We start from the raw sequence: 57,671 nt of genomic DNA, 5'->3' as shown, positions 1-57,671 counted from the left end.
GTAGGCGTGCTCCCAGACATCGAGCATGAGGACCGGAATGGTTCCGGCAGCGAAGTTGGACTGCTGGTCGAAGAACTGCTGGATGATCAGGCGCTGCCCGATGGAATCCCAGGCGAGGACTGCCCAGCCGGAGCCCTGCACGCCGAGTGCGGCCGCGGTGAAGTGCGCCTGGAACTTGTCAAAGGAACCGAAGTTGTCATCGATCGCCGCAGCGAGCTCGCCGACCGGCTTGTCGCCGCCGTTCGGGGACAGGTTGGTCCAGAAGATGGAGTGATTGACGTGGCCGCCGAGGTTGAAGGCGAGGTCTTTTTCCAGCTTGTTGACGTTGGCGAGGCTTCCGCTGTCGCGGGCCTCCGCGAGCTGGGCCAGTGCCGTGTTGGCGCCTGTGACGTACGCCTGGTGGTGCTTGCCATGGTGGAGTTCCATGATGGTGCCGCTGATGCTGGGCTCGAGTGCCGAGTAATCGTAATCAAGGGTGGGGAGGGTGTATTCAGCCATTACTTATCTCCTTGTGAGTTGTGCCACCACACTTGGTGTGACGGCGTTGTAAGCGACAATCCAGTCTAACCGCGCGCGTTCGCAGTCACAGAATTCATGATCTCGCGCCCGATCATGGTTCGATTCACACGGGCGCTAAGTCGTCGGGGTGAATCGGATAGCCGACGTCGGTTCCTTCGATGCCGAGTTCGACCGCCTTCTTGTCTGCCATTGCGAGCAGGCGTCGAATTCGGCCGGCGACGGCGTCCTTGGTCATTGGCGGATCGGCGTGGTGCCCCAGTTCGTCAAGACTGGAGTCACGAAAGTTAAGACGCAGGTCTCCCGCGTAGCGCAGGTGCTCGGGGATATCGTCACCGAGGATGTCCATCGCTCGCTGCACCCGGGCGCAGGCTGCGACCGCTGCTTCGGCGGAGCGACGCAGGTTGGCGTCGTCAAAGTTAACCAATCGATTCGCAGTGGCGCGCACTTCGCGGCGTTGGCGCAAGGTTTCCCAGTTGAGCACCGTATTGGTGGCACCCATGTGCACGAGCATGGCCCCAATGGCGTCGCCATCACGGATTACGACGCGGTGCACCCCCCGGACCTCGCGCGCCTTGGCGGCGACGCCGAGGCGTCCGGCCGCTCCGACGAGAGCCATGGCTGCCTCATTGCCGGGACAAACGACTTCGAGCGCCGCTGATCGGCCCGGATCGGTCAGCGTGCCGTGGGCGAGGAAAGCGCCGCGCCAGACGGCGGCGATTTCCTCTTTAGAGCCTGTCGTCAGACGGTTGGGCAGACCGCGAATTGGGCGGCGGCGGGCATCCAGCAGGCCGGTTTGTCGCGCCAGTGTCTCGCCTCCCTCGATGACCTGGACGAGGTAATGGCTGGACTGACGGATCCCGGTGGCAGCGATGACCTGCAGTGCGCTGCGTACCCCATAAAGTTCAGCGAGATCTTTGCGCACCCTTCGAGCCAGGATGGCAGTGTCGAGTTCGGACTCGATCGCGATGCGGCTGCTGATCATGTGTAATCCGCCGGAGAACCGGAGAATTGTGGCCAGTTCGGCCGCGCGCACGGTGGTCTTGGAGACCTCCACGCGCGAAAGTTCATCTTTAACGTCGGCGGTGAGTGCCAATCGCTTTTCCATTCTGTTGATCAGTTGCGTTACATCTGAGTGGTGAAAGCCTGGGGAGCTGGATGCTGCGCCCGGGCTCGCTTATTCGCGTCCGAGGTCGCGGTCCTTGATATTGACCGCGACACCGGGAAGTTTTTCAAGCCGAGAGGCCAGTTCCCTGGCCATAGCAACAGAGCGGTGCTTGCCTCCGGTACAGCCGATGCCGATGGTGGCGTGTCGTTTGTTTTCGCGCTGGTAGCCAGCCAACACCGGCGCCATGGCGGCGGCGTAGTGGTCGATGAAATCGAGGGCACCAGTTTGAGCAAGTACAAAGTCTCTCACCTCCGGCTCGACGCCGGTGTGCGCGCGCAACTCGGGGATCCAGAACGGGTTCGGCAGAAAGCGGGCATCCGCGACCAGATCGACGTCCGTCGGTAGGCCGTATTTGAAGCCGAAGCTCATGATGGTTAGCTGCACCCCCGCGCGACCCTCGGCCGCGAACCGCTCGGTGATCGTCGTCGCGAGCTGGTGCACGTTGAGGTCAGAGGTGTCTACAACGAGGTCACTCGATTCCCGAACGGCAATCAGCCGAGAGCGCTCCGCTGAAATACCGTCGAGAAGGGTGCCGTCGCCTTGAAGCGGATGCGGCCGGCGCACGGATTCAAACCTGCGCACGAGCGCGTCGTCCCTCGCCTCGAGAAAAATAACCTGCACCTGGGTGTTGCGACGGAGCTGCTGCACGGTTTCGAGAAAATCACCGAACAGGTCGCGGCCGCGAATATCCACGACGGCAGCGATCTTGGGCAAATTCGTGCCAGCCCGTTCGACCAGATCGACCAGGGGCCGCAGCATTTGCGGCGGAAGATTGTCGACGACGTACCAGTCCAGGTCTTCCAACGCGTTGGCTACGGTGGAGCGTCCCGCCCCGGACATTCCCGTGACGATCAGCACTTCCTGCTTGTCGGGGTCCGTAGTCATTCTTGGAAATCGCCTTAATGAGAAGTTGATGGACTAGCAAGCCTACCGAGCGCTGGCCGGTTTCGGGTTTCGTTCAGGCGCGCAGATGGGCGTAGATGGACTCGGCCAGGACCGGGCCGATGCCGCGGACATCCGCTATTTCCGCCACCGAAGCCACCTTGAGGCGCGCTACCGAACCGAAATGTTGCAACAAAACTTTTACCCGGGCCGGCCCTAGCCCCGCGATCTCACCCAAAATCGAGGAGATATCCTTCTTGCGGCGAATGCGCTGGTGAGTGATGGCGAACCGGTGGGCTTCGTCGCGGATGCGCTGGATTAAAAACAGCGCGTCACTGTTGCGGGGCAGAATCACCGGGTAGTCGGAGTCGGGCAGCCAGATTTCTTCGAGCCGCTTGGCGATCCCGCACAGTTGGATTCCGGTCACGCCCGATTCGGCCAGGGCACGTTTGGCGGCGGCCACCTGCGGCTGGCCGCCGTCGACGATGAGCAGGTTTGGCAGGTACTTGAATTTGGCGCGCTTCTGCTCGACCTGGCCGATGTCGCTTATTTCGGGGGCGCCGGGCGCGGGGTTTGATGCATCCGCAGTAACGGGATCTGGTTTCAGGTAGGCGAGGCGTCGTGTGAGAATCTGATATATCGAGTCGGTGTCGTCGGTAGATTCCGGAATGTTGAACCGTCGGTATTCGTCTTTGCGGGGCAACCCGTCTTCGAAGACGACCATAGACGCGACAATATTGGTGCCGCTCAGGTGCGACACGTCGTAGCACTCCATGCGCAACGGAGCATCCGGCATCTCGAGGGCGTCCTGAATATCTTCCAGGGCCTTGGAACGTGCGACGAAGTCTGAACTGCGACGGGTTTTGTATAGCATCAGCGCCTGCTTGGCGTTGTTGCTCGCTGTTACGAGCAGAGCCGCCTTTTCACCGCGCTGGGCGGCAACGAGTCGCACCTTGCGACCGGCCAGGTCAGCTAGCCACGCCTCGAGGGCCTCCGCGTCTTCTGGCAGCTCGGGGAGCACGATTTCGCGCGGCGGCAACGCGTCATGGTTGTAGGCCGTCTGCATCATGGAGTCGATGAGTTCACTCATGGTGACGTCGAGCTCCTTGTCGACCATCCACCCGCGCACGCCGCGGATACGTCCGCCGCGCACGATGAACAACTGCACGGCCGCCGCCAACTCGTCTTGCTCGATGGCGAACAGGTCGATGTCGACGTTGTCGCGCAGCACGACGGCGCTCTTTTCAAGGACGGCGTTGAGTGCCCGCACCTGATCGCGCCGTTTGCCGGCGATTTCGTACTGTTGCGCGGACGCTGCGTCTTTCATCTCCTGGGTGAGCTCGTTGATGAGTTTCTTGTCGTGACTGCCCATGAAGCTCACGAATTCGTTGACGATTTTTCGGTGATCCTCCATCGAAACCAAGCCGGAGCAGGGGCCGAAGCAGCGCCCTATCTGGCCGGCGAAACATGGCTTACCGCTCTGCATCGCCCGCTTGTAATTGGCGTTGTTGCAGGTGCGGATGGGGAAAGCCTTGAGCATGAGTTCAATGGTTTCGTGTACCGCCCACACCTTGGGGTACGGACCAAAATAGCGAGCACCCTTGATGCCCTCGGTGCGAGTGACCAGAGCACGCGGCGCCTCGTCGCCCAGGGTGACGGCGAGATACGGATAGGACTTATCGTCCTTGAACTGCACGTTGAACGGCGGATCGAACTCGTTGATCCACATCCACTCAAGCTGCAACGCTTCGACCTCGGTGCCGACGACCGTCCACTCGACCCCGGTCGCGGTGGTCACCATGCGCCGGGTGCGTTCGTGCAGGCTGTGCAGCGGAGCGAAGTAATTGCTCAGCCGGGCGCGCAGGTTTTTAGCCTTGCCGACATAGAGGATGCGTCCGGTCGCGTCGCGAAACCGGTACACGCCGGGGGACGTCGGAATCTCGCCCGTTTTCGGACGATAGCTCAGCGCGTCAGACATGCCGTTCGGCCGCCTAGCCGGCCGCCAGGACCTCCTTCAGGAAGGAACCCGTGAAGCTCTTCTTGACCGTGGCCAGGTGTTCGGGCGTGCCGGTCGCGAGCACTTTGCCGCCACCGGATCCGCCCTCAGGACCGAGGTCGATCACCCAGTCGGCGGACTTGATGACGTCGAGGTTGTGCTCGATGACGATTACGGTGTTGCCCTTGTCGACCAGGCTGTTGAGCACCAGCAGCAGTTTGCGTACGTCTTCGAAGTGCAGGCCCGTCGTGGGTTCGTCCAGGACGTAGACGCTGCGACCGTTGGAGCGTCGCTGCAGCTCAGTAGCGAGCTTCACCCGCTGGGCTTCGCCGCCGGAGAGTGTGGTGGCGCTTTGGCCAAGCCGCACGTAACCGAGGCCGACCTCGACCAGTGTCTTGAGAAAGCGGTGGATCGACGAGATCGGTTCGAAGAAATCGGCCGCCTCGCTGATCGGCATGTCGAGCACCTCGGCGATGTTTTTGCCCTTGTAGTGCACGGTGAGGGTGTCGCGGTTGTACCGGTCTCCCCCACACACCTCGCAGGCTACGTACACGTCGGGCAGAAAGTTCATTTCGATCTTGATCGTGCCGTCGCCCGAGCAGGCTTCACAGCGCCCGCCCTTGACGTTGAAGCTGAACCGGCCGGGTAGGTAGCCGCGCGTCTTGGATTCGATGGTTTCCGAGAATAGGGTGCGGATCTTGTCGAACACGCCGGTGTACGTGGCCGGGTTGGAACGGGGCGTGCGACCGATCGGTGCCTGGTCGACGTGGATTACCTTGTCGAGCTGCTCCAGGCCGGTGACCCTGGTGTGCTTGCCCGGCAGCTTGCGGGCACCGTTGAGCCGGTTGGCGAGTACCCGGTAGAGGATGTCGTTGACGAGCGAGGACTTACCGGAACCGCTCACCCCGGTGACTGCGGTGAACGTGCCGAGGGGGAAAGTCACCGAGATCTTCTGCAGGTTGTTCGCCTCGGCACCGGTGACGCCGATGAGTCGTTCCGGATCAATCGGGCGGCGAGACTTCGGCGTGGCGATGGACTTGCGACCAGACAGGTAGTCTCCGGTGAGTGATTTGGTGTTGGCCAGCAGTCCCTCGTACGACCCGGAGTGCACGACGTGGCCGCCGTTTACTCCGGCGCCCGGCCCGATGTCAACGACCCAGTCGGCTGTTTTGATGGTGTCTTCGTCGTGCTCGACCACGATGAGCGTGTTGCCGAGGTCACGCAGGGTGACGAGGGTCTCGATCAGGCGGCGGTTGTCGCGCTGGTGCAGGCCGATGCTCGGCTCGTCGAGTACGTAGAGCACCCCGGTGAGGCCGGAGCCGATCTGGGTCGCCAAGCGGATGCGCTGCGCCTCGCCGCCGGACAGGGTCGCCGCAGCACGAGCAAGGTTGAGGTAGTTCAGCCCGACCCGAATGAGAAAGTCGAGACGTGCCCGAATCTCGCGCAAGACCTGGGCGGCAATGGCAGCCTCGCGGTCGGTGAGCGTGAGCTTGTCCATGAACTCTCGCGCGTCGCTCAGACTGAGCGCGCAGACATCCGCAATGCTCGCCTCGTGTACGAGCACGGCAAGAACCTCGGGCTTGAGCCTTGTGCCCTTGCAGACGTGGCAGTCGACCTCGCGCAGGTACTCGGACCAGCGCTGACGCTGGGTGTCGCTCTCGGCCTGCAGGTACTGGCGTTCGATGTACGGCACTACGCCTTCAAAACCGGATGTATAGCTCATTTCGCGGCCATAACGGTTCTTCCACTTGACCCGAACCTCGAAGTTGTCGCCGCGCATGACGGCGTTCTGTACCTCGCTGGACAATTCGCCCCAGGGTGTGTCGAGGGAAAAGTCGAGGTCGCGGGCGAGGCCGTCGAGCAGTTTCTCGTAGTACTGGAACAGGCCCTTGCCCTGGGTAGTCCAGGGCAGCACGACGCCCTCCGCGATGCTCAGGTCGGGATCGCCGAGCAGCAGGTCTTCGTCGACGGACATGCGCGTGCCGAGGCCGGAGCACTCGGGGCAGGCGCCGAACGGGGCGTTGAACGAGAATGTGCGCGGCTCGATTTCGGTCAACTGCACCGGGTGATTGTTCGGACAGGACAGCTTTTCGGAATAGCTCTGCCAGGCCTTGTCGCCCGCTTCATCGAGAAAATTGATCTGCACGACGCCGTCGGTGAGCTTCAGGGCCGTCTCGAGCGAGTCGGTGAGACGGCTGAGCAGTTCAGGGCCTGCGACGAGGCGGTCGACGATAACCGCGATATCGTGCTTCTGCTGCTTCTTGAGCGTGGGCGGTTCACTGAGCTGAATCTGCGTGCCGTCGACGATCGCGCGGGAATAACCACCACCGGCGAGTTCCTGGAACAGGTCGACGAACTCGCCCTTTTTCTGCGAGACGACCGGACTGACCACCTGGTAGCGGATGCCCGCCTTCAGCTCCATGAGCTGGTCGGCGATCTGCTGCACGGTCTGGGACTGGATGATCTCACCACAGACGGCGCAGTGTGGCACACCGATTCGGGCCCAGAGCAGGCGCATGTAGTCGTAGATTTCGGTGATCGTACCCACCGTGGACCGCGGGTTGCGGTTGGTCGACTTCTGATCGATCGACACTGCCGGGCTCAGGCCCTCGATGAAGTCCACGTCGGGCCGGTCAACCTGCCCGAGGAACTGCCGGGCATACGCCGAAAGCGACTCGACGTAGCGGCGCTGACCCTCGGCGAAAATGGTGTCGAAGGCGAGCGACGACTTGCCCGAACCCGAGAGACCGGTGAAGACCACGAGCGAATCGCGCGGAATCTCCAGATCGACGTTGTGCAGATTGTGCACGCGGGCTCCGCGCACACTGAGTTTCGGACCGGTTTCTACCTTCGTAATTGACACCTATCGAGTCTATGCAACGCCACCGACACTGCTGTACAACGGCTGCCGCCGAGAGCGAACACACGGTTACCCGGTTGTTGTTAGAGCGTATGCATATAGTCAGCTGGCGGCACTCGTTGAGGACCGCGGCAGTCCTAAGAACGGGTGCCGCGGTCCCTAACACGTGCCGTGACGGTGCGATTCGACGCGTGGAGCCGCGCTACTGCAGGTGGCCGGCCTTCTCCATCTGCCGCAGCTCGCGCTTAAGCTCGGAGAGCTCATCGCGCAGGCGCGCGGCAAGCTCGAACTTCAGCTCCCCGGCAGCCTCGAGCATCTGCGAGTTAAGGTCGGCGATGATCGATTCGAGGTCGTTGGCGCCGTTCGCGGCCAGGCCGACCCGTCGGTTAGGAGTGGAACTCTTGCGCCGGGCATCGCGGCCGGCCAGTAGTTCGGCGGTGTCGGCCTCCTCACGGGCCAGGGCCTCGGTGATATCACCAATGCGTTTGCGCAGCGGCGTCGGGTCTATTCCGTGCAGCGTGTTGTAGGCCACCTGCTTCTCGCGGCGACGGTCGGTCTCGTCGATCGCTTTCTCCATGGATGCCGTCAGCCGGTCGGCATACATGTGTACCTCGCCGGACACGTTTCGGGCGGCTCGCCCGATGGTTTGGATGAGCGACGTGGCGGAGCGCAGAAACCCTTCTTTGTCGGCGTCGAGGATGGCAACGAGGGACACCTCGGGCAGGTCGAGGCCCTCGCGCAGCAGGTTAATACCGACCAGCACGTCGTAGATGCCCGCGCGCAGCTCGGTGAGCAGTTCCACCCGGCGCAACGTGTCGACGTCGGAATGCAGGTAGCGCACGCGTACCCCGGCTTCGGTGAGGAAGTCGGTGAGGTTCTCAGCCATTTTCTTGGTGAGCGTCGTGACGAGCACGCGTTCATTGCGCTCGGTGCGCTTCTTGATCTCTTCGAGCAGGTCGTCGATCTGCCCGGCGCTCGGCTTGACGATGATCTGTGGGTCGATCAAGCCGGTCGGGCGGATGATCTGTTCGACGATGCCATCCGCTATGCCCATCTCGTACTTACCCGGCGTGGCCGACAGATACACGGTCTGACCGACCCGGTTCTTGAATTCGTTGAACTTGAGCGGTCGGTTGTCGAGCGCGCTCGGCAGCCGAAAGCCGTGGTCGACCAGGGTGCGCTTACGCGAGGAGTCCCCCTCGTACATGGCGCCGATCTGCGGCACGGTCACGTGCGACTCATCGATGACCATGAGAAAGTCGTCGGGAAAATAGTCGAGCAGGCAGTGCGGAGCCTCCCCCGGCTCACGCGCATCGATGTGACGGGAATAGTTTTCGATGCCGGAGCAGAAGCCGATCTGCTCCATCATCTCGAGGTCGAAGGTGGTGCGCATACGCAACCGCTGGGCTTCAAGCAGCTTGCCCTCGCGCTCCAGAACCTCCAGCCGGTCGGCAAGTTCGATCTCGATGGTGCCGATGGCACGGCGCATGACGTCGTCGCTTGCGACATAGTGCGACCCGGGAAAGACCGAGACGGCGTCGAGTTTCTTGACGATGTCGCCGGTGAGCGGATGCAGGCTGTAGAGCCCCTCAATCTCATCGCCGAACAACTCGATGCGAATAGCGAGCTCTTCGTACATTGGGATGATCTCGATCGTGTCGCCGCGCACTCGAAAATTGCCTCTCGAAAAATCGACATCGTTGCGCTTGTATTGCATGGCGACGAATTTGCGCACCAACCAGTCGCGGCTGACTTTCTGGCCTACCTGCAGCGCGATCATGGCGTCGAGATAGCCTTGCGGCGTGCCGAGCCCGTAGATGCACGACACGGTGGACACCACGATGACGTCGCGGCGGCTCAGCAGCGAATTGGTGGTGGAGTGCCGCAGCCGTTCCACCTCTTCATTGATCGAGGAGTCTTTCTCGATGAACGTATCCGTTTGCGGAACGTAGGCCTCTGGCTGGTAATAGTCGTAGTAGGAGACGAAGTATTCCACCGCGTTGTTCGGCATGAGGTCGCGAAATTCGTTGACCAGCTGGGCCGCGAGAGTCTTGTTGTGGGCCAGGACGAGCGTTGGGCGTTGCACCTGCTCGATCAGCCAGGCGGTCGTGGCCGACTTGCCGGTGCCGGTGGCTCCCAGCAGAACGATGTCGGTTTCGCCGGCATTGATGCGGGCGGTGAGGTCGGCGATGGCGGACGGCTGATCGCCGCTCGGGGTGTACTCACTGACCACTTCAAACGGGTTCACAGAGCGCGTAGGTTCCATGCTGTCATTCTACAAAGGGGGTCTGACAGTCAGCCTCCGAGGGTCGACTACGGCGTGCGGGTGCCGTCGGTCTCTTCGACCATGCGAGCTTCGTCCGCCCGTACGCGAGTCCACAGGTCGTCGACCTGAGCCAGAGTCGCCTCGAGCGTGCCGTCGTTATCGATGACGACGTCGGCCAGGGCGAGGCGGTCCGCATCACTGGCCTGCGCGGCAATGCGGTGGGTAGCTTCTTCACGCGTCAGTCCACGTAACTCCACCATGCGCTCGATTCGGGTCACAGCATCTGCGTGCACGACAACGATCAGATCAAAGCTGACCAGACCGCCAGCGACGGCCTCGGCCAGGAGCGGAACGTCGTACACAACGATGACGTGCGGGTCGGCGGCACCCGCGGCGGCGACCCGGTCGCGGGTGAGTCGTCGTACAGCCGGATGCGTGATGGCGTTCAGCCGCTCCCTCCGGCTCGCGTCGGAAAAAATGATGGCGCCCAGCGCTGGTCGATTTAACGTGCCATCCGGCAGCAGGATCGTGTCGCCGAACTCGGCGGCAATCGCGGCGAGGCCGGGGGTGCCGGGTTCGACCACTTCACGAGCCAGCTGGTCGGCGTCGATCCCGACGGCGCCCCAGAAGGCAAGGCGCTTGGCCACGGTGCTCTTGCCCGAGGCGATTCCGCCGGTCAGTCCAATCAAATACATTCCGCCATGCTATCCGCTGTACTGCCGCGCGTGAGGAGCGGATGCGACCCGCAGGCACCGAAACAGGACGGCGGGCATCGACTTATCCGAGGGGTCGTTGAATCTCGGCCAGGAGCGCCTCATTGCTGCGGAGACCCAGCAGGGTGAGGGAAGTCTGCAGCTCGGCCTGCTGGAGCGGTTTCTCCAAGACGGCAGCAGCCCCCCGGCTCAGCGCCATGCCCATGTCCGTCCGTCCACTGATAACAATGACCGGTGCGGATGCCAGCCCCAGCGAATCTTGCAGCTTCAGCAGGAATTTCCAACCGTCCATTCCGGGAAGGTGCACCTCGAGAGTGATCAGGCAGAGCGGAACACGACGAGCGATATCGAGAGCTTCCTCGCCGCCCGCAACCGTGATTACCCGAAATCCGTCTGTCTCCAGGAGCAGCCGCAAGAGCTCGGCCGATTTGGGGTCGTTCTCGACGACGAGCGCCGTCGAGTGGCTCGCCGCGGTGTTGGTGCTGACGATTGCCTCGTCGAGGCTGGACGGCGCTGCGTCGAAGGCAGCGTCGCCGCCCGTGCCGCCGTTGTCTGAGGGACGAAAACTTTTCATGAAATGCTCCGATGGGGCTGTGATTCGTGGAACTGGTGTGCACGGGCTAATTCATCCAGAAAACAGGTTTTCTTGGGGAAGTTGGAGGTGCGGCAATCCCGAAGATATCGGGACGCGCTAAAGAGGAGAAAATATCCTCACTATCAGGTATAGCACGAAGTGTCCAGAGTCCCACGGTCAGCCCGCGCACAACCACCACCGCGACCGCGAGGGATGTTCAGTAGAGTCCGGAATCCGGCTCAACCGCGGTCGTTGCGTCAACCACCGGTGTCCGACCCATCGGCTGTACGACAAAGCGGGCCGCATCCCGAAGGATGCAGCCCGCTGTTGAGGATGAAGCTTGGTGCTAGTTGCCGCCGGAGAGCTTCTCGCGGAGAGCCGCGAGTGCTTCGTCGTCGGCGAGCGTGCCGGCGCCAGCCGACTCGCTCGAGAAGGCCGATCCGGCCGGTGCGACGTCGCTGGGGGCAGCGATCTCGTCGTTCGCGGTCGAAACCTGCTTCTTGTGGGCTTCCCAGCGAGCCTGGGCAGCAGCGTAGTCCTGCTCCCACTTTTCGCGCTGCTCGTCAAAGCCTTCGCGCCACTCGTTGGTCTCGGAGTCGAAGCCTTCGGGGTACTTGTACTGGCCCTTGTCGTCGTACTCGGTGAGCATTCCGTAGAGCGCCGGGTCGAACTCGGTGCCGTCGGGGTCGACGCCATCGTTGGCCTGCTTGAGGCTCAACGAGATGCGGCGACGCTCGAGGTCGATGTCGATGACCTTGACGAAGACCTCGTCGCCGACCGAGACAACCTGCTCGGCGAGCTCGACGTGCTTGCCGGAGAGCTCGCTGATGTGCACGAGGCCCTCGATGCCCTCGGCAACGCGAACGAACGCGCCGAACGGAACGAGCTTGGTGACCTTACCCGGTGCAACCTGGCCGATGGCGTGGGTGCGGGCGAAGACCTGCCACGGGTCTTCCTGCGTTGCCTTGAGCGACAACGAGACGCGCTCGCGCTCGAGGTCAACTTCGAGGATCTCGACGGTGACTTCCTGGCCAACTTCAACGACCTCGCTGGCGTGCTCAATGTGCTTCCAGCTGAGCTCGGAAACGTGAACCAGACCATCGACGCCGCCGAGGTCGACGAACGCTCCGAAGTTGACGATCGAGGAGACGACGCCCTTGCGGACCTGTCCCTTCTGGAGGTTGTTGAGGAACGTGGTGCGGCTTTCGCTCTGCGTCTGCTCGAGCAGGGCGCGGCGCGACAGCACAACGTTGTTGCGGTTCTTGTCGAGTTCGAGGATCTTGGCTTCGATCTCCTGGCCCAGGTACGGGGTCAGGTCGCGAACGCGGCGAAGCTCGATGAGCGATGCGGGCAGGAAGCCACGCAGGCCGATGTCGACGATGAGTCCACCCTTGACGACCTCGATGACCGAACCGGTGACAACACCGTCGGACTCCTTGATCTTCTCAACGTCGCCCCATGCACGCTCGTACTGAGCGCGCTTCTTGGAGAGGATGAGGCGGCCTTCTTTGTCTTCTTTCTGAAGAACGAGGGCCTCGACCAGGTCGCCGACCTTGACAACCTCGGAGGGGTCAACGTCGTGCTTGATGGAAAGTTCGCGGGAGGGAATGACACCCTCGGTCTTGTACCCAACGTCGAGGAGAACCTCGTCGCGGTCGATCTTCACGACGGTGCCCTCGATGAGGTCTCCGTCGTTGAAGAATTTCAGAGTCTTTTCGACCGCGGCAAGAAAGTCTTCAGCAGATCCAATGTCGTTGATGGCGACCTGCTTGGGTGCCCGTTCGGTCGTTGCGATTGTCATGTAGTAGTTGCTCCAGGATGGACATAATCGGGCCACACGCGAAAAACAGTTCAGGTGTTGTAAATGCTCGACGGTGCAGAAAAACCGGGGAACACTTCGCGCACGGCAGCGGCTAGGCGTCACGATTGTGACACCCTATTCTAGCTACCCGGAGAGACGAGGAGCAACTCGACGTCCGGCGAGGCTGCCCTGCCGCCGGAAAGCGGCTATGGGACGACCACGATCTGCCCGGCGGCGCCGCGTTGCGCGTCTGTCATGGCGTGCGTCACGAAGGGATAGGTGCCAGCTTCGGGGAAGCTCAGCTCGACAAACCCGCCTTGCGCCGGCGCGAGACCGAGGGTCTGACTGCCGCCGGTACCGGTGCTGCCGCCGTCACGCAGCAGGTAGTCGCCCTCCGCGTAGACCGTGTCGAACTGACCACCCACGATGTGGAAGGAACTCGCCAGGTTGGGCCCGGCGTCGAGCACCCAAAAGCGGATGCGCTCCCCCACCTTCGCCCGCAGCGGCTGCTCCCGGTATTGGTTGGCGTAGCCGTTGAAAACGACGAGGTCGGGGGTGGCGGCGGCGATCTTGTCGGAATCAGCAATGCCGCCCTGCGGCCCGAGGTAGAACTCGGACTGGACCAGCAGGTATTCCCGGTCGACCGGGTCGAGCCCTGCGGGATCAATGACGACCGCCCCGAACATGCCGTTGGCGATGTGCAGCGACATCGGCATCGTGGAGCAGTGGTACAGCCAGACACCCGACCGCGTGGCGGTGAAAGAATACTCGAGGGTTTCGCCCGGCTCGATCGTGCGCATGGGACCGTCGGGGGCCAGCGCGCCGGCGTGGAAGTCCAGGGAATGGCCGGTCGTGGCCTCGTTGATCAGGGTGATCGTGAAGGTGTCCCCGACTTTTCCGCGCAGGGTCGGGCCGGGAGCTGTGCCGTTGAACGGCCACAGGGTCTGGGTCACCCCTGGGGCGACCTCGACTTCGGTGTCGCCGACCCGGAAGGTGTAATCGTGGTGGGTTTCGGCGGACGCCGGCAGCAGGGCGGCGTCGCGCGCCTCGAATCCAGGCGAGGGCTCAGTCCGGGCTCCGAGGTCGTCGGCGGCGGATGCTGCGGAACCCGTGGCACCGGAACCGACGTGGTCGGCCGCAGCATCCGTCGCGGCGGAGCCGGTGACGACGATCTGCAGCACCATACCCATCTGGCGGTGGCCGGCGATGGAACACCAGCCTTCACTGCTGTCGGACATGATTCCGACGTCGACGATGACGGCCTCCCCAGGGGCGACACGGCCCGAGGTGAACCCATTCGCGAGGGTGAGGTCGTGCACGGCGGTGTCACCGTTGGTGACGGTGAGTTCAAGCCGGTTGCCGGCAGGCACGGTCAGGCTCGACGGCGCAAACCGCATGTCCAGCATGGTCACCTTCGCTTCGGTGACGTCGCCCGAGACGGCGGTCACTGCGCCCTGAGCGGTGACCGATGCCGCACCGACCCCGGCCGTAACCGGGTCGAGTGCGACCCCCGCCGTGACGGCCAGCACGAGCGCGCCGACCGCGGCTGCGGCCATCCCACTACGCGTGCGGCGCGGGATCGTCGCACCCACCGGCGCCACTCCTAGCCCGGTTAAGGGAGCGGACCCGGCACGAGAGCGGATGCGCCCCCCCGCCACGACCGCGCGCACCAAAAGCACCAGAAAGCTCAGCATCACACCGAACACCAACAGGGACAGCACGACCTTGACCAGGCTCGGCACCGGCAGCAGGTACAGCACGATGCCGCCATTGACGACGAGCAGACGAAACAGCGGCGCCCGGTTGAGTTCGACGGCGGCAGCCTTTCCGGCCTGCGGTCCGCCGCCGGAAACCATCGGAACCAGGTAACTGAGGGCGCCGAGCAGCAGTTGCGCACTAAAACCGGCCAGTAACGGAATCAACAGCCAGCCGAGGCGCGCGACGGCGTCGGTCGCTGTGTCGGAAGTCGCTACCAGGACGCCGAGCGCCGCAACACTGAACGCGAGCCAGGCCATCGAAGAGGCGAGGCTCCAGCCAGCGAAAGTCGTCGGCGGCGTGTGCCGCGCCTGCCGCGCCGCCTCTCGCACGACGGGAACCAGGCCGAGAAGGTACAGCAGGGCGCCGGCCCCGACACCGAGCGACACTCCGGCCAGGCTGGCGCCGGCGACGACCGCTACGCCGGCGGTGAGTAACGGAAGGGCGGTGCGGGCGGCGGCATCCGTTCCATCGCCGAGCCGGGTGCGCAGCACCGTGGGCCAAAGCAACAGCAGGGTTCCGACCGCGGTCAGGCCGACCCAGCCGAGCACGTTGAGGGCGATGTGCGCCAGATAGAGGCGGGCGTGCAAGTCGGCGCCGGTCGCCGGGTTCGCCATCCAGATGCCGAGGCCTACCCCACCGAAAAGGCTCACGGTGGCGACGACGTAATAGCGTACGAGCGAGCCGAAGCGGGTCGGTTTCGCCCGGCGGAGTTCGCCGCCCAGAAGGACCGCGTGCAGCACCGCAACCGCGCCGACCAGCACGCCGCCCACGAGCACCACGACGAACAGGTTCACGATCATGCCGATCATCACGAGAACGGCCCCGAGCGTGTGCCCGACGAGGCGAATGATGAGCGACCGGCGCCCGCCCAGTGCCGGCCGTCGCACCAGAGTGTCGGCGAAATGCTGGCTCCAGATGATGATCGCGGTGCTGACTGCGCCGAGCAGTAGAAGGTGCACCATGAGCCAGTCGGCAACCGGAATGCCCTGATGGGTAAGAACAACGACGCCGAGCACGGCGAGCCAAGCGGCGACGACGGCGTTCGTCTGCAGATACCAGGTGCGGCGGGCATGCACGCGGGCCGTGACGGGACTCATGAACGGTCCCTCTGACCAGGTCGTGCGGGCTTGCTCTGGCGCACCGGGCCGAGCACCGCGGAGGCGATAGCGATGATGATGAACAGCAGCAGGGCGGTGATGTTGAGTGATCCGCCGAGCTGGAGCAGGTGGGGTAAGCCGCGCGCATCACCGAACAGCACCCGCAGCACGAGAGACGCGTGCAGCAGAGCCACTGGCAGGTACATGAACGGCCGGTACGGTAGCGGGCGGCGCAGCACGGCCGGCAGGATGACGGGCGCGTGAGCCATGATCATCGAGAGCGTGAACCCCAGCAGCACCGCGTGAATGACCGCGTCGTAGGTTGGGCCGCTCGTCGCGACGCCGCCGACGAGCCAGATACCACCGGCGACGACCAGCCAGGCGTACCCGCTGAGCAAGCAGGCTGCCATGTACCGAGGTAGGCCGGCCGACCCCAGGGTGCGGCGCGCGACATCGTGCAGGAACAGCCAGAACACCACCCACAGGAGAGCGAGGCCAAACAATGGATATCCGAACGCGGGCACGCACAGGGCGAGCGAGACGCATCCGGTCAACGACAGCGACGCCCACAGCAGGGCGCGCCCGGGATGAGAGCCGCGCAGGGACAACCGCGCGAGTTCGAGGCGTTCGCCGGCGATGGTGAGAACGAGGAAGGCACTGAACGCCGGTATCAGGTGGGCAACCGGAACGTTGGCGAGCCAGAGAATCGCGGCGACGAGGAGGTTGACACCGCCGAGGAACTGAATCGCGATGGCCGTCATCGCCTGCCGGCGCCAGATGCTGCGGTAGATCAGCAGCAGGCCGATTGCACCGACCGCGATCGCGGTGCGTCCGAGCCAGGACGGCAGCGGCGCCAGCACGAGCAGGCTGCCGAGGCCGAGCAGGGCCGGGGCGGTGAAGGCCCACCATTTCTTGATCGCGACGGCCCGTTCAAGCACGATCAGGGTACCGACAAAGCCGAAAACCATGAGCGCACCGTGGGACACGGCGATGCGGTCGGCGAGCGGCGGAACGTCGAAGCCGAGCAGGGCCGTCGCCGCGTATAGCCCAAGCAGGAGCGACGCTCCGGCTGGAGCCAGAAACAACAAGCGGATGCCGGAACGATCAATCACGGCACGACGGGACGTCGGCCGAAGCTGGTATGGAGCGGATACGCCCGCTGCTTGTTTCGGCGTAGATACAGTGCCGGTGTCAAACGGGGACGACTCGGGGGGACGCACCTACTCAGTTTACCGAGCCTTATATGCCCGCTGAGGACTGCGTCCCCCTGGCGGTTAGGTCAGCGCCGACCGCAGGGTGTCGAGGCCGACGCCGCCGAGGTCGAGGGCGCGTCGATGAAATTCCTTGACCCTGAAGTTCGCTCCCTCGCGGGCGGCGCACTCGTCGCGCAGCTGCTCCCAGATGCGCTGGCCGACCTTGTACGACGGCGCCTGGCCCGGCCAGCCGAGGTAGCGGTTCACCTCGAATTTGACGAAACTCGCATTCATGTTGACGTTCTGGCCGAGAAATTGGAAGGCATAGTCCGCCGTCCACGGGCCCGAACCGTCTGGCAGGGTCTTGCCGAGGTGCACGCCGATGTCAAGAACGACGCGAGCGGCGCGCATGCGCTGGCCGTCCAGCATGCCGAAACGGTCTGCCGGGTCATCGAGGTAGCCGAGCTGTTCCATCAGTCGTTCGGCGTAGAGCGCCCAGCCCTCGGCATGCCCGGACGTGCCGGCCAGCTGGCGGCGCCACGTGTTGAGCTTGGCCCGGTTATAGACGGCCTGGCCGATCTGCAGGTGGTGGCCGGGCACGCCCTCGTGATAGACGGTGGTCAATTCACGCCAGGTGTCGAATTCGGTCACGCCGGCGGGTACTGACCACCACATGCGGCCCGGGCGGGAGAAGTCGTCGGTGGGGCCGGTGTAGTAGATGCCGCCCTCCTGGGTGGGCGCGATCATGCACTCGATGGTCCTGATCTCGTCGGGAATGTCGAACTGGGTTTCGGCGAGGTCGGCGACGGCTTTGTCGCTGGTTTTCTGCATCCATTCCTGCAAGGCCTGCGTGCCGTGCAGTTTACGTTTCGGGTCAGTGTCGAGGTAGGCGATGGCTTCCAGTACACCCGCGCCTGGTTTGATCTGGTCGGCGATCTTTTCTTGCTCTTCCACCATGCGAGCGAGTTCTTCGATGCCCCATTCGTAGGTTTCGTCGAGGTCCACGGTCGCGCCCAGGAAACGACGAGAGGCGAGGGTGTAGAGATCACGACCGATAGCGTCGTTTTCGGTGGCTTTGCCCTCGAGCTCTGTGGTGAAGAAGGTGGCCAGTTTGTCGTAGGCGGTCGCCGAGCGGCGTGCGCCCACACCGAGGTCTGTGACCAGGGACGCTGGCAGTGTGCCGTCGTCCACAGCTGCGTTCGCGGTGAACTCGGCGAAGAACCCGTCGCTGGCAGCGTGGCGCTTCGCCTGGGCGAGCACCTCCAGCACCTGCCGGCGAGCCGGCGTAACGCCGCGTTCGATGCCGAGGCGAAGAGTGTCGATATACCCGTCGATGGCTGCGGGCAGGTTGCCGAGTCTCGACGAAATGTTGGCCCAGTCGTCGACGGTCTTGGTTGGCATAAGGTCGAAGATCTCGCGAATCTCCTGCGCCGGTGAGGCAATGACGTTGAGGTCGCGCAGCTGCAACTCGGCGTCGGAGCTTTCCACTGTGAGTGCCAACTCGCTGCGCAGGTCGGTCTGGGTGACTTCATCGACGCTGTCGACCGGGTGGGCGGCATCCAGCTGAGCAATGGTCTTCCTGGCCTCGGCGATGAATCGTTCGTGGCCGGCCGGGGAGTAATCGCCGTAGCGACCGTCCCCCTCGGTGCGGCCGATGTAGGTGCCCACCGTGGGATCGAGGTCGACGAGGGTGTCCACCCACTCTTCAGCGATCTGGTCGATGGCCGTTGGCGTGCGCTGGATATCGTGTGTCATGCACCGAGCCTAGAACACGAGGGATCCGCCTGAACCCCCCAATTGGGGAAAGTGGCCGGTCAACCCGCAAGGGACTAGTGGGCGGCTGCGTCCCAGTTGGGTCCGCGACCGACCTGCACTGTCAGCGGAACGAGCAGGTCGGCGGCGGACTCCATGTTGTGGGTGACGACCTGGCGCAGGGCGTCCCACTCCCCCGGTGCGACGTCGAAAATCAACTCGTCGTGTACCTGAAGCAGCATGCTGGATCCCATCGAGGCATCCGCCAGATCGGCGGCGATACCGTTCATGGCGATCTTCATAATGTCGGCCGCCGAACCCTGAATCGGAGCGTTGAGGGCCGCGCGTTCCGCGTTATCGCGCAGCACTCGTTTGGGGCTGGCCAGGTCAGGGAACGGCCGGCGCCGCCCGTAGATGGTCTCGGTGTAGCCGTCAACCCTGGCTTGTTCGACCACGTTGCGCAGATAGTCGCGCACAGCTCCGAACCGCTCGAAGTAGTCGGTCATGAGCTGCTTGGCTTCCTTGGTGTCGATGCGCAGCTGCTTGGATAAACCGAATGCGCTGAGGCCGTAGGCGAGCCCGTAGCTCATCGCCTTGACCTTGCTGCGCATCTCACCGGACACATCGGCGGGGTCAACACCGAAAATGCGCGAACCGACGAAACGGTGCAGGTCCTCGCCGGCGTTGAAGGCTTCGATCAGGCCCGCGTCCTCGGAAAGATGCGCCATGATGCGCATCTCGATCTGCGAATAGTCCGCAGTGAGCAGACTCTCGCTTCCCGCGCCGGCTTGGAAAGCGGCACGGATGCGCCGACCCTCCTCGGTGCGCACGGGGATGTTCTGCAGGTTCGGATCGTTCGAGGAGATGCGGCCGGTCGTGGTACCGATCTGCACGTAGGTGGTGTGGATTCGGCCGGTCGTGTCGATGGCTTTATCGAGGGTCTCAACAATTTGGCGCAGCTTGGTGGCATCACGGTGCTTCAGCAGCAGGTCGAGGAACGGATGCGGGTTGCTCGCCTGCAGGTCGGCCAGGGCGCCGGCATCCGTTGAAAAACCGGTCTTGTTGGCCCGGGTCTTGGGCATCTGAAGCTGCTCGAACAGCACGTCTTGCAGCTGTTTGGGTGAGCCGAGGTTGACCTCACGGCCGATTTCGGCGTAGGCCGCCGCGGCGAGACTCGCGGTGCTGGCGCCGAGCTCAGCTGATAGTTCGGCGAGTTGCTCGTGCGAGACGCTGACGCCAGCGAGCTCCATGTCGGCGAGGGCCAGCAGGGTCGGTAGCTCGATCTCCAGCAGCAGCTTGAGAGACCCGGGATCCAGCGCGGTCTCGACGGCGGCGAATACCCGCAGGGTGTACCAGGCCTGGGCTGGGGCGCCAGCCTGCTGGGTCTCGTCGGGCACGAGCTGGTTGGGATCTGTCACCGGCAGTGCTTCGTCGAGGTACCGTGACACGAGGTCGGCCAGGGTCTTGTCCGGTCCGCCGGGCCGGACGAGCCAGGCGCCGACCAGCGTGTCGAAGGCGAGGCCGGCGAAGGGCAGGCCGCTGCGGCGCAGGGCTTTCACCTGGTGTTTGGCGTCGTTCATGATCTTCAGGGCATCACTCGCGAGCCAGGCTTCGAGCGGGGCGTAGTCTTTGCGATCGGGCTGCCACGGCAGGTTGATGGTTTCGGTCGGGCTGGCCAGCCCGAAACCGATAGCCTTGCCGTCTTGCACCTCCACCGTGAGGCCGAGTCCGGCCGGGTGGGCCGCCGTTGCCCGGTCGAGCCAGGACTGCAGCTCCTCGTCCAGCAGGTCCTGCGCGACGGGCGACTGCACGGCTGGAACCTCCTCGATGGCGGCGACGAGAGCAGAGCCTTCCGCCGCCGGGTCTTCGCCGGCGAGTTTGAGCACCCGGTCGAGCAGCGTCTTAAATTCAAGGCGAGTGAAGATGTCGCGCACGGCGTCAGTGTTCATGGCCCCGCGTTCGAGGGCGGCAACGGCCACGGGCAGCTCCAGGTCGGTGACCAGGCGGTTGAGCCGGCGGTTGCGAATCGCGTTCTCCCTCTGCTCGCGCAGGTTGTTGCCGACGACGCCCTTGATCTCGTCGGCGTGTTCGAGGATGCCATCGAGGCTGCCGTAGAGGCCGAGCCACTTGACGGCGGTCTTCTCGCCGACCTTGCTGATGCCGATCAGGTTGTCACTGGTTTCACCGACGAGGGCGGCGACGTCGGGATACTGCTCCGGTTCGATGCCGTAGCGCTCGCGCACCCGGGCCGGGTCGTAGCGAGTGAGGGCCGACACGCCCTGGCTGGAGGGGTAGAGCAGGGTGACGGTCTCGTTGACGAGCTGGATCGCATCCCGGTCCCCGGAGACGACGAGCACGTTGTAGCCGGCCACTGTCCCTTCGACCGATAGCGTCGCGAGAATATCGTCGGCCTCGAAGTCTTCCTTGGTGATGGTCGTGATGTTCATCGCAGCGAGGGCTTCTTGCAGCAGCGGAATCTGGCCGAGGAACTCCGTAGGCGTCGCATTACGCGTGCCCTTGTACTCCGGGTATTCCCTGGTGCGAAAGGAAGCGCGCGAAATGTCGAAGGCGACGGCGAGGTGGGTTGGCTTCTCGTTGCGCAGCAGGCTGAGCAGCATCGACAGAAAGCCGTGGATGGCGTTCGTGTGCTGCCCGGAATGGGTCTGGAAGCTGTCCACCGGCAAGGCGAAGAACGCCCTGAATGCCAGGGAGTGGCCGTCGATGATCATCAGGGTAGGCTTTTCGGAGTCCAACACTCCCCCAGCCTACAAGTGTCTTCCCGCGTGGGCTTCCCGACCAAAGGTGATCATGTTCAATACGACTGACGACGCACTCGCCTGGGTTCAGCAGCGCGGCTGCGGAGATCTCGCCGACAAGATGGGGCTGGAGTTCACCGAGTTCACCATTGACCGGGCCGTGGCACGGATGCCCGTGGCCGGCAACACGCAGCCGGCCATGCTCATGCACGGCGGCGCCTACGTCGTGCTCGGTGAGTCACTCGGCTCGATGGCCGCGAACCTGCATGCCGGACCGGGAAAACTCGCCGTCGGTATCGAAATCAACGCCTCGCACAATCGCTCGGCAACGTCCGGCTACGTCACGGGGGTGTGCACCCCGATTCACCTTGGCCGCACGCTCACCACCCACGAAATCGTCGTCACCGATGATGCCGGCCGGCGCTGCTCGACGATTCGCATCACGAACATCATCAAAGACCTGCCGCCGTCAGCCTAGATCTCTGCCGAGTCTGGCTCGACCAGGCTGATGAACGCGCTGAGCTCGGCGAGGCCAGCGGGCGTCACCGGCAGATGCGCCGTCAATGCGGGTGAATAGACCAGATATGCGGCCCATTTGGCCCGCGAAATAGCAACGTTCAGCCGGTTCTTCATAATGAGGAAGGCCAGGCCGCGCGGCACGTCGTCGGCCGAGCTGGCAGCGAGGGTGACGATCGCCACGGCCGCCTCCTGACCCTGAAACTTATCGACCGTGCCGACCCGCACGTTGGAGTAGCCGGCAGCGGCCAGCGCCGCATGCACGAGGGCCAGCTGCGCGTTGTAGGGCGTCACGACGATCACGTCGGCTTCGCTCAGTAAGTCGTTGCTGCGATGCTCGGTCGGGTCGGTCCAGAGCCGACCGAGGGCGTTACGCACGAGTGCGACGACGGCATCCCCCTCTTCGGCTGATGAGGTGGAATTGCCGGTGTGCACGACCGGAACGGCGTGCAGCCCAGGCGTGACACCGGCGAGGAACCGGGTCGAGGTGATCGGATTGGCGAGCAGGAGCCCGCCGTAGGAGAGGCGGGAGACCGGCTCTGCCACCGCCGGATGCATGCGGCGACTTTCGGCGAGAAAATAGCCTCGCGTATCTGACAGCACGTCGTGGCCGGCCGCGACCCAGCCGAGCGCTGACTGGTCGATCGGCTCGGGGTGCATGCCCTGGCTCACCTGCGGCAGTTGCTGCGGGTCGCCCAGCAACAACAGGTTCTGCGCGCCGACGCTCGCCGCGATAGTCGAGGCGAGCGAAAACTGGCCGGCCTCGTCGACGACGAGCAGGTCAAGACTGTGCCGCGGCACACGGGCAGAATTGCTGAAGTCCCAGGCGGTGCCGCCGATGACGAATCCGGAATTGGCGTGGTCGAGTGCAAAGAGCAGTTGACCGTCTTTGGGCAGCGTCGTGTACGTGGCCTGTTCCGGGTCAGTCCCGGTTTTGGCTACCTTTCCGACGAGGGCAGGATCGAGCCCGGCCGTGACGATGGCGCCGAGCAGATTCTCAACGACGGCGTGTGATTGAGCGACGACACCAATCTTCCAGCCGTGCTGCTGCACGAGCGCCGTGATGATGTGGGCGCCGAGGTACGTTTTGCCGGTGCCGGGTGGCCCCTGGATCGCAATGTATGACCTGTCGAGGTCACGCAGACTTGTCAGGACAGCTTCGATGGTCTCTCCATCGGCTGCGACGGCCGCCAGATGTCCCGTGCGGGTGCGCGGCGGGGCGCGACGCAAAATATCGACCATAGGGTCGCGCGGCCAGTCCGGCTGGGCGTCAACGATCGTTTTAGCCCACTCATCGATGGCGGGCTTCTGCTGTAACGGCCGGGGCGGGGCGGCCGGGGCGAGTGCGCTCGGTCGGTGGTGGTAGCGCGCGACGTCTTTCAACAGGGTCTCTTCGACCAGGATTCCTCCGTCGTCGGCGACCTCGAGCACTTTTACGGCGCGGTGGGTGCGAGCACCCTCCGCGGTGTCGGGGTTGGCGAACGGCCCAGGGTATTCGTAGAGCAGGTATGGCCCGGCCTGGTCTCCGGGCTTGATGCTGCTGCCCGGTGCCAGACGCCCGCGAAGCCACAGGTGTCGACGATCGACGCGCTGCTGGCCCTCGCGAAACCAGTCACGCTCTACGTCGACGCGGTCGACTATGAGCACGTCGCGGGTGTCTTGCCATTCGTCGATCGGGTACTCAAGCCGAGAATAGTGTCCCCACCAGAAACTCTTCTGCTCCCGGCGGTGGTAGTCGATCGCGGCGGCGGCGAAGGCCGCCGCCGCCTGGTCGGCGGTGCGCGACGTGTGGCCAGTCGTGGCCGCGACGGCGAGCAGGGCGTCGCGCACCGGCGACGGCTCGAGCGTGTCGGCCTTTGCTTCGAGCTGGGTGCCGGCTGAGCGGATGCCCGCCCCTACCGCGAGCGTGAGCAGCCAGTCGCGCAGGCGCAACGTCGACACGCAGTCGTAACGGTTGTAGTCGGCGATGGAATCCAGCATGCGTTGCGCTTCGGCTTTGTCGCCGTGCGCGTGCAGGTCTCGAGCGCCGGCATATTCGCTGATGGAATCCGCCGCGTTCGTGACCTCGCCGCCTCGCAGTTCGGCGCCCATGTAGAGCGGCTCGAGCTTCTTGATCGAGTACGAGCGGGACCCGACACGCATGGTCTTGCGCACGAGCGGGTACAGGTCGACCAGCACGTTCTCGCGCAGCAGCTGATCGATCTGGTCTTCGCCGACGCCGTGCCGCGCGGCGAGGCTGAGCAGGTGGGTGCGCTCGTAGGCAGCGTAATGGTAGACGTGCATGTCCGGGTACCGCGCGCGACGGTCGACAAGGTACGCCAGAAACTCAGTGAGTGCCTGCTTCTCTTCCCTCCAGCTGTGCGCCCAGAAAGAATGAAATCTTTCATCGACGTCGACCAATCCGAAGAGGTAGTCGAGGCCCCACTCCGTGGCGGGTTCGTCGGTGCCGGTCGCTTCATCGGTACCCGCTGACGCGCCTGATTCGGAATAGAGTGGGTCACCTTCGAAGTCGAAGAAGATGTCCCCGGGATTAGGCTCGGGCAGCACGGCCAGCGCACCGGGGTTGAACACATCGACTGGCGGTGCCGTACCCACCACCGCTTGGATCTGCAGCCGTGCCTGTGTGCGCAGGGCGGCGAGCGTGACATCGCCCATGCCGTCGATACCACCGTCGGACGCTGCAAGTTCCTCAACGGTGCGGATGCCACCGGACACCAGGCGCGCGCGCTGCGTCAGCCGCAGTCCGGCTACGAGGAGCAGGTCGCGGTGTCTGTGGACCTCAACCTCACAGGTTGCACAGCGCCCACACACGGTGTAGCGCGGGTCTCCCCACCTGACGGAGGCACTGTCGCCGAAACGTTCGGTGATGATCTGCACGAGCCGCTGTTTGCGCTTGCGGTACACCGGGCGAATGTCTGCCAGCTGGTGCACGCTGACGGAGCCATCGCCGAGCAACAGTTCGACGGTCTCAGCCGCATCAACCCCAATGCGTTCAAGTTGTTCGGCGTAAGCGGCCAGCTGTAGCAGGGCGGTCACCCGGGCGTGCCTGGCCAGTTTCGTGTCTTGCACCAGCCAGGTTTCATCACTTTGCCGCACGATGAAGTCGGCGAATCCGAGGAAGGCGATCGGGCCGTCTCCGTTGGGTGGGCCAAAATCGGAATCGAAGAAGGTGGCCTGAAAAATGACGTCGGGGCGCTCGGTGAAGGCCAGCCGGGTATTGTCGGCCGCTGCTTTGAGGGCGGGGCGTGATATCCGCTCTGGCCGTGCAATCTCTATGACCGAATAGTCTTGCCGGTAGCGTTCAAGCACCCGATGTTCGTGCTCGTCGCCGAGTCGGGATGTACGTTCGAGCATGGCATCGACCGGTTCCGGCACGCCGTCAATGCGGCCGAGTTTCGCGTCGATACGGCGCAGAAACGCAAACTCACAAACGGATGCGGCGCTCAGGTCGCTTGCACTGGTCACCAGGCTGCCATCCAGTAGGAACATGCGCCGCCCTTCGTCTATTTCGAGAGTAGCGGGCACCACCGACACGCAGTCCGCAGGGAGCCGGACCGGTACACACCGCCGGACAGCAAAACGGCCCGGCAGAATCTGCCGGGCCGTTCTAATTGCACACTGCGACTACTTCTTGGCGCTGAGCTGTTCGATGATCGCCTGAGACACGTCGTGCATGGTGAGGCGACGGTCCATCGAGGCTTTTTGGATCCAGCGGAAGGCTTCCGGCTCGGTCAGGCCCATCTTCTCGTTGAGCAGCCCCTTGGCCCGGTCGACGAGCTTACGGGTCTCGAACCGCTCGACCAGGTCGGCGACCTCGGCTTCGAGGGTGATGATCTGACTGTAACGCGAGAGAGCGATCTCGATCGCGGGCAGCAGGTCATTGGGGGTGAACGGCTTGACCACGTAAGCGAGGGCGCCGGCTTCGGTGGCGCGCTCGACCAGTTCTTTTTGGCTGAACGCGGTCAACAGAACGACCGGGGCGATGTGCTCCTTGGAGAGGCGTTCGGCCGCGCTGATGCCGTCGAGCTGGGGCATCTTGACATCCATGATGACCAGGTCAGGGCGGAGCTCCCGCGCCAGGGCGACCGCAGTTTCTCCGTCACCGGCTTCGCCGACGACTTCAAAGCCGTTGTCGCGCAGAATCTCGACGATGTCGAGGCGGATGAGGGATTCGTCCTCAGCGACGACAACGCGGCGCGGAGGGGTGGGGGTGCTGTCTTGGTCGGTCACGGGTAAAAGCCTACGGTATTCTGAACGAGTAGTTGTAAGCCGGTGTGGCGGAATGGCAGACGCGGAGCACTCAAAATGCTTTGTTCGCAAGGACGTGTGGGTTCGAGTCCCACCACCGGTACAAATTTTTATTAGTTAAATCCTTGGTCAAACAGGGTTTTAACATTTTCACTGCTAATTCAACAACGGCCGTGCCACAGGTCCATGACACAGGGTGCCCGAACCACCGCAGAATATCGCTCCCGCGCGGGGCTTCCGGCTCGCGTCGCGGACGCGACGATGAAAGAGTCGTCGATATCGCCCAAAGCCCCGCTCCGTCGAAATCACGAAGCGGGGTTTCCGGCTCGCGTCGCGGACGCGAAGATGAAAGAGACGTCGATATCGCCCAAAGCCCCGCTCCGTCGAAATCACGGAGCGGGGCTTTTCGCTATAAACGCTACTTCTTGACGTACGCCGGCGCGACCTCGTTGTGGGCGTCGCCCACGCGGTGCACGCGAATGTCGTTCGTCGAACCCACGATTCCGGGAGGGGAACCAGAGATGACGACGACCTTGTCACCGATTTCCGCGAGGCCCTGCCCGAGCAGAATGTCATCGACCTGACCGAACATGGCGTCGGTGTGGGTAACCGGGTCCACCAGGTAGGTCTGGATTCCCCAGGTGAGGGCCAGACGACGACGGATGCCCGCCTCCGGGGTGAAGGCCAGCATCGGAATTTTCGACCGCAGACGCGACATACGGCGGGCTGAGTCGCCGGATTCGGTGAAGATACAGAGGAACTTCGCGTCAACGAATTCGGCGACCTCGATGGCGGCCAGGGTGATGGCACCGCCCTGGGTGCGCGGCTTGTTGGTCAGCTTTCCGATGCGCTCGAGGCCGTGTACCTCGGTCGACTCCACAATGCGGGCCATGGTCTGCACCGTGACAACGGGGTATTCTCCAACGCTGGTCTCACCGCTGAGCATGACGGCATCCGCACCGTCGAGCACGGCGTTTGCGACATCGCTGGTCTCCGCACGGGTGGGTACCGGGCTCAAAATCATGGATTCGAGCATCTGCGTGGCCACGATGACCGGCTTGGCCATGCGGCGAGCGATCTCAACGGCCTGCTTTTGCACAATCGGCACGGCCTCAAGCGGCAGCTCGACGCCGAGGTCGCCACGGGCGACCATAATCGCGTCGAAGGCGTCAACGATTTCTTCGAGGTTGTCGACGGCCTGCGGCTTCTCGATCTTGGCGATCACCGGAACGCGGCGGCCTTCTTCGGCCATGATCTCGTGCACGCGGACGATGTCATCGGCGCTACGCACGAACGACAGCGCGATGAGGTCGGCTCCGAGACGCAGGCCCCAGCGCAGGTCGGCTTCGTCTTTCTCCGACAGGGCGGGAACATTGACGGCCACGCCGGGCAGGTTGATGCCCTTGTTATTGGAGACCGGGCCGGCGACGATCACCTTGGTGGTGACGACGACGCCATCCGTTTCGATGACCTGCACCTTGACCTTGCCATCGTCGATGAGCAGAAAATCGCCGGGGTGCACATCGTGCGGCAGCCCTTTAAAAGTCGTGCCGGATAGTTCTTTGGTGCCGAGTACGTCTTCGGTGGTGATCTTGAAGATGTCGCCGACGGCGAGCTCGTACGGGCCGCCCTCGAATTTGCCCAGACGAATCTTGGGACCCTGCAGGTCAACCATGACGGCGATGGCACGGCCGGAATCGTTGGCGGCCTTGCGCACATTGGCGTATACGCTCTCGTGCACCTGGTAGTTGCCGTGGCTCAGGTTCATACGACATACGTCGACGCCCGCGTCGATGAGGGCTCTGATCTGCTCGTAACTGGCCGCCGCCGGCCCGAGGGTAGCAACGATTTTTGCGCGTCTCATTCTGGTAAATCTCCGATTTCCGCGCTCTTCAGGCGCATTTCGACGTGGTGCAGGAAGGCTAGTGGATTAGAGGGAAAACGAGCGGTCCGTGGGCTTAACGGGAGACGGCAGTTGCGTCTGCCCTTCCAGAAACGCATCGACCGAAGCGGCCGCTGCGCGACCCTCGGCGATGGCCCAGACGATCAGCGACTGACCCCGACCGGCGTCGCCGGCGACGAAGACACCCTCCTGGCTGGTCTGGTAGTTGCCGTCACGCTCAACGTTGCCGCGCCCGTCGAAGGGAACCTTCAGCTGGTGGCCGAGGTCACCTTGTTCCGGACCGGTGAAGCCCATGGCGAGCAACACCAGGTCGGCCGGGATTTCCCGCTCCGAACCGGCCTTGGGAACGCGGCGTCCGTCAAGGTACTCGGTCTCGGCGATGCGAATGGCTCGCACCTCGCCGAATTCGTTGGCCAGAAACTCCACCGTCGACGCGAGGTACTGGCGGGTGCCGCCCTCTTCGTGAGCGCTGGAAACCTCGAACAGGGTCGGCGATATCGGCCAAGGCTGGCTCTCCGGGCGGGTCGTGCCCGGCTGCTTGCCGATCGCGAGGTTGGTGACGGATGCTGCCAGCTGGCGATGCGCCGTGCCGATGCAGTCGGCACCGGTGTCACCACCGCCGAGCACCACCACGTGCTTGCCCTCAGCGTCGATGCGCGCTTCGATGCTTCCGCCGGCGCCGATCTTGTTCTGCTGAACCAGGTATTCCATGGCGAAGTGCACTCCGGGCAGATCGCGCCCCGGAATCGGCAGGTCGCGGGGCACCATGGCACCGGTCGCCACCACAACAGCGTCGTAGCGGGCACGCAGGTCATCCCACATGATGTCCACACCGATGTTGACGTTGGCGCGAAAGCGGGTGCCCTCTGCCGTCATCTGGGCGAGGCGTAGTTCGAGGTGCTTCTTCTCCATTTTAAAGTCGGGAATGCCGTAGCGCAGCAACCCGCCGATGCGGTCGTCGCGTTCGAACACGGCGACGGTGTGACCGGCGCGGGTGAGTTGCTGGGCTGCGGCCAGTCCGGCCGGGCCGGAGCCGACGACCGCGACGGTCTTGCCGGTCAGACGGCCGGGCGGTTGCGGCTGTACCCAGCCCTTGGCGAACGCCTGGTCGATGATCGACACCTCGACCTGCTTAATGGTCACGGCGGGCTGATTGATGCCGAGCACACACGACGATTCACACGGGGCCGGGCAGAGCCGACCGGTGAATTCGGGAAAGTTGTTCGTCGCGTGCAGGCGTTCGATGGCCGCTCGACCCTCGTCGCGCCAGACCAGATCGTTCCACTCGGGAATGAGGTTGCCGAGCGGGCAACCCTGGTGGCAGAACGGCACACCGCAGTCCATACAGCGGCCGGCCTGCCGTTTGAGCACGGCAGTGTCACCCTGCTCGTAGACCTCTTTCCAGTCCATCAAGCGGATGGCCACCGGTCGGCGAGCCGGGAGCTCACGTTCCGTGGTCTTCAGGAATCCCTTCGGATCAGCCATTGGTTACCTCCAGAATTCGATTCCAGACAACCAGACCGTCGGGATCGAGTCCCTCATCGACGGCCGTTTGTCTGGTCTCCAGCACGGCCGCGTAGTCGCGCGGCAGCACCTTGACAAAAGCGTTCATGGTTTCTTCCAGGTTGTCGAGCATTCGCTTGGCCAGCGCGGAGTCGGTCTGGTCCCGGTGTTGTTCGAGCAGGTCGCGCACGATCTCACGATCGACGCTGTCGAGCGCCAGCAGACGCAACTCCCCCGACGTCAACGCGTCACGGTTGACCCGTTCAGCGGTGAGTCCGTAGACGTATGCCGTGCCACCGCTCATTCCGGCTCCGAGGTTGCGCCCGGTCTCGCCGAGGATGAGCGCGAGGCCCCCGGTCATGTATTCGAGGGCGTGGTCCCCCACGCCCTCCACGACGGCGATCGCACCGGAGTTGCGCACCAGGAAGCGTTCGCCAACAATGCCACGAATGAACAGGCTGCCCTGGGTCGCCCCGTAACCGATCACGTTTCCAGCGATGACGTTGTCTTCGGCCGGAAATTGGCTGGTCCGATCGGGGCGAACGATGATCTGCCCGCCCGACAGGCCCTTACCGACGTAGTCGTTGGAATCACCTTCCAGTCGCAGGGTGATGCCGCTCGGCAGGAACGCTCCGAATGACTGCCCGGCAGACCCGGTAAGGGTGACCTCGATCGACCCTGCCGGGAGGCCGTTTTCGCCATGCCGGAGAGTGACCTGGTTGCCGAGCATGGTTCCGACGGCACGCTCGGTGTTGCGGATCGGCAGGTCGATGCTGATCGCGCCGCCGTGCTCGAGCACGCTCTGGCTGCGACGAATCAGTTCGTTGTCGAAGTGCTTGTCCAGCTCGTGCTCCTGGGCGCGGGCCCACTTGCGCGGTTCGCTCTCGGAAAAGTCCGGGCCGCTGAGAATGGGTGCGAGGTCAAGCCCCTGCGCCTTCCAGTGGGTCAGAGCACGGTTGACGTTCAGCACTTCACGGTGACCGATAGCTTCGTCAAGACTGCGGAATCCGAGTTCGGCGAGGTACTCACGAACTTCCTGGGCGATGAACTCGAAGAAATTCACGACATGGTCAGCCTGACCATTGAAGCGTTTACGCAACTCCGGGTTCTGCGTGGCCACGCCGACGGGGCAGGTGTCGAGGTGACAGACGCGCATCATGATGCAGCCAGAGACGACGAGCGGCGCGGTGGCGAAACCGAATTCCTCGGCGCCGAGCAGGGCGCCGACGAGTACGTCACGCCCTGTCTTCAGCTGGCCGTCAACCTGTACGACCACCCGGTCGCGCATGCCGTTGAGCATGAGCGTCTGCTGGGTCTCGGCGAGGCCGAGTTCCCACGGCGTACCGGCGTGCTTGAGCGAGTTGACCGGGCTCGCGCCCGTTCCGCCGTCGTGGCCGCTGATCAGGATCACGTCGGAGAGAGCCTTGGCGACCCCGGCCGCGACGGCTCCGATACCCGACTGGCTGACCAGTTTGGTGTGGATGCGCGCCTTCGGGTTGGCCCGTTTCAGGTCGAAGATGAGCTGCTTGAGGTCTTCAATCGAGTAGATATCGTGGTGCGGCGGAGGCGAGATGAGGCCGACGCCGGCCGTGGCGTGCCTGGTGCGAGCGATCCACGGGTACACCTTGGTGGGAGGAAGCTGACCGCCCTCGCCGGGCTTGGCACCCTGGGCAAGTTTGATCTGGATATCCTCGGCGTGGGTCAGGTACATGCTCGTGACACCGAATCGACCGGACGCGACCTGCTTCACAGCGCTGCGCCGGGTCGGGTCGAGCAGGCGGTCGAGGTCTTCGCCGCCCTCGCCGGTGTTGGACTTACCGCCTAGGCGGTTCATGGCAATCGCGAGGGTCTCGTGCGCTTCCTGCGAAATGGAGCCGTAGCTCATCGCGCCGGTGGAGAACCGTTTGACGATCTGGGAGACCGATTCGACCTCGTCGAGGGGTACAGGGGGGCGCTGGCCAGGGCTGAGTGTGAACATGCCACGCAGCGTCATCAGAGATTCGGCCTGATCGTCGACCATTTTCGTGTACTCGCGAAAGATGTCGTAGCGCCGGGTACGGGTGGCATGCTGCAGCCGGAAGATGGTCTCCGGGTTGAACAGGTGCGGGGCTCCATCTCGACGCCACTGATATTCGCCACCGGTCGCGAGACGCTCGTGGGCGGTCACCGCGGCATCCATTGGATAAGCGGATGCGTGCCGCGACAGATTTTCAACGCCGATCACGTCGATGCCGACGCCGCCGAGCTTGCTCGTCGTGCCGGTGAAGTATTGGTCGACGAAGGACTGGGCCAGACCGACCGCTTCGAAGGCCTGGGCACCGGCGTAGGACGACACGGTGGAGATGCCCATCTTGGACATGATTTTAAGCACGCCCTTACCGAGGGCCTTAATGACGTTGCGCACCGCCCTTTCGGGCGTGACGTTGGTGATGATTCCGCTGCGCACGAGGTCTTCGCAGGTTTCCATTGCCAGGTACGGGTTGACCGCGGAGGCGCCGTAGCCGATGAGCAGGGCCACGTGGTGCACTTCGCGTACGTCGCCGGCCTCGACCACGATTCCGACCTTCATGCGGTTCTCGGTACGAATCAGGTGGTGGTGCACGGCCGCGATCATGAGCAGCGATGGGATGGGCGCCAGGTCTTTGTTGGAGTCACGGTCACTCAGCACGATGAACAGCGCGCCGGCCTCTATGGCCTCATCGACCTCAACGCAAATGGCGGCGAGGCGCTTCGACAGCGCGTCCGGGCCTTCTTCGAAGCGGTAGAGGCCACGAACGGTCGTGGTGGTGCGGCTGCCGACGACGGGGTCGATGTGTTGGATCTTGGCCAGTTCGTCATTGTCGATGACCGGGAAGTCCAGAATGACCTGCCGGGCGTGTTCAGGGCCGGCTGAGAGTAGGTTGCGCTCCGGTCCGAGACCGAGCCTGAGGCTCGTGACGACTTCTTCCCGAATGGAGTCCAACGGCGGGTTGGTGACCTGAGCGAACTGCTGGGTGAAGTAATCGAACATGAGGCGTGGGCGGTCGCTGAGCACGGCGATGGGCGTGTCACTCCCCATAGCGCCGAGCGGTTCGGCGCCGGTCCTGGCCATCGGGGTGAGCAGAATGCGCACCTCTTCTTCGGTGTAGCCAAAGGTGCGCTGGCGGCGCACAACGGAGGCCGGCGGGTGCACGATGTGCTCCCGCTCCGGCAGGTCCTTCAGGTTGATGCGCCCCTTCTGCAGCCAATCGCCCCAGGGCTCGCTTGTCGACAGGTCCGCTTTGATCTCACGGTCGTCGATGATACGGCCGGCCTTGGTGTCGACCAGGAACATTTGGCCCGGGCGCAGGCGCCCCTTGCGCACGACACGGGCCGGATCAATGCCCAGCACGCCGATCTCGCTTGCGAGTACGACGAGCCCGTCGTCCGTGATGAGGTAACGCCCGGGCCGCAGGCCGTTGCGGTCGAGCGTTGCACCGACGAGGGACCCGTCGGTGAAAACGATCGCGGCGGGGCCGTCCCACGGCTCCATGAGCATGGAGTGATATTCGTAGAAGTCGCGGCGTTCGTCGTCGAGGTCGGTCTGGTTTTCCCACGCCTCCGGCACCATCATCATGATGGCGTGCGGCAGTGATCGACCAGACAGGCTGAGCAGTTCGACGACCTCATCGAAGGAGGCCGAGTCGCTGGCGCCCGGGGTGACGATCGGCAACAGCGGGGCGAGATCGCCGAGCAGCTCAGATTCAAGCTGGGACTGGCGGGCGCGCATCCAATTGCGGTTGCCCTGCACCGTGTTGATCTCGCCGTTGTGGGCGATCATACGGAACGGCTGGGCGAGCGGCCAGGACGGGAACGTGTTGGTTGAGTAGCGCGAGTGCACGAGGGCCAGCGTCGAGGCGAAGCGTTCGTCGGACAGGTCCGGGTAGAACGGTTCGAGTTGCAGGGTTGTGACCATGCCCTTATAGACGAGGGTGCGGCAGGACAACGACACGAAGTAAATCTCGAGTTCGCGTTCCGCACGCTTGCGCAGTCGAAAGGTCTGGCGATCGAGGGCAATGTCGGAAAACGGCTCGCCGGACTCGGTGGTGCGGGTGCTTTGCACAAACAGCTGCTGGATCGCCGGCATGTTCGCGCGGGCCTGGCTGCCGAGGTCTTCAGGGTGCACCGGAACCTCGCGCCACCCGATGATGGTGAGGCTTTCGTCGTCGGCGATGAGACTGATGGCACGTTTGATGGCGGTGCGCGCGGTCGGGTCGGTCGGCAAGAAGACGTTTCCGACGGCGTACTGCCCAACCGGGGGAAGAGCGAACTCTGTGACGGCGCGCAGGAAAGCATCCGGTATTTGGGTGATGATGCCTGCGCCGTCACCGGTGCCGGCATCGGAGCCGACCGCACCACGGTGTTCCAGGTTGCGCAGGGCATCGAGGGCTTGGGTGATGATGTCGTGTCCGGCGGTCCCTCGCAGGGTCGCCACCATGGCCAGGCCGCACGCGTCGCGTTCGGCCGCCGGGTCGTACAAGCCGGATGCTTCTGGCATGCTGCTGAAGCGGGAATACAGAGGTTTCTGCGCCATTGAGACCGTCCTCACGAGATGACTGGCAGTAAGGGACGACGCTGGCCCGAAGGAGAAGTGCGAAAATCTGTAACCGTCGCCCTGTTCGGGTCAGGCCCATCAGCGGGCGACGCTGGGTGTGTGTCAGCTGGGATGCAGCGACGTGATTCTACAGACGCGAAGCGCTCGTGCTTGTGGCTGGAGCCTCGGGTGATTCGGTGCGTTCATCGGCAACATCGCTCTGATTCGCGGAGCTTTGATCAAGATCATCCGAATCGCTATCTTCCAATTCTAGCCCAGCGTCCGGCCCGATCCATTCCCGACCGGGGATATACGGGCTGGGCTCAAGTCCCGGGTGACGCTGGCGCTGCACGAGAATGATGATCAGGCCAAGAGCGATAGAGGCGAGGGCCGCCCAGACATTGGTACGGATTCCGAAGTAGATTTCGCTCGGGTCAATGCGAATCGACTCAAAAAAGCTGCGCCCTAGTCCGTACCAGATGAGGTAGGCACCAAGAGTCTGGCCGAAACGCAGTCGGAATTTGCGCTCCAGATAGAGGATAACGGCAACACCGAGCAGGTTCCAGATGATCTCATACAGGAAAGTCGGGTGGAACAGTGTGTCGGCTGGCAGCCCAACCGGGAAGGCAGGATTGGTCGGCTCGATTTCGAGGCCCCATGGCAGAGTTGTGGGCAGCCCGAATAATTCCTGGTTGAACCAGTTGCCGAGCCGACCGGTGGCCTGCGCGACGAGCAGGGCGGGGGCGACGGCGTCGGCGAAGGTCCAGAAGCGGATGCCGGCCATCCGGCAGCCGATGTAGGCACCAACGGCGCCACCGATCAGCGACCCGAAGATGGCGTTGCCGCCCTCCCAGATGTAGAGCGTGCGGAGTAGGTCGGCGCCCTCAAAGAAGTAGTCTCCGGGGTGGGTGAGCACGTGGTAGATACGAGCACCGACGATGCCGAGCGGAACCGCCCAGAGGATGATGTCGAGCACGACTCCCGGCTCGGCACCACGCTTGGTGAGGCGGCGCGACGTGATGATCGTCGCCAGAATGATTCCGGCGAGAATGCACAGCGCGTAGGCGTGAATACGGAACGTGGCGAGGTCGAAGAAGTGGAGGTCGAAGAAACTCCACTCCGGACTCGGGATGCTCGCGCTCAGAAGACTCAAAGACACCTGGGTACTACCTTTCATCGTGACTCACGTCACCTGGGGCGAATCGATGGATCGCCTCGAACTATTTAGTGTAGATCGCGACTGGATTTACCCGGGGGTTGACGCCGGGCGAATATCGTTTGCGCCGGCGGCGAGGTCGAGAGCCAGACGGGCAACGGCGGGTACTCCCCCGTCGTTGAGCGCTTTCACGAGGGCTGACCCGACGATGGCGCCGTCGGCGTAGCCGAGAATTTCGCGCACCTGCCCGGGAGTGGAGATCCCGAGTCCGACGCACGCACTCGTGCAGCCGACTGCGCGCAGACGCTCCACCAGAATACGAGCGGCGGCATCGACACCCGCGCGAGCCCCGGTGGTACCCATCGTCGAGACCGTATAGACGAAGCCGCGGCTCGCTTCCATCGCCTGCACCAACCGGGCGTCCGAGGAGGAAGGCGCTGCCAGGAAGACTCGATCGAGACCGGTGCGTTCGCTTGCGGCCATCCAATCGGCAGCCTCGTCGGGAATGAGGTCTGGGGTGATTAGACCAGCACCGCCGGCTGCGCGCAGATCGTCGGCGAATCGTTCAACACCGTACTGCACAACCGGGTTCCAGTAGGTCATGACGAGAATTGGCGCATCGACCTGCGCGGTGATTGCACTGATCGCTTCGAACCCGTGACGCAGCTTGAACCCGTTGGCCAGGGCCTGCTGGGTGGCCGCCTGAATGACGGGGCCATCCATCACCGGGTCGGAGTAGGGCAGGCCGAGTTCGATAATGTCAACGCCGTTGGCGACGAGGGCCACTGCGGCGTCGATGCTCTCACTCAGTGTGGGAAAACCGACCGGAAGGTAGCCGATAAGGGCTCCGCCACCCTCGGAGCGTCGGCGCGCAATGGCCTGTTCAACCGTGCTCACAGTGTCGCTGGGGATTGGGGTCGTCATGACTGTTCCGCGCCTTCGTCGAGCAGGTCGAAGTACCGGCCAGCTGTTTCCATGTCTTTATCGCCGCGACCGCTGAGGTTGACCAGAATGGTCGCCTCCGGGCCGAGCGTGCGGCCGAGTTCGAGGGTACCGGCGAGGGCGTGGGATGACTCGATCGCGGGAATGATGCCCTCGGTGCGGCTGAGCAGGCGCAGGGCGCTCATCGCCTCGTCATCGGTGATCGGCAGGTAGGTGGCCCGGCCGATGCTGGCAAGCCAGGCGTGCTCCGGTCCGACGCCGGGATAGTCGAGCCCCGCCGATATGGAGTGGGATTCGATGGTCTGGCCGTCTTCATCCTGCAGCAGCATGCTCCGGGCACCGTGAAGTACTCCGGGACGACCCTTGGTGATGGTGGCAGCGTGGCGTGGCGTATCGACGCCGTCACCGGCCGCCTCATAGCCGAATAGTGCGACATTGGGATCGTCGAGAAAGGCGTGAAAGATACCCATTGCGTTGGAGCCTCCGCCAACACAGGCGGTGACGGCGTCCGGCAGGCTGCCGGTCAGATCGAGAACCTGCTGGCGAGCTTCCTCGCCGATGATTTTTTGAAAGTCACGCACCATGGCGGGAAACGGATGCGGTCCGGCTACGGTTCCGAAGATGTAATTGGTGGTGTCGACGTTGGTGACCCAGTCGCGCATGGCGTCGTTGATGGCGTCCTTCAGGGTGCGCGAGCCGGTCTTAACCGGAACGACCTCTGCCCCGAGCAGACGCATCCGCGCCACGTTGAGGGCCTGACGTTCCGTGTCTACCTCGCCCATATAGACGACGCACTCTAACCCGAACAGGGCGGCGACGGTGGCCGTGGCCACGCCGTGCTGGCCGGCCCCGGTTTCGGCGATCACGCGGGTCTTACCGATGCGTTTGGTGAGAAGGGCCTGTCCGAGGGCGTTATTGATCTTGTGGGAACCGGTGTGATTGAGATCTTCACGCTTGAGGATGATGCGGGCCCCGCCGGCATACTCAGCGAATCGCGGTACCTCGGTGATGATCGAAGGACGACCGGTGTAGGTGAGATGCAAGTCCATCAGCGCCGCAGCAAAGGCTGGATCGTTCTTGGCGAGTTCGTATTCCGCTGTGAGTTCATCGAGCGCCGCCACGAGGGATTCGGGCACGAACCTGCCGCCGAAGTCGCCGAAATAGGGGCCGGGCTGTGTACGTAAAGACATTTATACCGCCAAAAACTCGGAGAGGGTTCGGATGGGATCGCTCGTGACGAGCGCTTCGCCAACCAGAACGACATCGGCGCCAGCGCCACGGTAGTGCGCCACGTCGGCGGCCGTCTTGACGGCGGATTCGGCGACTCGGATAACACCGGACGGGATTTTGTCGGCGAGAGTGCCGAAGAGGTTCTGGTCGAGTTCAAAAGTGGACAGGTTGCGCGCGTTGACGCCGACCAGGCTCGCGCCGATGTCGAGTGCGCGGCTGACTTCGTCGCCACTGTGCGTTTCGACCAGCGCGGTCATTCCGAGCTCGCGAATGAGATCGTGCAGCGAGAGCAGGGTGGCTTGATCGAGCGCGGCCACGATGAGCAGCACGAGGTCGGCGCCGGCCGCGCGGGCCTCGAATACCTGATACGGCGTGCCGATGAAGTCCTTACGCAGGATAGGAATGCTCACCGCTGCCCGGACCTGCTCGAGGTCGGTCAGTGAGCCGTGAAAACGGCGACCCTCTGTCAGTACGCTGATAGCGCTTGCTCCGCCGGACTCGTAGGACACTGCCAGGGCTGCCGGGTCGGTGATGGACGCCAGAGCGCCACGGCTCGGGCTGGCCCGCTTGATTTCTGCGAGAATCTTGACCCGTTCAGCGGGGGCCAGGGCAGCTAATGCATCGAGGGCGGGCGCGTGGGCGCGCGCCGCAGCCTCCACTCTCGCCAAGGGACGAGTGAGGAGGCGCTGTTCGGCGTCGGAGAGCGCGCCAGCGAGAAGTTCTTGCAGCACCAGGTCTCAGCGCCGCCGGTTAGTGCTCGGCCGACGTGGCGCTGACGCCGTAGCCGACTTTGCTCAGTACGTAGCCGACGATCAGCCCGGCTATAAGCAATCCGAAGGAAGCCCAGACGAGCCAGGCGAGGCTAAAGAAGAATGCTGTGGTGCCGATGGTGAAGGCAGCCAGCATGATGATGACTGCGATCCAGGCCGCCGGGGAGTGGCCGTGTCCGGGATCTGACAGATCGATGCTCATGGTTCTCCTCGTAAATGCGTAAACACTGTGTGCGTTGACAAGCAGGTCAAGTCTAGCGGAGCGACAGCGCGCCCTCAGCGAGCGGTCGGGTCTTCGCCGCGACTGAGATCATCCCAGTCGCCGACGGAGTCAGCCGGTGCGGGCTCGGTCGACGCAACGCCGGTCACCGGCAAGGCTGGCACGGAACCGTCGGGGTCGGCTACCGGTTCAAAACGCACGGCCTGGTATTTGCGGGTTGGTCCGGGCCAGCGTGCGCTCGTCACGATGACGATCACACCGGTCGCCGACATAATGACAGCGGCGCCCATTGCGACGAACGGCCACGGGGTGACCACCGTGCCGAGAACGCTCAGCTGAATGGATTCGTGTCCGGCAATTCCGGTCGCGGCAGTGACCGCAGCGGCACTGGCCTGAGACGGATCCTCGACCGCGAGATATCCGGCGAGAAACACCGAGAACCCGAGGAGAACCTCAAGCCCGCCGAGTACCACCCTAATGAGCCGACCCGCAATGGTGAGGGCACCGGCGAGGGCGAACCCGGCCAGTGCCAGCGCCGTCAGTGCCGGCGCGGCGATAGCTCCGTCGACTTGGAGCACCTGGGTGCCAGCGTCGGGCAGTCCCACTTCAGCGTGCACCCAGACCTGCGTCCAGGCCAGTAGCGCCAGGGAACTCGCGCCCAGAACGGTGAGAATGAGTACGAGTTTGAGGCGACGCGGGGGCATCCGTTCGGCCATTAGGACACTCGCCGCATCGCGTTGGCGATGGCGACGGCGCGCAAGGGTGCTGCCGCTTTGTTCTGCGACTCCTGGTACTCGGAGGCCGGGTCGGAATCGGTGACGACGCCGCCGCCGGCCTGCACCCGGGCGATGCCGTCCTTGATGGTGGCGGTACGGATGGCGATGGCAAGGTCGGCGTCGCCGGCGAAGCCGAAGTAGCCCACCACTCCCCCGTACACGCCACGCTGAGCCGGTTCGAGGGCGTCGATGATCTCCAGCGCCCGCGGTTTCGGAGCGCCCGACAGGGTGCCGGCCGGAAAAGTGGCACGAAAAACGTCGATCGCGGTCTTGCCGGCGACGAGGTTACCCTCGACCGAGGACACCAGGTGCATGATGTGGCTAAACCGTTCAATGCGCATGAATTCGGTCACTTCGACCGATCCGGCCGTGCAGACCTTAAGCAGGTCGTTGCGGGCGAGGTCGACGAGCATGAGGTGCTCAGCACGTTCCTTGGGGTCTTCGGCGAGCTCGATCGCGTAGTCGGCGTCGGCATCCGGTGTGGTGCCACGGGGTTTGGAGCCGGCGATCGGGTGAGTGAAGACGCGTTGATCCTGTACCTTGACGAGCGCTTCGGGCGAAGACCCAACGATCCAGTACGGGTCGCCCTCCGCCGTCTCGAGGCTGAGCAGGTACATGTATGGGCTCGGGTTGAGGCTGCGCAGCACCCGGTAGACGTCGATGGGGTGTGCTGTGCAGACCTGGTCGAAGCGCTGGGAGATGACGACCTGAAATATGTCGCCGTCGACGATGTGCTGTTTGCCGACATTGACGGCGGCGAGAAAATCGTCTCGCGTGGTGCGGTTGCTCGGCGTGCTCGGCGCCTGCAGGTCAACCTCGGCCAGCCAGGCTTCTCCGGGCGCGGCGAGTCGGGTCTGCAGTGAATTCAGGCGGGTGCCCGCGTCAGCCCATAGCTTTTCGGGGGTGTCGACGCCGTCGTTGAGCACGTTGGCGATGAGCTGCACGGTTCCGTACTTGTGATCAAGAACAACGAGGTCGGCCACGAAGCTGAACGACTGGCCTGGCACCTCGTAGTCCGCCGGCGGCTGGTGCGGCAGGCGTTCGATCTGACGAATCGCCTCCCAGCCTATGAAGCCGACCAGCCCTCCGGTGAGTGGGGGGTGCTCTGGCAGCCGCGGCGTCTGCCAGCGGTCGAATAAGTAGGCCAGGGCGTCAAGCGGTCCGAGATCGGTTGCGGAGCCGAGCGCACGCGAGGCGGAAAGCCCATAGTCGATCCAACGGGTGTCGTCGCCCTGTTGGGTGAGCACACCGAACGAGGAGACACCAACGAAGGAGAACCGAGACCAAATGCCGCCCTGTTCGGCGGACTCAAGCAGAAAGCTGCCCGGCAGTCCGTCGGCGAGCTTGCGATAAATGCCAACGGGGGTCTCACCGTCGGCGAACAGTTCACGGATCACCGGAATTACCCGGTGCTCCCCGGTCAACGCGTCGAACTGATCGCGCGTCGTTGAGCCGGCGGTACGGGAACCGGTTGCGACCGGGGTACTGTCGGTCATTCCATTGGCCTGTCCATGGTGATCGCGCCCAGGTCGCGCCCATCAAAGCACGTATGCGTGCCGGTGTGACACGCCGCTCCAACCTGGTCGACCTGCACGAGCAGGGTATCGCTATCGCAGTCGAAGGCGGCGGACTGCACGTACTGGGCGTGGCCGGAGGTGTCGCCCTTGCGCCAGAATTCCTTCCGGCTGCGCGACCAGAAGGTCACGCGTCCCGACGTTAAGGTGCGGCGGAGTGCTTCCCGGTTCATCCACCCGAGCATGAGCACCTCGTGGGTGTCCCACTGCTGGATAACGGCCGGCAGCAGCCCGTCGTCACTGAATACAGCGGCGTCCAGCTGATCGGTACGTTCGTTGGTCATCAGCGCACCAGCATTCCGGCGTCGGCTAGCTCACGCTTGACGTCGCCTATGGTCAATAATTCATTGTGAAAAACGGATGCCGCGAGAACGGCATCCGCGCCGGCTCGGATCGCCGGCGGAAAGTCCTCTACGCGCCCGGCGCCACCGGAGGCGATCACCGGAACCCGACTGTTGGTTCGCATGAGCGCGATGAGATCGGTATCGAAACCGGCCTTGGTGCCGTCGGCATCGATGGAATTGACCAGAAGCTCCCCCGCGCCCAGCTCGATCGCCTGCCGGGCCCAGGCCACGGCATCCAGGTCGGTTTCGGTACGACCGCCGTGCGTGGTGACGACGAAACCGCTCTCGGTGCGTTCGGACCGTTTTACGTCGAGGCTCAACACGAGTACCTGAGCACCAAACCGGTCGGCGATTTCAGCAATGAGGGCGGGTCGGGCAATGGCCGCGCTGTTGACGCCGACCTTGTCGGCGCCGCTCGCCTGCAGCCTGGAGACGTCTTCGACGCTGCGAATGCCGCCGCCGACCGTGAGCGGGATGAACACTTGCTCAGCGGTGGCACGCACCACGTCATAGGTCGTCGAGCGGTTGTCCACCGTGGCGGTGACGTCGAGAAAGGTGAGTTCGTCGGCACCCTGCTCGTAGTAGCGTCGCGCCAGTTCGACCGGGTCGCCGGCGTCGCGCAGGTTTAGAAAGTTGACACCCTTCACGACGCGACCGTTGGCCACATCGAGGCAGGGTATGACGCGCACACTCAAAGTCATGCGAGTTCTCCTCTCGCCGGGTTACAAACGGGCGTTGTGGATGGTGGTGACCAGGATGGCCCTGGCCCCAAGGGCATAGAGGGCATCCATCACGTTATTCATGTCGAGACGGCCGATCATGACCCGCACGGCGGCCCATTCCGGGTCGTGCAGCGAAGAGACAGTCGGAGATTCGATGCCGGGAGCGAGCGCTGCGGCCGCGTCGAGTAACGCGACCGGGATGTCGTAATCGAGCAGCACGTACTGGCGGGCCACGAGCACGCCCTGGAGGCGGCGCAGCAGGGTGTCAATTCCGGCCTTGTCGTTGGTCGAGCTGATCAAAACGGCGGTGGACTCGAGGATGACCGGTCCGAAGATTTCGAGGCCGGCTTTGCGCAGGGTCGTACCGGTGGAGACGACGTCGGCCACGGCATCCGCTACCCCGAGCTGAACCGCCGATTCGACCGCGCCATCGAGTTCGACCAGGTCGACGGTCACCGAGTGAGTGGCGAGGAAGCGTTCGACCAGGCCGGGGTAGCTGGTGGCAACGCGCAGGCCGTCGAGGTCTTTCAGCTCGGTGAAGCGACCGGCCGGCCCGGCAAACCGAAAGGTCGAGTCGCCAAAGTCAAGGCTGGCAATCTCCACGGCTTTCGAGTGCGAGTCGAGGAGCAGGTCGCGCCCGGTGATACCGACGTCGAGTGCGCCGGATCCGACATAGGTGGCGATGTCGCGGGGGCGAAGGTAGAAGAATTCGACGCCGTTGCGCGGGTCGGCGGTGACGAGGTCGCGTGGATCGCGGCGGCCGGTATAGCCGGCTTCAGCCAGCATCTGCGCGGCAGTTTCAGACAACGAGCCCTTGTTGGGCACGGCAATTCTCAGCATGGGGGTACTCTCTTGGTTTTTTTACACACGACTATTTAGTGAATTCGAGCCAGCGTCGAACGCCGGCATGGGTCACAAATGTCGGTAGATGTCGGCCGGAGAGAGGCCCTTGGCAATCATCATGACCTGCAGGTGGTACAGCAACTGGGAGATTTCAGCGGAGGTTTCGTCGTCGCTTTGAAACTCGGCGGCCATCCAGACTTCGGCGGCTTCCTCAACAATTTTCTTGCCGATGGCGTGCACGCCGGCGTCGAGTTCGCGTACGGTACCGGAGCCCTCTGGACGGGTGGCGGCCTTGTCGCTCAGTTCTACGAAAAGGTCATCGAATGTTTTCACAACTCTAGGTTACCCGCCCCGTGACGGTGGCTGGCCGCGCGCTCCCGGAGCAGGCCGATCTGGGCGGCAGGATTCTCGGCCCCGAACACGCTGGAACCAGCCACGAAGGTGTCGGCGCCGGCCAAAGCTGCAATTTCGATCGTCTGCTCTGTGATGCCGCCGTCGACCTGCAGCCAGACGTCGAGACCGGTCTTCTGTACTTCTGACCGCAACTGAACCAACTTCGGCATGGTCGATTCCATGAAGCTCTGGCCGCCAAAACCGGGCTCTACGGTCATGATCAGCACCTGGTCGAATTCGGAGAGCAGTTCGAGATACGGAGCAACATCGGTGCCCGGTTTCAGGGCGATACCAGCGCGCGCGCCGATCTGCCGCAGGCGACGGGCCAGCGCGACCGGCTCCGTCGTGGCCTCGGCGTGGAAGGTCACCGAGTAGGCACCGGCCTCGGCATAGCCCGGCGCCCAACGCTCGGGATCCTCGATCATCAAGTGGATGTCCAGCGGCAGCGGCGATATCTGCTGCAGGCGTTCGACCATTCCAAGCCCAAAAGTGAGGTTCGGAACGAAGTGGTTGTCCATGATGTCAACATGCACGAGGTCGGCGGAGCGGATGCGGGAAAGTTCGCTCTCAAGGTTGGCGAAATCGGCGGCGAGGATGCTCGGATTGATGCGGTTAGCCATCCACTCAGCCTATCGAGCCACAGCTCGGCGTGTGGTTGCTTCGAACCCCTTGCGGGACGGTCACCCATCCTCAGGAGATGGAAGACACTGCTCGACGCTGGGCAGCATGCCTTGGTCATCGTTCGGGGCACATTTCGCGCGGTCCAGATCGTGTTACCGTTTATCGTTATGTATCGATAAACGTTATGGCGGAAGGGTCCAGCATGATGATGATTCAACACGACACGAAGAACTCTGAAATGACACGCTGATGGCGGCTCTCACCTGGTGGACTGCTCTCCTCGTCTTACTCGTGCTCGGCTCCATCGCGACCGTCGTGGTAATCGAACGTCGATCGGGATCTCGACCGGGCACCGATGTCGATCCCACCAAAGCGGTGCGGGTCATCAGAATCATCGCGATCCTCTACGCGGTGGTGACGGTGCTCGGAACTGTAGCCGATGCCCTGCAACGGCTACTCAGCGACGCTGTGAGTGTGCGGCTGCCCGTTAAGCCATTCTGGCCCAGCCTGCCGAGCACGGTTGAGGTCACGGGGACGACCGCCGACGTTGTGGGTGGAGGGTTCGTCCACGCCGTGGTGACCGTGGCGGGGCTGGACACCGCCACCCGCGTCTGGCTGGCAGCCGGCGACGCGCTTCAGGGAACGACGAACGTTGTGATCGCTGTCGTGGTTGTTCTGCTCTGCACGAGCATCATCAGGCGGGATCCGTTCCGTCCGGCACTGACCCGCGGCATCAACCTGACGGCGACCTCGATCATCGTCGGCGGACTCGGCTGGCAGGTGTGCGATGCTGTCGCGGGCGGCCTCGCCTCCTCTCAGGTACTCAGGGCAACCGGGTGGAGTCTGGACACAGCCGAGGTCGACTGGACTGACATTCGCCAGGTCATCGGGCTGCCGATGGAAGGCCACGAATGGACTCTGGATTTCTGGCCGATCTGGGTGGGCCTGGCCCTGTTCGCCGTCGCCGCGGTATTTCGATACGGGCAGAAGTTGCAAAGAGACTCCGACGGGCTCGTCTGATGCCCGCGGTTCCCGATGAGGACTCCGGCATTCATTGCCGGCTCGACGAGCTGCTCGAGCAGCGTGGCATGACCCTGACGCGGCTAAGCGCCCTCGTGGGCGTCAGCATCGTCAACCTGTCGGTGCTGAAGAACGACCGAGCCAGGGCCATCCGCTACTCGACCCTGCGGGCGATCTGTGATGCGCTCGACTGCGATGTAGGAGATCTCCTGGTGGTGGGACCGCACCCCTGACAGCGGATGCCCGCGTGACCGCGCCCGATCTCGGTAGCCGCTACGGTAACGGGCGTAGCGCGCACCCGTTTTCGGGAGCGCGCATCCGCTGGACTGGGCGGCGGGGCGCCTACTCCTCGGAGCGCTGCAGCAGGGTGATGAACATGGCGTCGGTACCGTGGCGGTGCGGCCACAGTTGAACGCTCCCGGTGCCGGTGGGCAGGTCGAGGTTTGCGGCGCTGAAGGACTGCACGACGGCAGCGGTGTCGAGCGCCGTCACGGCGCCCCCGGCCTTGCGCACGGCGAGGGCGACGATCGCCCGCGTCTCCGCGGTGTGCGGTGAGCAGGTGACATAGGCGAGGATGCCGCCGGGCTTGAGCGCGAGCAGGGCCGCATCAATGAGTCCGGACTGCAGCCCGGCGAGGTCAGCGACATCCTTGGGTTGTTTGCGCCAACGTGCCTCTGGTCGGCGCCGAAGGGCGCCGAGGCCGGTGCAGGGGGCATCGAGCAGAATGCGGTCGAAGGTTTCCGGGTGCGTTTGGCCGATGGTGGTGCCGTCGATTTCCCACACCGGAATTGGCTCGGGGAGGGCCTCAAGGGCAGTGCGCACGAGGGTCGCCCGGGCGGGAACGAGCTCGTTGGCCACGAGAACGGCTCCTCCCGCGCGTGCCTCGGAGGCGAGCAGGGCGGCCTTGCCACCGGGTCCAGCGCACAGGTCGAGCCACCGCTCCCCCGCAACGATCGGCCGGGCACGACTGAGTGCCAGAGCGGCGATCTGCGATCCTTCATCTTGCACTCGAATGCGACCAGCCGTCGCCGTCACCAGGTGGTACGGATCTCCGGAGTCCAACACGAAACCGACCGGCGAGAATTCGTCGGCGAGGCCCAGCCGTTCAAGGTCTCCGTCGGTGGCGAGGCCGGGCAACGCGACCATATTGACCTTCGCCGCCATGTTGTCGGCGGCGAGCAGATCGGCCAGCTCATCTTCGTGACCTTCGGCACGCAGTGCCTGCCGAAAGGCCCGCACGATCCAGGCGGGATGGGAGTATTCGGCGGCGAGCCGGTCATCGACGTTGACCGCACCTTCAAGCACCCGACCACGCCACTCCTCGGCGCTCGATCGGGAGATGGTGCGCAGGACCCCGTTGGTGAAGCCGGTCGCAGAGCGTGACCCAACCTGCTTCGCGAGCGAAACGGATTCGTTGACCGCGGCGTGGGTCGCGACGCGGGTGGCGAGCAGCTGGTGGGCGCCAAGGCGGAGCACATCGAGAATCGCCGGATCGATGGCGCCCACCGGTCGGTTGGCCGCGAGGGCGATCACACGGTCGTAGAATCCCTGCATGCGCAGCGTGCCGTAGGTGAGTTCAGTCGCGAGGGCGGCATCCGCCGTATTCAGGGCTGCGCGTTGAATACGGGTCGGTAGCAGCAGGTTCGCGTACGCGTCGGATTCGCGCACGGCCGCGATCACCTCGTAGGCAATGCGTCGGGCCGGCTGCACGAAGTCGGCCGGGGCCTGACGGGACCGGGCACCGCCCGACGGTGCAGAGTCGGCCGTACCGGCCGAATTAGCGCGGGCCGAGCCGGCGCGATCGTCACTCATGATGTCGTCACCGATTCTGCTGCCACTCCGCGCCACCAGTCGTTCGCTGTCATTGCTGTCTTTCCGGCCGGTTGCACGCGCAGCAGAACCAGGGGTTCGCTCGTTGTGCCTACCAGCACTATTTTTTCGCGCTGCACAATACTTCCGGCAGGCAGGTTGGGTTGGCCGACGCTGGGCGCGACCTCGAGAAGTTTCAATACCGCGCCGTTCACGGTCGTGAACGCACCCGGCTCCGGGGTCACTCCGCGAATATGGCTGTAAACGGATGTCGCCGGTCGGCTGAAATCGATCCGCGCGTCGTCCCGCACGAGTTTGGGCGCGAGCGTGACCGCGCCGGTTTGCGCCACGGCCACTGCGGTGCCGGCAGCGAGCTCAGAGACAACTCGCAGGAGCAGATCGGCACCGCTGTGGCTGAGGTCCTCGAGAAGCATTCCCGAAGTGGAATGTGCACCGAGGGGCTGGGAGAAACTAGCGAAAACGGCGCCGGCGTCGAGTTCTGGTACCAGCTGAAACACGGCGGCGCCCGTGCGCTCATCACCGGCGATGACGGCGCGCTGCACCGGGGAGGCCCCTCGCCAGCGCGGCAGGAGGGAGAAGTGCAGGTTGATCCAACCGAGGCGGGGAACGGAGAGCAGTGGCTCGCGCACGATGCCGCCGTAGGCGACGATGACGCCGAGGTCGGGTTGCCGGGCACGGATGGTCTCGGTCGCCTCAGCGGCGAGTCGGTTGGTCTTCAGCACCGGATAGCCCAGCTGCGCCGCGGCTTGCGCAACCGGTGAGGGGGTGAGAATGCGTTTGCGCCCGAGCGGGGCATCCGCTCGAGTGATCACGGAGACAATCTCATGACCGGAGCTGGCCAGAGCCGTGAGGCTCGGCAACGCGACCTCGGGCGTACCGGCAAAGACGAGTTTCATTTAGAGCAGCTCCGGGTCGTCGAATCGAACTTTAAGTGTAGGTGCCGGTTGGAACGAACCCGACTTCGGCTTGCGGCGTTTGGCGGCGTTTCGCACGACCGCCGCCTTGAGCACGTGGGCCACTTCATCGCCGCGGGCGTAGCCGAACCGAACGACCGCCCGCACCAGGGGGGCCTCGGTGTCGACCGGGCCCAGTACGTCGAGGCCTGCCACCGCGCCCAGATCGGCGAGGGCAGCGTCAACGTCTGCCGCGGTGCCGGTGACCGAAGCGACGCGTACGGCTGGCGGAAACCGCAGGTGGCGTCGGTCGGCGAGTTCGCTCGCGGCGAAGATGTCTGGGCGCCAGGAGTTGAGTGCCCGCGCGAGGCCACCGCCGACCCCGGTGAGCAGCACTGGAGCGCCGGGTGCGGCGAGGGCGGCGGCGTTGGCCCACCAGCGCAGGCAGTCCTCAGCGACGCGCAGCGATTCGCGGGCAAGCATCCGCTCTCCGTCGAGGATGAGGATGGTACGGTAACCGCCGGTCGGCACCGGTTCGGCACCCCTGGTAGCGATCACGAGAGCCGGCTGAGCGCCGAGGGTCTGAATCGTGTGTTCTCCGTCGGCGATGATCACCAGTGCCCCCGGAAAGGCGCGGCCGAGTTCTTCGGCGGTGCGCCCGGTACCGAGCGTCACAACGCGCAGCTTGGTGCCGTCGCAGTGCGCGCAGGTCCAGCCGGCAGCGAGGGCGCCGCACCACCGACAGGACGGCACGGCCGAGGCCGACTTGAGCCCGAGCGGACCCTGGCAGCGCGTACAACGGGCGGCTTTCTTGCAGCTTTGGCAGGCGAGCATCGGGGCATACCCAGGGCTCGCAACCTGCACCAGCACGGGCCCGTGCGCGAGCGCCTCGCGGGCAGCCTGCCACGCTGCCGAGGGAATACGGGCGGCGCGAGCCTGCTGGTCGGGCTCGGATTGAAAATCAGTGGGGATGATGCGCGGGTGTCGGTCGGTTGCCGGATTTACCTCGGTCAGGTACTCCAGCTCCACCAGACGCTGGGTTTCGACGCTGCGCGAGTGGCCGAGCAATACGAGGGCGCAGTCGCTGTCCTGCTGACGCACGAGGGCCGCGTCGCGAGTGCTGACGTAGGGGCTGAGCGGTTCGGAGTAGAGCGGGTCGCCGTCGTCCCAGATGGCGATGAGACCCAGGTTGTGCGCCGGCGCATAGACGGCCGACCGGTTGCCGAGGATGATGCGCGGCGCGGGCTCGAGGCAGGCCAGAAAGGCGCGGTACCGGTCGGGGTTCGGCTGGCGGGCATCGACGCGGCTCAGCGGCAGCGTGGGGGCGAGCTGGGCCAGGGCGGCCTGTACCTGGTCCTGGTCACGAAAGTCGGGCACGCAGAGGATGGCGCTTTGGCCCGCGCTGAGAGTCAGGGCGGCGAGTTCGGCCAGAGTTTGGGCCCAACGGCCGATCGTGCTGCCGTCGGTCAGCTGCGTGAGTTCGGGGATAGCGGCGACGGCGACGCGGTGGTGCTCCATAATCACACTGTCGAGCCGTCCCGTCGGGTAGCCGACGAAGGCGGGGGCGGCCAGGCCGATCGACACCGGTGACGGAGCAGGAATGGCAGATTCTGCGACCGTGCTCGGAACAACAGGGACGGACTGCGCCGCCAGCCAGGCCTTTTCAACGCGAACCTGCCGCGGTGGGACCGCGAGACGGATGATGTCACTCGCGTTCCCGGCAGCCCGATCCGCCAGCCGTCGCGCCAGTTTCCACACGTCGGGCGTGAGCACGACGGCCGTGGACACGACCGAGTCGAGCGGACTCAGGGCGCCGCGGAAGACGGCATCCGTTTCAGAGTCGGACCGCGGCCGAGCGGTTCGCGGATCCAGGACCTCGATCACATAGGCGTCGACGACACGGCCGCCGGAGCGAAACGGCACCTTGACCCGCATTCCCGCCGCAACCTGACCGACCAGTTCGGCGGGTACGCCGTAGTCGAACAGGTGGTCCAGTTGCGGCAGGGGGGACTCGATCAGCACCCGTGCGACGAGGCCGGAGTGCGTCATGACTGCGCCGGCTTCAGAGGCCGGCGGCGCTGCGCAGATCGTCGACCTTGTCGAGCCGCTCCCAGGTGAAGTCGGGGAGCTCGCGGCCGAAGTGGCCGTACGCGGCCGTCTGCGTGTAGATGGGACGCAACAGATCAAGGGAGTGGATGATGGCTGCCGGCCGCAGGTCGAACACCGCGCGGATAGCCGCGGTGATCTCTGTATCGGGCAGCACACCGGTGCCGAAAGTTTCGACGTACAGGCCGACCGGAGAAGCCTTGCCGATCGCGTAGGCGACCTGCACTTCGAGGCGTTCGGCCAAGCCGGCAGCGACGGCGTTCTTTGCGACCCAGCGCATGGCATAGGCGGCAGACCGGTCGACCTTGGACGGGTCCTTGCCGCTGAACGCACCGCCGCCGTGGCGGCTCGATCCGCCGTAGGTGTCGATGATGATCTTGCGACCCGTCAGGCCGGCATCGCCCTGCGGGCCACCGATTTCGAAGCGTCCCGTGGGGTTGATCAGGGTCGTGAGCGAAGAGGAATCGAGGTCGATCAGGTCGAGTACCGGACGAATCACGAGCTCTTCAACCTCGAGGCGCAACTGCTCGGTGGAAACCGAGGGCGCGTGCTGGGTTGACACCACGACGGTTTCGACGGTGCGCGGGATGATTCCGTCGTAGCCGATGGTGACCTGGGTCTTGCCGTCGGGCCGCAGGTAATCGAGTTCACCGCTCTTGCGCACGAGGGCGAGGCGTTCGGCCAGTCGGTGGGCGATCCAGATGGGGATCGGCATGAGTTCGGGGGTCTCCCGGGTGGCGTAGCCGAACATGATGCCCTGGTCGCCGGCGCCCTGTCGGTCGAAGTCGTCGAGGCTGGACTGCTCGCGCGTCTCGAAGGCGTTGTCGACGCCCTGGGCGATATCGGGTGACTGCCCACCGATGGAGATTTCGACGCCGCACGATCGGCCGTCGAACCAGACGTCCGAGGAGTCGTAGCCGATGTCGGTGATGCACTTGCGCACGATCGACGGAATCTCGACATAGGCCTCGGTGGTGACCTCGCCGGCCACGTGTACGAGACCCGTGGTGACGAGCGTCTCCACGGCGACCCGGCTGTGCGGATCGTCGGCGAGAAGGGCGTCGAGGATGCTGTCGGAGATCTGGTCGCAGATCTTGTCGGGGTGACCTTCGGTGACTGATTCCGAGGTGAAGAGGCGAAGATCGCTCATCTGGCCCGTCTCTGTTTACTAAAAAACGTAGTTTTGAATGAAAGCGTAGGAGTTGTTGGCCGTCGGAGCGAACGCTAGCCGATCAGGTCAAGTATGCAATTGGCCACCGACACTTTGCTACCGGAGGCCTCATTCACTATAACTCCGTGGCGATCGAGCACCGTCACGGTGTTACGTTCCGTGCCGAAACCGGCGCCTTGGCCAACCCGATTTATGACCAGGTAGTCACACCCCTTGCGGGAGATTTTGGCGCGGCCCAGGGTGAGCAGCCGATCGGCATCCGTTTCAGTCTCGGCGGCGAAGCCGATGATCAGCTGCCCCCGCCGGCGCGCGGCAGAGAGGCTGGCCAGAATGTCGGGATTTTTGACAAGTTCCAGGGTGAGGGTGTTCCCCACATCTTCCTTCTTGATCTTGCCGAGCTGCACGGTTTTGGGCCGATAGTCGGCCACCGCAGCGGCCATGATTATGACCTCGGCCGATTCGGCCGCGAGTGCCATGGCCTCGTGCATCTCCAGGGCGCTGCTGACCATGACGGTGGTGATGCTGGTCGGAACCGGCACTTCGAGGTTGGCGGCGACCAGGGTAACGTGAGCTCCCCTGGCCAGCGCAGCCTGAGCGAGTGCGACGCCCTGCTTACCGCTTGACCGATTGCCGAGAAACCGCACCGGGTCGAGAGGTTCCCTGGTGCCACCGGCGCTGATCAGCACCCGGCGACCGGTGAGATCGTGCAGAGCGGATGCCGCGGACTCAGAGGCCAGTTGCACCCGGTCGAGCACAGCCAGAGCCACCGCCACGATGGTCTCGGGCTCTTCCATTCGCCCAGCGCCGGTGTCGGTGCCGGTGAGGCGTCCGACGCCGGGGCCGATGATGGTGACGCCGCGCGACCGCAGTGTGGCGACGTTGGCGACCGTGGCGGCGTTGTTCCACATTTCGGTGTGCATGGCCGGGGCGATCACGAGCGGCGCGGTGCTGGCCAGGATCGTGTTGCCGAGCAGGTCGTCGGCGAGGCCGACTGCGAGTTTGGCGATGCTGTTCGCCGTTGCCGGGGCCACGACGATGAGGTCGGCGCTCTGACCGATGGCGACGTGACGCACCTCGGCGACGCCCTCATAGAGATCGGTGTGCACCGGGTTACGCGAAATCGCTTCGAGGGTCGGCTTGCCGACGAAGCGCAGGGCAGCCGCGGTGGCGACGACGTGGACCGAGTCGCCGTTCAACACGAAAGCGCGCACGATGTTGACTGCCTTGTACGCAGCGATGCCGCCGGTGATACCGACGACGATCGTGCGAGGTGTCTTCATCCTGCGCGCTTTTCGAGAGTGGTGTTCTAGGCCTCGACGATCGGGCGGGAAACGAGCTTGTCGTCGTTGATCTCGCGCAGGGCCACCGAGAGCGGCTTGTCTTCGACGGTCGAGTCGACGAGCGGTCCGACGTTGTCGAACAGGCTGCCTTCGTGCAGGTCGGCGTAGTAGTCGTTGATCTGACGTGCACGCTTGGACGCGAAAATCACGAGGGCATACTTGGAATCGACCTTGGACAGCAGGTCGTCGATGGGCGGGTCAATGATGCCAGTGGGCTTGTTCGCCATTGGTGTCACACTCCTAATAAAGCACGGCCTGTGGCCTGTGCGAATCTGTTGTTGAACGAGTACATGGAAAAGGTAAACGCGTCGCAGGACGCGCACGAATTCGGCAGAAACGGGCGCTACGACATGCTGGATGCAGCGCGGATCTCCATCAAGTCTACGACCTCACGAGCGGCGTCGCCGACATCGTGGTTGATCACGCGATAATCGAACTCGCCCTGGGCCGCTAATTCCAGCTTTGCGGTCTCCAGACGGCGAGCTTGTTCCGCCGCGTCTTCGGTGCCGCGGCCGATTAGGCGGCGCACCAGTTCCTCCCAGCTCGGTGGCAGGAGGAAGACGAGGCGGGCTTCCGGCATGGCCCGCCGAACGGCGCGAGCGCCCTGCAGATCGATTTCGAGGAGCACGCTGTTGCCTGCCGCGATGGCGGCATCGACCGGCCCGCGAGGGGTGCCATAGCGGTAAGCGTTGTGCACTTTGGCCCACTCGAGCAATTCACCAGCCGCGATCATTCCATCGAACTCGTCGTCGGAGACAAAGAAGTAGCTGACTCCCTCAACCTCTCCCGGGCGCGGCGCTCGGGTCGTCGCTGAAACGGAGAGCAACACTTCAGGGTAGTTCTCGCGGATGTACCCGGCAACAGTTCCCTTGCCGACGGCAGTGGGGCCAGCCAGAACGATGAGCTTGGAGTCGACAGCGCTATGCCGCAGGGTTGGTCGTTCAGAGAGAAAATCACGCAGCCGATCGCGCTGATGACGGCCCAACCCGCCGAGGCGTTTGGACGGCGAAATCTCCAAGCGGTGAATTATGCGCTGCATTTTGGTCACTCCGATGGCCGGAATACTCACGAGCAGCTCGGTCACTCGGAGCCGACCCTCGACTCCGATCGGGTCCGCAATCGCTGTGGCAAGCACCTCGAGTGCGGTCCGTTCGCCGGAGGCGACCTCGGCCTTGACGTGAGCGCGAGCGCGTCGTGCCGCAACGGCAGCGCGCGAGGCAGCCACCCGGTCGACTTCGGGCGGGGTTGGACGATTTTCAGCCACGAACGGCACCTACCTCGGCTACTCGGCGCTCAATGGCTTCTTCGATTCGGTGGGGTCCGGCCGAGAGCACACTGCGCGATTCACTCACGATAACCCCATCGGCGTATCCGCCATATATCGAGATCAGATCCATAATATTCCCACCTTGGTGTCCGAAGCCCGGTGCGAGCACGGGAGTTCGAAATTCGGTCGACGCCTGGTGCACGTCAATACCGAAGACGGCCAGGTCGAGAGTGGCTCCCAGCACGACGCCGATCGACCCGAGACCGGTCACTGCGTGAGTGGATGCCGCCACGTCGATGGCCCGGCCGGCCCGCGCATTCCGCTCTCCGACCTCATCGACAATGGCCCGGGCGACACTCCAACCCGCGTGGCTTCCCTCGGCCACGATTGCTTGCTGAATGTCCGCGGCCTCGGGGTTGGACGTCGCCGCAAGCAGGAAGACACCCTTGCCGTGTGCGGCCGCGAGACTGAGCGACGAGTCGAGCGAACCGACACCCATGTACGCGGCCAGGGTGAGGGCATCCACTTCGAGTGGGGAACCGGGTGACAGCCAAGCCTGCGCATAGGCCAGCGCGCTCGTGCCGAGGTCGCCGCGCTTGGCGTCGCCGATCACGAGCAGACCAGCCTGCCTGGCGTCGGAAAGCACCCGTTCGAGAGCGACGAAACCGGCCGAACCGAAACGTTCGTAGAACGCGACCTGCGGCTTGACCAGGCCGACCCGGCCGGCCGCAGCGGCGACAACCGCGCGGCCGAACGATTCGGCGCCGGCGGCCGTATCGGGTAGGTTCCAGTCGCGCAGCAGCCAGGAATGCGGATCGATACCTACGCAGAGCTGGCCGCGCTCAGCGAACACTCCAGCGAGGCGATCACCGAAGGAGACGACCGATCCGGTCGCGGCCGGCTCAGCCGACACCGTCACAACAGGGCCGTTCGCGCCGTGGCGTACTCCTGGAGCGAGGTCACCTCAAACCCATCGCGGATCGAGTCGATCGAGGCGACCGCGGCGCTGAGCTCGGCGATGGTCGTGAACAGCGGCAGATCGCCGGCGACAGCGGCCGCCCGAATCTCGTAGCCGTCGGCCCTGGCCGTGCTGCCGCCGGGGGTGTTGATGACGATCTGAATCTCCTCGCGGCGAATGAGCTCGACGATCGAGACGTCGTCCTCCCCCGCCTTCTCACTGAACTTGGTCACGACACGGGCACGGATACCGTTGCGCTGCAAAACCTCCGCGGTACCGATGGTCGCCGCGATCTCGTAGCCGAGCTGCTGCAGGCGCAGCATGGGCAGGATGATCGCGCGCTTATCGCGGTCGGAGACCGACACGAAGACGGTGCCGGAGAGCGGGATTCCGCCGTAAGCGGCGAGCTGGCTCTTGGCGAAGGCCCGCGGAAAGTCGCGGTCGATACCCATGACCTCGCCGGTGGAGCGCATCTCCGGACCGAGGATCGAGTCAACGACGAGGCCCTCGGGGGTGCGGAACCGGTTGAACGGCAGCACGGCTTCCTTCACGGCGACGGGCGATTCAATCGGCACGCGGGAGCCGTCGATGAGCGGCAGCTTGCCATCGGCTTTCAGCTGCGCGATGGTCGTACCGACCATGATCAGCGCGGCGGCCTTGGCCAGCGTAATGCCGAGCGCTTTCGCGACGAACGGCACCGTGCGCGAGGCACGCGGGTTGGCCTCGAGCACATAGAGCACACCGGCGCCGATGGCGAACTGCACGTTGAGCAGGCCCTTGACCCCGATGCCGCGGGCGATGCCGAGCGTGGCTTCGCGCACCCGGTCGATCTCGGCGCGGCCGAGGGTGACCGGCGGCAGGGTGCAGCTCGAGTCGCCGGAGTGGATTCCGGCCTCTTCGATGTGCTCCATGACGCCGCCAATGTAGAGCTCGTGACCGTCGTAAATGGCGTCGACGTCGATCTCGATCGCGTCGTCGAGAAAACGGTCAACCAGAAGAGGATGCCCAGCGCCGATGATTCCCTGCCCCGCCATGCGGGAGAAATAGTCGGCGAGCGACGGGGAATCGTAGACGATCTCCATGCCGCGGCCGCCGAGCACGTAGCTCGGGCGAACGAGCACGGGATAGCCGATCTCTTCGGCCACCACGACGGCACCGCCGAAGTCGATCGCCGTTCCATTGCGGGGGGCGAGCAGGCCGGCATCATCGAGGATCTTCGAAAACAGTCCGCGTTCCTCGGCGAGGTCGATGGCGTCGGGGGTGGTACCGAGAATGGGGATACCGGCCGCTTCCAGGCCGCGCGCGAGGCTCAATGCGGTCTGGCCGCCGAGCTGTACGACGACACCGACGAGTTCGCCGCTCTGGCTCTCGGCGTAGATGACCTCGAGCACGTCTTCGAGGGTGAGCGGCTCGAAGTAGAGCCGGTCGCTGGTGTCGTAGTCGGTGGAGACCGTCTCCGGGTTGCAGTTGATCATGATGGTCTCGTAGCCGGCTTCGGACAGCGCGAAGGAGGCGTGCACGCAGGAATAATCGAATTCGACACCCTGCCCGATGCGGTTCGGACCGGAGCCCAGGATGACAACCTTGCGGCGGTCGCTGGCGACGACCTCGGTCTCATCGTCGTAGCTGGAGTAGTGGTACGGGGTCAGGGCCGGGAACTCCCCCGCGCAGGTGTCGACGGTCTTGAACACGGGACGCACGCCGAGAATGTGGCGTACGGTGCGAACATCCGCTTCGCCAAAACCGCGCAATTCGCCAATCTGGGCGTCGGAGAAGCCGTGGTCCTTGGCGAGGATCATGACGTCGCGGTCGAGCCGGTCGGCGGAAGCGACCTGGTCGGCGATCTCGTTGATCAAAACGATCTGATCGAGGAACCACGGGTCGATCTTGGTGGCGGCGAAGACCTGCTCGATGGTCGCGCCACGACGGAGGGCCTGCTGCACGGTGACGATGCGGCCGTCGGTAGGAATCTCGGCCACGGCGAGCAGTTCGTCGACCGTGCGGGTCTCCGTACCCCAGTGAAAGCTCGAGCCGCGCTTTTCGAGCGAGCGCAGCGCCTTCTGCAGAGCGGATGCGAAGCTGCGACCGATGGCCATTGCCTCACCGACCGATTTCATGGTCGTGGTCAGACGCTGGTCGGCGGCCGGGAACTTCTCGAACGCGAAGCGCGGCACCTTGACCACGACGTAGTCGAGGGTGGGTTCGAAGCTCGCCGGGGTGACACCGGTGATGTCGTTGGGGATCTCGTCGAGACGGTAGCCGATGGCGAGCTTGGCCGCAATCTTGGCGATCGGAAAACCGGTCGCCTTGCTGGCCAGGGCCGAAGAACGCGATACCCGGGGGTTCATCTCGATCACGATGACGCGGCCGTCGGCCGGGTTGATCGCGAACTGGATGTTGCAGCCGCCGGTGTCGACGCCGACGGCGCGGATGATGTCGATTGAGATGTCGCGCAGGTGCTGGAATTCACGGTCGGTCAGGGTGAGGGCCGGCGCGACGGTGATCGAGTCGCCGGTGTGTACACCGACCGGGTCGACGTTTTCGATGGAGCAGACGACGACGGTATTGTCGGCCGTGTCGCGCATCATCTCGAGCTCGTACTCTTTCCAGCCGAGAATCGACTCCTCGAGCAGCACCTCGGTCGTGGGGCTGTGGTGCAGGCCGTCTGTGACGATGCGGCGCAGTTCCTCCTCGGTGTAGGCGAAGCCCGAACCGAGGCCGCCCATGGTGAAGGAGGGGCGCACGACCAGCGGGTAGCCGAGGTCGGCGGCGTAGCCGACGGCTTCCTCGACAGAACGGGCGATGAACGAGCGGGCCACGTCTGCACCGGCGTCGAGCACGAGCTGCTTGAAGATCATGCGGTCTTCGCCCTTGTTGATGGCGTCGAAGCTCGCGCCGATCAGCTCGACGTCATACTTCTGGAGGATTCCGCGCTCGTGCAGCTGGATTGCTGCGTTGAGGGCGGTCTGCCCGCCCAGGGTGGGCAGAATCGCATCCGGCCGTTCCTTGGCGATGATCGTTTCGAGAATCTCGGCCGTGATCGGTTCGATGTAGGTCGCGTCGGCAAAGTCGGGGTCGGTCATGATGGTGGCCGGGTTGGAGTTGACCAGGATGACGCGCACGCCCTCTTCACGCAGCACGCGGCACGCCTGGGTGCCGGAGTAGTCGAACTCGCAGGCCTGGCCGATTACGATCGGGCCGCTGCCGATGACAAGAACACTGTTGATATCGTCGCGCTTAGGCATTATTTGGTTTCTCCTGCAGTGCCGCGCTGCGAAGCAAGCACAACGTCTCTGAATCGATCGAACAAGTGGTTGGCGTCGTGCGGGCCAGAGGCGGCCTCCGGGTGGTACTGCACCGAAAAAGCGTTGATGTCGAGGCAGCGGATGCCTTCGACCACCTGGTCGTTGAGGCTGTAGTGGCTCACTTCCACGCGTCCGA

43 protein-coding genes and 1 tRNA gene (2 of these 44 only partly in view) are annotated in these 57,671 nt (G+C 64.2%); 4 read left to right on the top strand and 40 right to left on the bottom strand.

The window, feature by feature from the left end; genetic code table 11:
• The 13 genes from E3T39_RS03100 to polA form a co-directional block, all read right to left on the bottom strand.
• Positions 1-498: the 5' portion of a superoxide dismutase gene (locus E3T39_RS03100; protein WP_134513247.1), read on the bottom strand. It extends 129 nt beyond the left edge of the window; 498 of the gene's 627 nt are visible here — the first part of the coding sequence; it begins with the start codon at positions 496-498; its stop codon lies beyond the left edge, outside the window.
• Between the two features lie 124 nt (positions 499-622).
• Positions 623-1,612, bottom strand: a complete 990-nt coding sequence (gene whiA, locus E3T39_RS03095) for a DNA-binding protein WhiA (protein WP_134513246.1) — start codon at positions 1,610-1,612, stop codon at positions 623-625.
• 81 nt (positions 1,613-1,693) lie between these two features.
• Positions 1,694-2,569, bottom strand: a complete 876-nt coding sequence (rapZ, locus tag E3T39_RS03090; RefSeq protein ID WP_134513245.1) for an RNase adapter RapZ — start codon at positions 2,567-2,569, stop codon at positions 1,694-1,696.
• A gap of 73 nt (positions 2,570-2,642) precedes the next feature.
• Positions 2,643-4,544 (bottom strand): excinuclease ABC subunit UvrC, encoded by a 1,902-nt coding sequence (uvrC, locus tag E3T39_RS03085; RefSeq protein WP_134513244.1) that lies wholly within the window; start codon positions 4,542-4,544, stop codon positions 2,643-2,645.
• Between the two features lie 13 nt (positions 4,545-4,557).
• The gene (gene uvrA, locus E3T39_RS03080) at positions 4,558-7,425 is read right to left on the bottom strand and encodes an excinuclease ABC subunit UvrA (protein ID WP_134513243.1); all 2,868 of its coding nucleotides are present in this window, start codon (positions 7,423-7,425) and stop codon (positions 4,558-4,560) included.
• 199 nt (positions 7,426-7,624) lie between these two features.
• Positions 7,625-9,688 (bottom strand): excinuclease ABC subunit UvrB, encoded by a 2,064-nt coding sequence (gene uvrB, locus E3T39_RS03075; RefSeq protein ID WP_134513242.1) that lies wholly within the window; start codon positions 9,686-9,688, stop codon positions 7,625-7,627.
• Positions 9,689-9,735: 47 nt separating this feature from the next.
• Positions 9,736-10,383, bottom strand: a complete 648-nt coding sequence (coaE, locus tag E3T39_RS03070) for a dephospho-CoA kinase (protein WP_134513241.1) — start codon at positions 10,381-10,383, stop codon at positions 9,736-9,738.
• A gap of 82 nt (positions 10,384-10,465) precedes the next feature.
• Positions 10,466-10,975, bottom strand: coding sequence for a response regulator (locus E3T39_RS03065; protein WP_134513240.1), 510 nt, complete (start codon positions 10,973-10,975; stop codon positions 10,466-10,468).
• A gap of 346 nt (positions 10,976-11,321) precedes the next feature.
• On the bottom strand, positions 11,322-12,776 hold the full coding sequence (gene rpsA / locus E3T39_RS03060) for a 30S ribosomal protein S1 (RefSeq protein WP_092448535.1): 1,455 nt from the start codon (positions 12,774-12,776) through the stop codon (positions 11,322-11,324).
• 206 nt (positions 12,777-12,982) lie between these two features.
• Positions 12,983-15,631: a multicopper oxidase domain-containing protein gene (locus tag E3T39_RS03055; RefSeq protein ID WP_134513239.1), complete on the bottom strand. Its 2,649-nt coding sequence runs from the start codon at positions 15,629-15,631 to the stop codon at positions 12,983-12,985.
• Positions 15,628-16,743 carry a hypothetical protein gene (locus E3T39_RS03050; protein WP_134513238.1) on the bottom strand — a complete coding sequence of 372 codons (1,116 nt, stop codon included), beginning with the start codon at positions 16,741-16,743 and terminating at the stop codon, positions 15,628-15,630. Before E3T39_RS03050 ends, E3T39_RS03055 begins: the two co-directional genes overlap by 4 nt.
• 162 nt (positions 16,744-16,905) lie before the next feature.
• Entirely contained in the window at positions 16,906-18,579 is a 1,674-nt protein-coding gene (locus tag E3T39_RS03045) for a DUF885 domain-containing protein (RefSeq protein WP_134513237.1), read from the bottom strand.
• Positions 18,580-18,653: 74 nt separating this feature from the next.
• On the bottom strand, positions 18,654-21,332 hold the full coding sequence (gene polA, locus E3T39_RS03040) for a DNA polymerase I (RefSeq protein ID WP_134513236.1): 2,679 nt from the start codon (positions 21,330-21,332) through the stop codon (positions 18,654-18,656).
• A gap of 52 nt (positions 21,333-21,384) precedes the next feature.
• On the opposite strand from polA, the gene E3T39_RS03035 reads away from it, so the two are divergent.
• Positions 21,385-21,810, top strand: a complete 426-nt coding sequence (locus E3T39_RS03035) for a hotdog fold thioesterase (protein WP_104192758.1) — start codon at positions 21,385-21,387, stop codon at positions 21,808-21,810.
• Here E3T39_RS03035 and E3T39_RS03030 read toward each other — a convergent pair.
• Positions 21,807-25,337 carry a TM0106 family RecB-like putative nuclease gene (locus E3T39_RS03030; protein ID WP_134513235.1) on the bottom strand — a complete coding sequence of 1,177 codons (3,531 nt, stop codon included), beginning with the start codon at positions 25,335-25,337 and terminating at the stop codon, positions 21,807-21,809. The two genes, E3T39_RS03035 and E3T39_RS03030, sit on opposite strands and share 4 nt — an antisense overlap.
• A 135-nt stretch (positions 25,338-25,472) precedes the next feature.
• Positions 25,473-26,078, bottom strand: coding sequence for an ANTAR domain-containing response regulator (locus E3T39_RS03025; protein ID WP_035879545.1), 606 nt, complete (start codon positions 26,076-26,078; stop codon positions 25,473-25,475).
• Positions 26,079-26,116: 38 nt separating this feature from the next.
• Here E3T39_RS03025 and E3T39_RS03020 point away from each other — a divergent pair.
• A tRNA-Leu gene (locus tag E3T39_RS03020) sits at positions 26,117-26,199 on the top strand.
• A 315-nt stretch (positions 26,200-26,514) separates the two neighbouring features.
• Here the strand turns inward: E3T39_RS03020 and pyk are convergent.
• From pyk to rpe, 15 genes are all read right to left on the bottom strand, one after another.
• Positions 26,515-27,960, bottom strand: a complete 1,446-nt coding sequence (gene pyk / locus E3T39_RS03015) for a pyruvate kinase (RefSeq protein WP_134513234.1) — start codon at positions 27,958-27,960, stop codon at positions 26,515-26,517.
• Positions 27,961-28,026: 66 nt separating this feature from the next.
• On the bottom strand, positions 28,027-29,484 hold the full coding sequence (locus E3T39_RS03010; protein WP_134513233.1) for a glutamate synthase subunit beta: 1,458 nt from the start codon (positions 29,482-29,484) through the stop codon (positions 28,027-28,029).
• A complete protein-coding gene (gltB, locus tag E3T39_RS03005; RefSeq protein WP_134513232.1) occupies positions 29,477-34,054 on the bottom strand; it encodes a glutamate synthase large subunit in 4,578 nt (1,525 codons plus the stop codon). The genes E3T39_RS03010 and gltB overlap by 8 nt, the downstream gene beginning before the upstream one ends.
• 148 nt (positions 34,055-34,202) lie before the next feature.
• Positions 34,203-35,231: a prolipoprotein diacylglyceryl transferase gene (lgt, locus tag E3T39_RS03000; RefSeq protein WP_134513231.1), complete on the bottom strand. Its 1,029-nt coding sequence runs from the start codon at positions 35,229-35,231 to the stop codon at positions 34,203-34,205.
• A 69-nt stretch (positions 35,232-35,300) separates the two neighbouring features.
• On the bottom strand, positions 35,301-36,134 hold the full coding sequence (gene trpA / locus E3T39_RS02995) for a tryptophan synthase subunit alpha (protein WP_134513230.1): 834 nt from the start codon (positions 36,132-36,134) through the stop codon (positions 35,301-35,303).
• Positions 36,131-37,342 carry a tryptophan synthase subunit beta gene (gene trpB / locus E3T39_RS02990; protein WP_134513229.1) on the bottom strand — a complete coding sequence of 404 codons (1,212 nt, stop codon included), beginning with the start codon at positions 37,340-37,342 and terminating at the stop codon, positions 36,131-36,133. The genes trpA and trpB overlap by 4 nt, the downstream gene beginning before the upstream one ends.
• Entirely contained in the window at positions 37,343-38,113 is a 771-nt protein-coding gene (gene trpC, locus E3T39_RS02985; protein ID WP_134513228.1) for an indole-3-glycerol phosphate synthase TrpC, read from the bottom strand.
• A gap of 19 nt (positions 38,114-38,132) precedes the next feature.
• Positions 38,133-38,354 (bottom strand): DUF6704 family protein, encoded by a 222-nt coding sequence (locus E3T39_RS02980; RefSeq protein ID WP_134513227.1) that lies wholly within the window; start codon positions 38,352-38,354, stop codon positions 38,133-38,135.
• Between the two features lie 74 nt (positions 38,355-38,428).
• On the bottom strand, positions 38,429-39,076 hold the full coding sequence (locus E3T39_RS02975) for a Trp biosynthesis-associated membrane protein (RefSeq protein ID WP_166784018.1): 648 nt from the start codon (positions 39,074-39,076) through the stop codon (positions 38,429-38,431).
• A gap of 11 nt (positions 39,077-39,087) precedes the next feature.
• Positions 39,088-40,644, bottom strand: a complete 1,557-nt coding sequence (locus E3T39_RS02970; protein WP_134513225.1) for an anthranilate synthase component I — start codon at positions 40,642-40,644, stop codon at positions 39,088-39,090.
• Positions 40,641-41,006, bottom strand: coding sequence for a phosphoribosyl-AMP cyclohydrolase (gene hisI, locus E3T39_RS02965; RefSeq protein ID WP_134513224.1), 366 nt, complete (start codon positions 41,004-41,006; stop codon positions 40,641-40,643). The genes E3T39_RS02970 and hisI overlap by 4 nt, the downstream gene beginning before the upstream one ends.
• Positions 41,006-41,767 (bottom strand): imidazole glycerol phosphate synthase subunit HisF, encoded by a 762-nt coding sequence (gene hisF / locus E3T39_RS02960; protein WP_134513223.1) that lies wholly within the window; start codon positions 41,765-41,767, stop codon positions 41,006-41,008. The genes hisI and hisF overlap by 1 nt, the downstream gene beginning before the upstream one ends.
• Before the next feature lie 21 nt (positions 41,768-41,788).
• Positions 41,789-42,628, bottom strand: coding sequence for an ATP phosphoribosyltransferase (gene hisG, locus E3T39_RS02955; RefSeq protein ID WP_134513222.1), 840 nt, complete (start codon positions 42,626-42,628; stop codon positions 41,789-41,791).
• Positions 42,629-42,700: 72 nt separating this feature from the next.
• Positions 42,701-42,964 carry a phosphoribosyl-ATP diphosphatase gene (locus E3T39_RS02950; RefSeq protein WP_092340073.1) on the bottom strand — a complete coding sequence of 88 codons (264 nt, stop codon included), beginning with the start codon at positions 42,962-42,964 and terminating at the stop codon, positions 42,701-42,703.
• Positions 42,961-43,644: a ribulose-phosphate 3-epimerase gene (gene rpe, locus E3T39_RS02945; protein WP_134513221.1), complete on the bottom strand. Its 684-nt coding sequence runs from the start codon at positions 43,642-43,644 to the stop codon at positions 42,961-42,963. The genes E3T39_RS02950 and rpe overlap by 4 nt, the downstream gene beginning before the upstream one ends.
• Before the next feature lie 250 nt (positions 43,645-43,894).
• On the opposite strand from rpe, the gene E3T39_RS02940 reads away from it, so the two are divergent.
• Entirely contained in the window at positions 43,895-44,665 is a 771-nt protein-coding gene (locus E3T39_RS02940) for a hypothetical protein (protein ID WP_134513220.1), read from the top strand.
• Positions 44,665-44,898, top strand: a complete 234-nt coding sequence (locus E3T39_RS02935) for a helix-turn-helix domain-containing protein (RefSeq protein WP_134513219.1) — start codon at positions 44,665-44,667, stop codon at positions 44,896-44,898. Before E3T39_RS02940 ends, E3T39_RS02935 begins: the two co-directional genes overlap by 1 nt.
• Before the next feature lie 109 nt (positions 44,899-45,007).
• Here E3T39_RS02935 and E3T39_RS02930 read toward each other — a convergent pair whose 3' ends face one another.
• The 10 genes from E3T39_RS02930 to carA all read right to left on the bottom strand — a co-directional run.
• Complete coding sequence (locus E3T39_RS02930) at positions 45,008-46,477, bottom strand: RsmB/NOP family class I SAM-dependent RNA methyltransferase (RefSeq protein WP_134513218.1); 1,470 nt, start codon at positions 46,475-46,477, stop codon at positions 45,008-45,010.
• Positions 46,474-47,391, bottom strand: coding sequence for a methionyl-tRNA formyltransferase (fmt, locus tag E3T39_RS02925; protein ID WP_134513217.1), 918 nt, complete (start codon positions 47,389-47,391; stop codon positions 46,474-46,476). The genes E3T39_RS02930 and fmt overlap by 4 nt, the downstream gene beginning before the upstream one ends.
• Positions 47,392-49,437, bottom strand: a complete 2,046-nt coding sequence (locus tag E3T39_RS02920; protein ID WP_134513216.1) for a primosomal protein N' family DNA-binding protein — start codon at positions 49,435-49,437, stop codon at positions 47,392-47,394.
• Positions 49,438-49,450: 13 nt separating this feature from the next.
• Positions 49,451-50,644, bottom strand: a complete 1,194-nt coding sequence (metK, locus tag E3T39_RS02915) for a methionine adenosyltransferase (RefSeq protein WP_134513215.1) — start codon at positions 50,642-50,644, stop codon at positions 49,451-49,453.
• Positions 50,645-50,718: 74 nt separating this feature from the next.
• The gene (coaBC, locus tag E3T39_RS02910; RefSeq protein WP_134513214.1) at positions 50,719-51,945 is read right to left on the bottom strand and encodes a bifunctional phosphopantothenoylcysteine decarboxylase/phosphopantothenate--cysteine ligase CoaBC; all 1,227 of its coding nucleotides are present in this window, start codon (positions 51,943-51,945) and stop codon (positions 50,719-50,721) included.
• A gap of 26 nt (positions 51,946-51,971) precedes the next feature.
• Complete coding sequence (rpoZ, locus tag E3T39_RS02905) at positions 51,972-52,232, bottom strand: DNA-directed RNA polymerase subunit omega (RefSeq protein ID WP_092107764.1); 261 nt, start codon at positions 52,230-52,232, stop codon at positions 51,972-51,974.
• 116 nt (positions 52,233-52,348) lie between these two features.
• Positions 52,349-53,269, bottom strand: coding sequence for a guanylate kinase (gene gmk / locus E3T39_RS02900; protein WP_134513213.1), 921 nt, complete (start codon positions 53,267-53,269; stop codon positions 52,349-52,351).
• On the bottom strand, positions 53,262-54,191 hold the full coding sequence (gene pyrF / locus E3T39_RS02895) for an orotidine-5'-phosphate decarboxylase (RefSeq protein ID WP_338145253.1): 930 nt from the start codon (positions 54,189-54,191) through the stop codon (positions 53,262-53,264). The genes gmk and pyrF overlap by 8 nt, the downstream gene beginning before the upstream one ends.
• Complete coding sequence (carB, locus tag E3T39_RS02890) at positions 54,188-57,475, bottom strand: carbamoyl-phosphate synthase large subunit (protein ID WP_134513212.1); 3,288 nt, start codon at positions 57,473-57,475, stop codon at positions 54,188-54,190. Before carB ends, pyrF begins: the two co-directional genes overlap by 4 nt.
• Positions 57,475-57,671: the 3' end of a glutamine-hydrolyzing carbamoyl-phosphate synthase small subunit gene (gene carA, locus E3T39_RS02885; protein WP_241979484.1), read on the bottom strand. It continues 979 nt past the right edge of the window; 197 of the gene's 1,176 nt are visible here — the last part of the coding sequence; the start codon falls outside the window, past its right edge — the gene reads right to left on this strand; the stop codon is at positions 57,475-57,477. The genes carB and carA overlap by 1 nt, the downstream gene beginning before the upstream one ends.

It is taken from the genome of Cryobacterium suzukii, assembly GCF_004403185.1.
GTDB classification, from domain to species: domain Bacteria; phylum Actinomycetota; class Actinomycetes; order Actinomycetales; family Microbacteriaceae; genus Cryobacterium; species Cryobacterium suzukii.
This window is presented reverse-complemented; position numbering and strand designations above follow the sequence as displayed.

Excerpts from the sequence above, each read along its gene's own strand:
- E3T39_RS03045 (WP_134513237.1), bottom strand. The coding sequence starts at position 18,579 with ATGACACACGATATCCAGCGCACGCCAACGGCCATCGACCAGATCGCT.
- pyk (WP_134513234.1), bottom strand. The coding sequence starts at position 27,960 with ATGAGACGCGCAAAAATCGTTGCTACCCTCGGGCCGGCGGCGGCCAGT.
- hisG (WP_134513222.1), bottom strand. The coding sequence starts at position 42,628 with ATGCTGAGAATTGCCGTGCCCAACAAGGGCTCGTTGTCTGAAACTGCC.
- uvrC (WP_134513244.1), bottom strand. The coding sequence starts at position 4,544 with ATGTCTGACGCGCTGAGCTATCGTCCGAAAACGGGCGAGATTCCGACG.
- E3T39_RS02920 (WP_134513216.1), bottom strand. The coding sequence starts at position 49,437 with ATGACGCACTCCGGCCTCGTCGCACGGGTGCTGATCGAGTCCCCCCTG.
- rapZ (WP_134513245.1), bottom strand. The coding sequence starts at position 2,569 with ATGACTACGGACCCCGACAAGCAGGAAGTGCTGATCGTCACGGGAATG.
- hisF (WP_134513223.1), bottom strand. The coding sequence starts at position 41,767 with ATGACTTTGAGTGTGCGCGTCATACCCTGCCTCGATGTGGCCAACGGT.
- gltB (WP_134513232.1), bottom strand. The coding sequence starts at position 34,054 with ATGGCGCAGAAACCTCTGTATTCCCGCTTCAGCAGCATGCCAGAAGCA.
- E3T39_RS02980 (WP_134513227.1), bottom strand. The coding sequence starts at position 38,354 with ATGAGCATCGATCTGTCAGATCCCGGACACGGCCACTCCCCGGCGGCC.
- E3T39_RS02940 (WP_134513220.1), top strand. The coding sequence starts at position 43,895 with ATGGCGGCTCTCACCTGGTGGACTGCTCTCCTCGTCTTACTCGTGCTC.
- E3T39_RS03035 (WP_104192758.1), top strand. The coding sequence starts at position 21,385 with ATGTTCAATACGACTGACGACGCACTCGCCTGGGTTCAGCAGCGCGGC.
- hisI (WP_134513224.1), bottom strand. The coding sequence starts at position 41,006 with ATGACCAACGAACGTACCGATCAGCTGGACGCCGCTGTATTCAGTGAC.
- uvrB (WP_134513242.1), bottom strand. The coding sequence starts at position 9,688 with ATGGAACCTACGCGCTCTGTGAACCCGTTTGAAGTGGTCAGTGAGTAC.
- metK (WP_134513215.1), bottom strand. The coding sequence starts at position 50,644 with ATGAGCGATCTTCGCCTCTTCACCTCGGAATCAGTCACCGAAGGTCAC.
- carB (WP_134513212.1), bottom strand. The coding sequence starts at position 57,475 with ATGCCTAAGCGCGACGATATCAACAGTGTTCTTGTCATCGGCAGCGGC.
- E3T39_RS03065 (WP_134513240.1), bottom strand. The coding sequence starts at position 10,975 with ATGAAAAGTTTTCGTCCCTCAGACAACGGCGGCACGGGCGGCGACGCT.
- coaE (WP_134513241.1), bottom strand. The coding sequence starts at position 10,383 with ATGTATTTGATTGGACTGACCGGCGGAATCGCCTCGGGCAAGAGCACC.
- E3T39_RS03030 (WP_134513235.1), bottom strand. The coding sequence starts at position 25,337 with ATGTTCCTACTGGATGGCAGCCTGGTGACCAGTGCAAGCGACCTGAGC.
- lgt (WP_134513231.1), bottom strand. The coding sequence starts at position 35,231 with ATGAAAGGTAGTACCCAGGTGTCTTTGAGTCTTCTGAGCGCGAGCATC.
- coaBC (WP_134513214.1), bottom strand. The coding sequence starts at position 51,945 with ATGAAGACACCTCGCACGATCGTCGTCGGTATCACCGGCGGCATCGCT.
- E3T39_RS02930 (WP_134513218.1), bottom strand. The coding sequence starts at position 46,477 with ATGAGTGACGATCGCGCCGGCTCGGCCCGCGCTAATTCGGCCGGTACG.
- trpB (WP_134513229.1), bottom strand. The coding sequence starts at position 37,342 with ATGTCTTTACGTACACAGCCCGGCCCCTATTTCGGCGACTTCGGCGGC.
- E3T39_RS02975 (WP_166784018.1), bottom strand. The coding sequence starts at position 39,076 with ATGCCCCCGCGTCGCCTCAAACTCGTACTCATTCTCACCGTTCTGGGC.
- E3T39_RS03055 (WP_134513239.1), bottom strand. The coding sequence starts at position 15,631 with ATGAGTCCCGTCACGGCCCGCGTGCATGCCCGCCGCACCTGGTATCTG.
- rpe (WP_134513221.1), bottom strand. The coding sequence starts at position 43,644 with ATGGCTAACCGCATCAATCCGAGCATCCTCGCCGCCGATTTCGCCAAC.
- rpsA (WP_092448535.1), bottom strand. The coding sequence starts at position 12,776 with ATGACAATCGCAACGACCGAACGGGCACCCAAGCAGGTCGCCATCAAC.
- E3T39_RS02935 (WP_134513219.1), top strand. The coding sequence starts at position 44,665 with ATGCCCGCGGTTCCCGATGAGGACTCCGGCATTCATTGCCGGCTCGAC.
- rpoZ (WP_092107764.1), bottom strand. The coding sequence starts at position 52,232 with ATGGCGAACAAGCCCACTGGCATCATTGACCCGCCCATCGACGACCTG.
- trpA (WP_134513230.1), bottom strand. The coding sequence starts at position 36,134 with ATGACGACCCCAATCCCCAGCGACACTGTGAGCACGGTTGAACAGGCC.
- E3T39_RS02970 (WP_134513225.1), bottom strand. The coding sequence starts at position 40,644 with ATGACCGACAGTACCCCGGTCGCAACCGGTTCCCGTACCGCCGGCTCA.
- E3T39_RS03010 (WP_134513233.1), bottom strand. The coding sequence starts at position 29,484 with ATGGCTGATCCGAAGGGATTCCTGAAGACCACGGAACGTGAGCTCCCG.
- fmt (WP_134513217.1), bottom strand. The coding sequence starts at position 47,391 with ATGAAACTCGTCTTTGCCGGTACGCCCGAGGTCGCGTTGCCGAGCCTC.